51 protein-coding genes are annotated in these 47,357 nt (G+C 69.5%); 26 read left to right on the top strand and 25 right to left on the bottom strand.

Going from position 1 to position 47,357, the window contains the following annotated elements; translation table 11 throughout:
- Positions 1-102 precede the first annotated feature (102 nt).
- On the bottom strand, positions 103-498 hold the full coding sequence (locus tag APQ99_RS10520) for a DUF5820 family protein (RefSeq protein ID WP_010903019.1): 396 nt from the start codon (positions 496-498) through the stop codon (positions 103-105).
- A gap of 163 nt (positions 499-661) precedes the next feature.
- Positions 662-1,036: a winged helix-turn-helix transcriptional regulator gene (locus tag APQ99_RS10515; RefSeq protein ID WP_010903020.1), complete on the bottom strand. Its 375-nt coding sequence runs from the start codon at positions 1,034-1,036 to the stop codon at positions 662-664.
- A 159-nt stretch (positions 1,037-1,195) separates the two neighbouring features.
- On the opposite strand from APQ99_RS10515, the gene msrB reads away from it, so the two are divergent.
- The 3 genes from msrB (at position 1,196) to APQ99_RS10500 (ending at position 4,154) form a co-directional block, all read left to right on the top strand.
- The gene (msrB, locus tag APQ99_RS10510; protein ID WP_010903021.1) at positions 1,196-1,597 is read left to right on the top strand and encodes a peptide-methionine (R)-S-oxide reductase MsrB; all 402 of its coding nucleotides are present in this window, start codon (positions 1,196-1,198) and stop codon (positions 1,595-1,597) included.
- 283 nt (positions 1,598-1,880) lie between these two features.
- Positions 1,881-3,683, top strand: coding sequence for a DEAD/DEAH box helicase (locus APQ99_RS10505; protein WP_012289321.1), 1,803 nt, complete (start codon positions 1,881-1,883; stop codon positions 3,681-3,683).
- A gap of 72 nt (positions 3,684-3,755) precedes the next feature.
- A complete protein-coding gene (locus APQ99_RS10500) occupies positions 3,756-4,154 on the top strand; it encodes an acyl-CoA thioesterase (RefSeq protein WP_010903023.1) in 399 nt (132 codons plus the stop codon).
- A gap of 47 nt (positions 4,155-4,201) precedes the next feature.
- Here the strand turns inward: APQ99_RS10500 and APQ99_RS10495 are convergent, their stop codons facing one another.
- A complete protein-coding gene (locus APQ99_RS10495) occupies positions 4,202-6,250 on the bottom strand; it encodes a 5'-nucleotidase C-terminal domain-containing protein (protein WP_010903024.1) in 2,049 nt (682 codons plus the stop codon).
- A gap of 149 nt (positions 6,251-6,399) precedes the next feature.
- Between APQ99_RS10495 and APQ99_RS10490 the strand changes: the two genes are divergently transcribed.
- Positions 6,400-7,542, top strand: coding sequence for a DUF63 family protein (locus APQ99_RS10490; RefSeq protein ID WP_010903025.1), 1,143 nt, complete (start codon positions 6,400-6,402; stop codon positions 7,540-7,542).
- 10 nt (positions 7,543-7,552) lie between these two features.
- On the opposite strand, the gene APQ99_RS10485 is transcribed toward APQ99_RS10490, so the two are convergent.
- The 3 genes from APQ99_RS10485 to APQ99_RS10475 all read right to left on the bottom strand — a co-directional run bounded on the left by APQ99_RS10485 (position 7,553) and on the right by APQ99_RS10475 (position 11,992).
- The gene (locus APQ99_RS10485) at positions 7,553-9,307 is read right to left on the bottom strand and encodes a YcaO-like family protein (RefSeq protein WP_049892506.1); all 1,755 of its coding nucleotides are present in this window, start codon (positions 9,305-9,307) and stop codon (positions 7,553-7,555) included.
- A gap of 73 nt (positions 9,308-9,380) precedes the next feature.
- Positions 9,381-10,199 (bottom strand): transcriptional regulator TbsP, encoded by an 819-nt coding sequence (gene tbsP, locus APQ99_RS10480; RefSeq protein WP_012289323.1) that lies wholly within the window; start codon positions 10,197-10,199, stop codon positions 9,381-9,383.
- Between the two features lie 77 nt (positions 10,200-10,276).
- Entirely contained in the window at positions 10,277-11,992 is a 1,716-nt protein-coding gene (locus APQ99_RS10475; protein ID WP_012289324.1) for a CHAT domain-containing protein, read from the bottom strand.
- Between the two features lie 113 nt (positions 11,993-12,105).
- On the opposite strand from APQ99_RS10475, the gene glyA reads away from it, so the two are divergent.
- Both glyA and APQ99_RS10465 read left to right on the top strand, forming a co-directional pair.
- Positions 12,106-13,353 carry a serine hydroxymethyltransferase gene (gene glyA, locus APQ99_RS10470; protein WP_012289325.1) on the top strand — a complete coding sequence of 416 codons (1,248 nt, stop codon included), beginning with the start codon at positions 12,106-12,108 and terminating at the stop codon, positions 13,351-13,353.
- Positions 13,354-13,525: 172 nt separating this feature from the next.
- Positions 13,526-14,419 carry a bifunctional methylenetetrahydrofolate dehydrogenase/methenyltetrahydrofolate cyclohydrolase gene (locus APQ99_RS10465; RefSeq protein ID WP_010903030.1) on the top strand — a complete coding sequence of 298 codons (894 nt, stop codon included), beginning with the start codon at positions 13,526-13,528 and terminating at the stop codon, positions 14,417-14,419.
- 34 nt (positions 14,420-14,453) lie between these two features.
- On the opposite strand, the gene APQ99_RS10460 is transcribed toward APQ99_RS10465, so the two are convergent.
- The gene (locus APQ99_RS10460; RefSeq protein ID WP_012289326.1) at positions 14,454-15,158 is read right to left on the bottom strand and encodes a DUF7117 family protein; all 705 of its coding nucleotides are present in this window, start codon (positions 15,156-15,158) and stop codon (positions 14,454-14,456) included.
- A gap of 93 nt (positions 15,159-15,251) precedes the next feature.
- On the opposite strand from APQ99_RS10460, the gene APQ99_RS10455 reads away from it, so the two are divergent.
- From APQ99_RS10455 to APQ99_RS12630, 4 genes are all read left to right on the top strand, one after another.
- Complete coding sequence (locus tag APQ99_RS10455) at positions 15,252-16,550, top strand: alpha/beta hydrolase (RefSeq protein ID WP_010903032.1); 1,299 nt, start codon at positions 15,252-15,254, stop codon at positions 16,548-16,550.
- 167 nt (positions 16,551-16,717) lie between these two features.
- Positions 16,718-17,173: a DUF7528 family protein gene (locus APQ99_RS10450; protein ID WP_010903033.1), complete on the top strand. Its 456-nt coding sequence runs from the start codon at positions 16,718-16,720 to the stop codon at positions 17,171-17,173.
- A gap of 30 nt (positions 17,174-17,203) precedes the next feature.
- On the top strand, positions 17,204-18,115 hold the full coding sequence (locus tag APQ99_RS10445; protein WP_010903034.1) for a DUF1028 domain-containing protein: 912 nt from the start codon (positions 17,204-17,206) through the stop codon (positions 18,113-18,115).
- A gap of 58 nt (positions 18,116-18,173) precedes the next feature.
- Positions 18,174-18,320 carry a hypothetical protein gene (locus APQ99_RS12630; protein WP_010903035.1) on the top strand — a complete coding sequence of 49 codons (147 nt, stop codon included), beginning with the start codon at positions 18,174-18,176 and terminating at the stop codon, positions 18,318-18,320.
- A 210-nt stretch (positions 18,321-18,530) separates the two neighbouring features.
- Here APQ99_RS12630 and APQ99_RS10440 read toward each other — a convergent pair whose 3' ends face one another.
- Positions 18,531-18,827: an amphi-Trp domain-containing protein gene (locus tag APQ99_RS10440; RefSeq protein WP_010903036.1), complete on the bottom strand. Its 297-nt coding sequence runs from the start codon at positions 18,825-18,827 to the stop codon at positions 18,531-18,533.
- 140 nt (positions 18,828-18,967) lie between these two features.
- On the opposite strand from APQ99_RS10440, the gene APQ99_RS10435 reads away from it, so the two are divergent.
- Together APQ99_RS10435 and APQ99_RS10430 are read left to right on the top strand one after the other, a co-directional pair.
- Positions 18,968-19,246, top strand: coding sequence for a PadR family transcriptional regulator (locus APQ99_RS10435; protein WP_010903037.1), 279 nt, complete (start codon positions 18,968-18,970; stop codon positions 19,244-19,246).
- A gap of 3 nt (positions 19,247-19,249) precedes the next feature.
- On the top strand, positions 19,250-19,492 hold the full coding sequence (locus APQ99_RS10430) for a hypothetical protein (protein ID WP_010903038.1): 243 nt from the start codon (positions 19,250-19,252) through the stop codon (positions 19,490-19,492).
- On the opposite strand, the gene APQ99_RS10425 is transcribed toward APQ99_RS10430, so the two are convergent.
- Positions 19,489-20,637 (bottom strand): AI-2E family transporter, encoded by a 1,149-nt coding sequence (locus tag APQ99_RS10425; protein WP_010903039.1) that lies wholly within the window; start codon positions 20,635-20,637, stop codon positions 19,489-19,491. The two genes, APQ99_RS10430 and APQ99_RS10425, sit on opposite strands and share 4 nt — an antisense overlap.
- 91 nt (positions 20,638-20,728) lie before the next feature.
- Between APQ99_RS10425 and cofD the strand changes: the two genes are divergently transcribed.
- The 5 genes from cofD (at position 20,729) to asd (ending at position 24,938) form a co-directional block, all read left to right on the top strand.
- Positions 20,729-21,739 carry a 2-phospho-L-lactate transferase gene (gene cofD / locus APQ99_RS10420; protein ID WP_010903040.1) on the top strand — a complete coding sequence of 337 codons (1,011 nt, stop codon included), beginning with the start codon at positions 20,729-20,731 and terminating at the stop codon, positions 21,737-21,739.
- A gap of 1 nt (position 21,740) precedes the next feature.
- Positions 21,741-22,472: a tRNA-dihydrouridine synthase gene (locus APQ99_RS10415; protein WP_012289327.1), complete on the top strand. Its 732-nt coding sequence runs from the start codon at positions 21,741-21,743 to the stop codon at positions 22,470-22,472.
- Positions 22,473-22,602: 130 nt separating this feature from the next.
- On the top strand, positions 22,603-23,595 hold the full coding sequence (locus APQ99_RS10410; RefSeq protein WP_010903042.1) for a deoxyhypusine synthase: 993 nt from the start codon (positions 22,603-22,605) through the stop codon (positions 23,593-23,595).
- Between the two features lie 85 nt (positions 23,596-23,680).
- A complete protein-coding gene (locus APQ99_RS10405) occupies positions 23,681-23,860 on the top strand; it encodes a 30S ribosomal protein S17e (RefSeq protein WP_010903043.1) in 180 nt (59 codons plus the stop codon).
- Between the two features lie 46 nt (positions 23,861-23,906).
- On the top strand, positions 23,907-24,938 hold the full coding sequence (gene asd, locus APQ99_RS10400) for an aspartate-semialdehyde dehydrogenase (protein WP_010903044.1): 1,032 nt from the start codon (positions 23,907-23,909) through the stop codon (positions 24,936-24,938).
- Positions 24,939-25,204: 266 nt separating this feature from the next.
- Here asd and APQ99_RS10395 read toward each other — a convergent pair whose 3' ends face one another.
- Positions 25,205-26,152, bottom strand: coding sequence for a D-2-hydroxyacid dehydrogenase (locus tag APQ99_RS10395; RefSeq protein ID WP_012289328.1), 948 nt, complete (start codon positions 26,150-26,152; stop codon positions 25,205-25,207).
- A 100-nt stretch (positions 26,153-26,252) separates the two neighbouring features.
- Here APQ99_RS10395 and APQ99_RS10390 point away from each other — a divergent pair, with 100 nt between their 5' ends.
- A complete protein-coding gene (locus APQ99_RS10390) occupies positions 26,253-26,504 on the top strand; it encodes a hypothetical protein (RefSeq protein ID WP_010903046.1) in 252 nt (83 codons plus the stop codon).
- Positions 26,505-26,576: 72 nt separating this feature from the next.
- Entirely contained in the window at positions 26,577-26,777 is a 201-nt protein-coding gene (locus tag APQ99_RS12750) for a hypothetical protein (RefSeq protein ID WP_136361478.1), read from the top strand.
- A 65-nt stretch (positions 26,778-26,842) separates the two neighbouring features.
- Here APQ99_RS12750 and APQ99_RS10385 read toward each other — a convergent pair whose 3' ends face one another.
- Positions 26,843-27,193: a hypothetical protein gene (locus APQ99_RS10385; RefSeq protein ID WP_010903047.1), complete on the bottom strand. Its 351-nt coding sequence runs from the start codon at positions 27,191-27,193 to the stop codon at positions 26,843-26,845.
- 48 nt (positions 27,194-27,241) lie between these two features.
- On the bottom strand, positions 27,242-28,534 hold the full coding sequence (locus APQ99_RS10380) for a methyl-accepting chemotaxis protein (protein ID WP_227970875.1): 1,293 nt from the start codon (positions 28,532-28,534) through the stop codon (positions 27,242-27,244).
- Between the two features lie 87 nt (positions 28,535-28,621).
- On the opposite strand from APQ99_RS10380, the gene hisD reads away from it, so the two are divergent.
- On the top strand, positions 28,622-29,899 hold the full coding sequence (gene hisD, locus APQ99_RS10375; RefSeq protein ID WP_010903049.1) for a histidinol dehydrogenase: 1,278 nt from the start codon (positions 28,622-28,624) through the stop codon (positions 29,897-29,899).
- A gap of 138 nt (positions 29,900-30,037) precedes the next feature.
- Here the strand turns inward: hisD and APQ99_RS10370 are convergent, their stop codons facing one another.
- From APQ99_RS10370 to APQ99_RS10360, 3 genes are all read right to left on the bottom strand, one after another.
- Positions 30,038-30,244, bottom strand: coding sequence for a dodecin (locus APQ99_RS10370; protein WP_012289329.1), 207 nt, complete (start codon positions 30,242-30,244; stop codon positions 30,038-30,040).
- 50 nt (positions 30,245-30,294) lie between these two features.
- A complete protein-coding gene (locus tag APQ99_RS10365; RefSeq protein WP_010903051.1) occupies positions 30,295-31,209 on the bottom strand; it encodes a metal-dependent hydrolase in 915 nt (304 codons plus the stop codon).
- A gap of 72 nt (positions 31,210-31,281) precedes the next feature.
- A complete protein-coding gene (locus APQ99_RS10360) occupies positions 31,282-31,521 on the bottom strand; it encodes a DUF5816 domain-containing protein (protein ID WP_010903052.1) in 240 nt (79 codons plus the stop codon).
- Positions 31,522-31,612: 91 nt separating this feature from the next.
- Here APQ99_RS10360 and APQ99_RS10355 point away from each other — a divergent pair, with 91 nt between their 5' ends.
- Both APQ99_RS10355 and trmB read left to right on the top strand, forming a co-directional pair.
- The gene (locus APQ99_RS10355) at positions 31,613-32,962 is read left to right on the top strand and encodes a bifunctional metallophosphatase/5'-nucleotidase (protein ID WP_012289330.1); all 1,350 of its coding nucleotides are present in this window, start codon (positions 31,613-31,615) and stop codon (positions 32,960-32,962) included.
- A 68-nt stretch (positions 32,963-33,030) separates the two neighbouring features.
- Positions 33,031-34,089 (top strand): HTH-type sugar sensing transcriptional regulator TrmB, encoded by a 1,059-nt coding sequence (gene trmB, locus APQ99_RS10350; protein WP_049892507.1) that lies wholly within the window; start codon positions 33,031-33,033, stop codon positions 34,087-34,089.
- Positions 34,090-34,097: 8 nt separating this feature from the next.
- Here the strand turns inward: trmB and APQ99_RS10345 are convergent, their stop codons facing one another.
- Positions 34,098-34,964: a translation initiation factor eIF-2B gene (locus APQ99_RS10345; RefSeq protein WP_010903055.1), complete on the bottom strand. Its 867-nt coding sequence runs from the start codon at positions 34,962-34,964 to the stop codon at positions 34,098-34,100.
- Between the two features lie 92 nt (positions 34,965-35,056).
- Here APQ99_RS10345 and APQ99_RS10340 point away from each other — a divergent pair, with 92 nt between their 5' ends.
- Positions 35,057-35,449, top strand: coding sequence for a hypothetical protein (locus APQ99_RS10340; protein ID WP_012289331.1), 393 nt, complete (start codon positions 35,057-35,059; stop codon positions 35,447-35,449).
- On the opposite strand, the gene APQ99_RS10335 is transcribed toward APQ99_RS10340, so the two are convergent.
- The 3 genes from APQ99_RS10335 to APQ99_RS10325 are packed head-to-tail and all read right to left on the bottom strand — an operon-like array spanning position 35,450 to position 38,548.
- On the bottom strand, positions 35,450-36,952 hold the full coding sequence (locus APQ99_RS10335; protein WP_010903057.1) for an RtcB family protein: 1,503 nt from the start codon (positions 36,950-36,952) through the stop codon (positions 35,450-35,452).
- Between the two features lie 38 nt (positions 36,953-36,990).
- On the bottom strand, positions 36,991-38,037 hold the full coding sequence (locus APQ99_RS10330; RefSeq protein ID WP_010903058.1) for a DoxX family protein: 1,047 nt from the start codon (positions 38,035-38,037) through the stop codon (positions 36,991-36,993).
- Between the two features lie 37 nt (positions 38,038-38,074).
- Positions 38,075-38,548 carry an archease gene (locus APQ99_RS10325; RefSeq protein ID WP_012289332.1) on the bottom strand — a complete coding sequence of 158 codons (474 nt, stop codon included), beginning with the start codon at positions 38,546-38,548 and terminating at the stop codon, positions 38,075-38,077.
- 130 nt (positions 38,549-38,678) lie between these two features.
- On the opposite strand from APQ99_RS10325, the gene APQ99_RS10320 reads away from it, so the two are divergent.
- Positions 38,679-39,167 (top strand): GNAT family N-acetyltransferase, encoded by a 489-nt coding sequence (locus tag APQ99_RS10320; RefSeq protein ID WP_049892508.1) that lies wholly within the window; start codon positions 38,679-38,681, stop codon positions 39,165-39,167.
- 1 nt (position 39,168) lies between these two features.
- On the opposite strand, the gene APQ99_RS10315 is transcribed toward APQ99_RS10320, so the two are convergent.
- The 4 genes from APQ99_RS10315 to APQ99_RS10300 all read right to left on the bottom strand — a co-directional run bounded on the left by APQ99_RS10315 (position 39,169) and on the right by APQ99_RS10300 (position 42,971).
- Entirely contained in the window at positions 39,169-40,137 is a 969-nt protein-coding gene (locus APQ99_RS10315; protein WP_010903061.1) for a phytoene/squalene synthase family protein, read from the bottom strand.
- 110 nt (positions 40,138-40,247) lie between these two features.
- Complete coding sequence (locus APQ99_RS10310; protein WP_049892509.1) at positions 40,248-40,616, bottom strand: hypothetical protein; 369 nt, start codon at positions 40,614-40,616, stop codon at positions 40,248-40,250.
- A 67-nt stretch (positions 40,617-40,683) separates the two neighbouring features.
- Positions 40,684-40,851 (bottom strand): hypothetical protein, encoded by a 168-nt coding sequence (locus APQ99_RS10305; protein WP_227970876.1) that lies wholly within the window; start codon positions 40,849-40,851, stop codon positions 40,684-40,686.
- A gap of 44 nt (positions 40,852-40,895) precedes the next feature.
- Entirely contained in the window at positions 40,896-42,971 is a 2,076-nt protein-coding gene (locus APQ99_RS10300; protein ID WP_010903064.1) for an AAA family ATPase, read from the bottom strand.
- Positions 42,972-43,161: 190 nt separating this feature from the next.
- On the opposite strand from APQ99_RS10300, the gene APQ99_RS10295 reads away from it, so the two are divergent.
- On the top strand, positions 43,162-43,590 hold the full coding sequence (locus APQ99_RS10295) for an SRPBCC family protein (RefSeq protein ID WP_010903065.1): 429 nt from the start codon (positions 43,162-43,164) through the stop codon (positions 43,588-43,590).
- Between the two features lie 33 nt (positions 43,591-43,623).
- Here the strand turns inward: APQ99_RS10295 and bat are convergent, their stop codons facing one another.
- Positions 43,624-45,648, bottom strand: coding sequence for a bacterioopsin transcriptional activator Bat (bat, locus tag APQ99_RS10290; protein ID WP_010903066.1), 2,025 nt, complete (start codon positions 45,646-45,648; stop codon positions 43,624-43,626).
- Positions 45,645-46,724: a Brp/Blh family beta-carotene 15,15'-dioxygenase gene (locus APQ99_RS10285; protein WP_012289335.1), complete on the bottom strand. Its 1,080-nt coding sequence runs from the start codon at positions 46,722-46,724 to the stop codon at positions 45,645-45,647. The genes bat and APQ99_RS10285 overlap by 4 nt, the downstream gene beginning before the upstream one ends.
- A gap of 100 nt (positions 46,725-46,824) precedes the next feature.
- Between APQ99_RS10285 and brz the strand changes: the two genes are divergently transcribed.
- Positions 46,825-47,007, top strand: a complete 183-nt coding sequence (gene brz, locus APQ99_RS10280; protein WP_012289336.1) for a bacteriorhodopsin-regulating transcriptional regulator Brz — start codon at positions 46,825-46,827, stop codon at positions 47,005-47,007.
- Positions 47,008-47,357 lie beyond the last annotated feature (350 nt).

The raw sequence follows: 47,357 nt of genomic DNA, 5'->3' as shown, positions 1-47,357 counted from the left end.
CCGTGCACCAAGTGCACGACTTTCTAAGCTAGTAACTCTCTATAACAGTCAGAAACTCTATCATAGTGTGTGAAGACTTCTATGACACCCTCGTCCGCGTGGTTAAACGTCCCGACCCGTGAGTTCGTCGAGGCGCGCGAGGTACGCCTCCCGGGGCTGCTGGTACGCGCTCCGGTAGTCGATCTCGCCGGCCGCGAACTCGGCGGCCAGCTCCAGCACCGTCTCGACGGCTGCGGTCCGGGACGCGGCGTGTGTGTCGGCGTGTTTCACGCGCACCCCGGGCTCCAACAGCAGCGACACCCACCATCCGTCGGTGTCGGTGCCCGAGCGGCGCTTGCGCTGCGTGGGGGGCCGCTGGAGGAGTTTGAGCGTCGGCATGCAGGGGGCCGGATACGACTCGCTGTCGAAGACATCGGGGCGGTAGACAACGACGTCGCCGGCGGTCGCGTCCTCGGTCCACACCGTCCAGTCAGCGTGCAGGGTGCCGTACCCGCTCATGTGTGCCGTGTGGGTGGCGGGCGGCTAATCCCTGCCGGTCGGCGCGTGAAAGTGAAGCCACCCCCGTGCGCTCCCGGATCGCGCGCTGCCGACACTCCACCGGCGATGACTCGCCGGAGACGCTGTCGCGGAACGGCGTTTCACTTTCACTCCGCAGGGGTGGTCAGCCGTCCGCCATCGATTCGGCGGGCTCGGCGTCGTCGTCCACGGAGTCGACCGCCAGCCACTCCTCTGCCCAACACTCGATGGCGTCGAACACCGGGAACAGCGATTCCCCCTTCGCCGTCAACGAGTAGTAGGTGGCGACCGGGGACGCCTCCTCCAGACGACGGTTCACGAACCCCAGCTCCTGGAGGTCATCCAACACCCGCGAGAGCGTCCGCGAGCTGGCGTCCGTCGAGCGTTTCAGCTCGTTGAACCGCTTCTCGCCGTCCTGGAGGTCGTGTAACACGATGAGCCGCCACTGGCTGCCGATCTGTTCCAGGGAGTCGATCACGTGACACGCGGCGTCGCTGTACCGGTCGTCCTCGTCGCTCATCACCCGTCGTATCGTGGCCACGCACATAGTGGTTCTGCAACACACCAGGTTACCAGAAGAAACCAGCCACGTTGTGGAACCGGCGGCGGGACGTTCCCGGCCCACCGTGTGGTGGACCTGTAGGCTTACCTGCCGGCAGCCCCTAGGCACGGGTTGGCAATGGCTCCACGAGACACCGACGCCGACGACACCGACTGGGCGGCGACACTCACCGACGACCAGTATCGAGTGCTCCGCGAACAGGGCACTGAGCGCCCGTTTTCCGGCGACCACGTCGACCGCGACGAGGACGGCACCTACTCCTGTGTCGGCTGCGACACGACGCTGTTCGACGGGGAGACGAAGTTCGACGCCCACTGCGGGTGGCCGAGCTTCTGGGACGCGGCCGACGACGACGCCATCGAGCGCCGAGAAGACCACAGCAACGGCATGGAACGCACGGAAGTGGTGTGCGCCGAATGCGGCGGCCACCTCGGACACGTGTTCCAAGACGGCCCCGATCCAACGGGCGAGCGATACTGCATCAACTCCGTCGCCCTGGACTTCGAGCCGACGGAGTAGCGCCCGGTCAGTGGTTCCCCTGGATGTCCGTCGACCCACAGCCGGGACACTGTGTCATCTCGCCGAGCGACGGATGGGTGGCCGAGCTCCAGTCGTCTCGGGAAGCGGTGCGTCCACACTGATGACAGCGAAGCCGGGTGGTTGCCGACATACTCCTGCCTACTGCGCGCAGTACCAAAATAGTTCCCGACAGTTCAACGCCTAGAGGTGACCGGCGTCCGCGCCACCCCGCGGCCGCGGCTAAGCGAAATCCGTTTTCCCGTCCGCGACCTACCCGCGCCCAGTGACTGACATCTCCAAGGACCGGTTCCTCGACGCGCTGGAGGGCGTCGGCCGGCCGGTGGCGACGGCCGAACAGATCGCGCGCGAACTCGACTGCACGCAGGCCACGGCCGCCGACGCCCTGGCCGCACTCGCCGCGGACGACGAGGTCGAACGTGCGAACGTCGAACCCGACCCCGTGGTGTGGTATCCACGGGACTGGCTGGAGCTCACCGACCGGGAGCGCATCGTGCCGTTCCCGGACCGCCGCGAGATCATCGTCGATCAGCCCAGCCAGCTCACGCGCGCCCAGCTCTCGCGGGTCGCACACCTCACGGACACCACCCGAACGGGGAGCTACCGCTACGAGGTGCGCGCCGAAGACGTGTGGGCCGCCCCCTTCGACAGCCTCTCAGACCTCGTGGCAGCCATCACGGAACTGCTGCCCCGGGACTGCCCGACGCTCATCGAGTGGGTGCGCGAGCAGTGGACGCGCGCCACCCGGTTCCGGCTGCGCACCCACGACGACGGCTACGTCGTCCTGGAAGCCGCCACCGACAGCCTCCTGGGGAACGTCGCCGAGCAGAAACTCGACGACGACGTGCTCCGCGCCCCGATCTCGGACACGGAGGCGTGGGTCGCCGCCGAGCAGGTCGCGCCCCTCAAGCGCACGCTCTACGAGGCCGGCTATCCCGTCCGCGACGACCGCGACCTCGAATCCGGGGAGCCACTGGCCGTCGACCTCCACCTCGACCTGCGGCCGTACCAGCAGGACTGGGTCGACCGCTTCGAGGACGCCAGCGCCGGCGTGCTCGTCGGGCCGCCCGGCTCGGGCAAAACGGTCGCCGCCATGGGCGCGCTCGAATCCGTCGGCGGCGAAACGCTCGTGCTCGTTCCCAGCCGCGAACTCGCCACGCAGTGGCGCGAGGAGCTGCTGGCGAACACCAGCCTGACCGGCGACCAGATCGGCGAATACCACGGCGGCGAGAAACGCGTCCGCCCGGTCACCATCGCAACCTACCAGACCGCCGGAATGGACCGCCACCGCCACGTCTTCGACGACCGCGAGTGGGGGCTCATCGTCTACGACGAAGTCCATCACATCCCCGCCGAGGTCGCGCGCCGGTCGGCCAGCCTCCAGAGCAAACACCGCCTCGGGCTGACCGCGACGCCGGTCCGGGAGGACGACAAGGAGGCCGACATCTACACGCTCGTTGGTCGCCCCATCGGCACCGACTGGGACGCCCTCTTCGACGCCGGCTTCGTCGCCGAGCCCGAAGTCGAAATCCGGTACGTGCCGTGGCGCGACGACGACGACCGCTACGAGTACGCCGCCGCCAGCGGCCACACCCGCCGCCGGCTCGCCGCCGAGAACCCCGCCAAGGAAGCCGAGATCGAGCACCTCGTCGACCAGCACGGCGACACCCAGGCGTTGGTGTTCGTCGACTACCTGAGCCAGGGCGAGCGCATCGCCGAGCGCCTCGACGCCCCGTTCGTGAACGGCGAAACCCCACACAGCAGGCGCGAAACCCACTTCGATCAGTTCCGCACGGGCGCACTGGACGCCCTCGTGGTGTCCCGCATCGGCGACGAGGGCATCGACCTGCCCGACGCCGAGTTCGCGGTCGTGGCCTCCGGGCTCGGCGGGAGCCGCCGGCAGGGCGCACAGCGCGCCGGCCGCACCATGCGCCCCGGCAGCCAGTCGCTGCTGTTCGTGCTGGCGACCCGCGGCACCGAGGAGGAAGACCACGCCCGCAGCCGGATGCGACACCTCTCCACGAAGGGCGTCCGCGTGACCGAATCCGACGCCAGCCACTCGCCGTGACCGCCCGCAGCCGTCCGGCTCCGTCGACCGGAACCAGCGGCGTTATGCGTCTCCCCCACCCCAGCGTCGGTGATGACTGAGTTCGCATTCACCGAGACCGTCGACGTGCGCTACCAGGACCACGACACGATGGGGCACGTGAACAACGCGGTCTACGTGACGTACATGGAGCAGGCCCGGTTCGCGTATCTCACCGACGGCATCGGGCGCGCACCCACGGACCTGGACATGGTCGTGGTGAACCTGTCCGTCGATTTCAACCGCCCCGTTGAGTTCGCCGACACGGTCACGGTCGGCGCGTCGATCACCCACGTGGGCGACACCAGCTTCACGATGGCCTACGAGGTCCGCGACGACGACGGCGTCGTCGCCACGGGCGAAACCGTCCAGGTCGCCCTCGACCCGGACACCGGTCAGCCGCGGTCGGTGCCCGACGACTGGCGGCGCGCCATCGACGCCATCGAAGCGTAGCTGGCCGGCCCCGCGACGGCAGCGAAAAAACAGACGGCTGTGGGTGGTTATCGGCGACTCGCCAGCAGCGCTGCACCGAACACCGCCAGCACCGCCACGCCGATCCCGAAGCCCGGCACTGGCAGTCCGGTCCCCGCGTCGGTGTCGGCAGGCGGGGTTGTGGTGGTGTCGGTCTCCGCGGTCAGGTCGACGGTCGTCGCGGTCCCGTTCGACGACGCCATGGTCGCCGTCACGTCGGCGTTCACCACGGACGCGTTGAAGTACCCGTACTCGCGGCCGGCAACCGAGTAGTGGCCGTACACGTCGATGTCACCGTCGCCGTCGGCGGCGAGCGTTCTGAGGCTGCTGTCCGGGAACACCACCGAGACGGTGCCGTTGTCGGACACGGTGGTGCGGGTGGCGTTCACCCGCTCGCCGACCGCGTTCAGCGCGTAAAACGCCTGCGTGTCGACGGTCGCGTTGGTCGACGGCATGGCGAACGACACCGCGGCGTCGCCGGCACCGTCGAGGGAGACGGTCCCGGCGTCGGCGGTGGCGTCGACGCGCCGGATGCGGTCGGTGTCGGCCGGCGAAACGGTGCCCTGGGCGTCGATGTAGTCGAACAGCACCGTGCCGTACAGCGTGTACTCCTCGTTCAGCACGGTCGCGTTGGCCACCGAATCCCAGCCGGCCATGTACGAGTTCACGGTGACGTTGTAGGTCGCGTTCGGAGCCACCGGCGTCCCGTTGACTGACACGTCCCGGACCAGGCTGTCGGCGTCCGCGTGGGTCGCCCACTCGTAGGTCACGCCGCTCACCTGGAGTTTCGCCTGGGGATCGTACGCGCCGTCGTCGCCCACCGTCTCAACCTGGCTTTCGAGCAGCGCCGTCAGCTCGCTGCCGGTCAGCCGCATGGTGACCAGGTGGTTGTTGAACGGCAGCATGTTGTAGACGTTCCCGGCGGTCACGTTGCCCGGGCCGTACTGGCTGTTCGACCGGATCCCGCCGGCGTTCGTGGCCGCAACGTCAGCGCCGGTTTTCGCGCGGAACGCGTCGGTCACGAGGTTCCCGAGCGCCGTCTCGTCGTGGTAGTTGGACGCGAACCGCGCGTCGAGCGTGGTTTCGGTCCGCCCCGCAACCCGGGCGAGCTCCTCGCCGCGCGCGTCCTCGATGAGCGTGCTCACGGTCTCGTTGTGGGTTGCGTTCTGCGTGTCGATGAGCCGCCCCTCCCAGTCGGTGACCGCGCCGTCGGAGACGGTGAGGTTGAGCTCGCCGAGGTAGTTCGCGCGGGCCTCGCCTTCGCTGATGACGACCCCGTTGGTCTCCGCGGGTGGGTATTTGATCTCGTCGTCGCCGACCAGCACCGCGTCGACGTTCTCGGTCTCGTTTGCGAGCTGCTTTGCGACCGGCACGCCGAAGTGCCCGAGCACGACCACCACGTCGGCGTCCTCCTCGGTCCGCAGTTGGGTGGCGTACTCGCTGCCGGCTGCGGCGTAGTCGCGCAGCTCGTAGCCCTGCTCGGCGAAGTCGACCGCCGTCTTGGGCTTGATCTTCTGGTCGGCGAGGCCGATGACGCCGACCCGCACGCCCTGCTTCTCGACGACCGTGTACGGCTCGGTGCCCGGGATCGGATCGCCGGTCTCGCTGTCGACGATGTTCGCCATCAGCCACGGGAACGTCGAGGCCTCGGAGAAGTTCGCCACGGCCTCGAACCCGAAGTCGAGGTCGTGGTTGCCGATGGCCTCGGCGTCGGGGTCGATGACGTTCAGCGTGTCGACGGGCGTCTGCCACTTCGTGAGCGGCGACAGCGAGTGCGGGCTGACCTCGTCGCCGGCACCGAACACGAACGTCGGGTTGTCGTGGGCGGCCCGGCGCTCGGCGACCAGCGTCGCCAACCGTGGCAGGCTGTCGTTCTCCGCGGCGGCTGTCTGGATGTCGTTGTACGACAGGATCGTCACTGTGGTGTTGTTCGCTTGCGCCGTGGTGGCGTCCGTGGCGACCGGCGGGGCGGTGGTCCCGGTCGCGGCGTCGGTCGACGCCTGGACTGCGCCCGCCGGCACTACCGCTGCCGACAGCACGCACAGACTCGCCACGAGCAGCGTCATCGCGGTTCGCATGCGTGTTGGGTGTCCCGCACCCGCACATTAAGTGTGATCATTTATCGCCACACATTCCGCGCGATCCCCGCGGACCTATCCGCGGTCGTGCATACGGGACGGCGGTGGAGACCGCAACCGTAAACTCCACCCCGGACACCGGTAGGGACATGACCTTCCCGGACACCACCGCCGAGCGCGCGTGGACGGCGGCCGTCGGCTGTGTCGTCGTTGCACTCGTCGGCGGGGCAGTCGTGTTCCCGGACACTGTCTACGGCGGGTTCGTGTGGCAGTACTTCTGGGGGCCGGTCGTCGCGGACGCACAGGGCGCACACTGCGCCGCCTGGAACGGCGGTGCCGTCGAGTTGCTCGCGACGAAGGGCGCGTGTGCGGGCGCAGGCGGCCCGGTCGCGTACCCCGGGTACACGCTGGTCTCGGAGGTCGGATACGCGGCCACGCTGCTCGGGGCGCTTGTGGGCGTACACTTCCTGCTTGAGCGATTGCGCATCGCGGACAGCCTGGCTCTGGTGTACGCGTTGACCCCGTTCGTGTTGCTTGGTGGCGTGGTTCGCGTCGTCGAGGACGCCAACAACGCCGCCGAGCTGTTCGGCACCACCGGCCAGCCGTTCCTCTCGTACCCCGCCAACACGCTCATCATCAGCCCCGTCATCTACGTCGTGATGTTCGCGGTGACGCTCGTGGCGGTCGTGGCCGCCGTCGCCGTCGCCCGCCGGACCGACGCCGTCGAAACGTACCACCGGCCGCTGGCCGGCATCGGGTGTGTGTTGCTGGCCGCGACGCTGCTGGGGCTGGGCGTGCTCGCCGCCAGCCACGACTACATCACGTTCATTCCGGTGTTCACCGTGCTCACGCTGGGCGGTGCGACCGTCATCACGGCGGTCACCTGGGCGGCCGCGCGGCGCTGGCTGCCCAGCGTGACCAGCGGCACCGAAACCGTCGGCGCGGTCGTGCTGTGGGGCCACGCCATCGACGGCGTCGCGAACGTCGTGGGCCTCGACTGGGGCGCTGAGCTGGGGTATCCGCGCGGCGACCTGATCTCCAAGCACCCGCTGAACGCGTACATCGTGGACGCAACCAACGCCGTGCTGCCGCAGTCGGTCACCCACCTCATCGGCGACACGTGGCCGTTCATCCTCCTCAAAGTCGCGGCGGTCCTGTTCGTGTTGTCCCTGTTCAACGAGGAGCTCCGGGCGGACGCCCCCCGGTACACCACGCTGATGCTCGTCGCCGTGCTGGCGGTGGGCCTCGGCCCCGGCACCCGAGACATGATCCGGGCCACGTTCGGCATCTAGCCTCACCCGGTCACGGGAACGGATGGAACCGGCGGTCGAGGCGCGGCTCGAATCCGAGCGTCGACGGCACGGTGCGGGCGCGCTCGCCGAAGCGCGGCTCGGAGACGAACAGCGGCTGGGCGGCCGGCACCAGCACGCGCACCGCCTCGAAGCCGGCGGCGTCGATATCCCGGGGTGTGAGGCGCGCGCCGTAGGCGTCCAGGCCGGCGTCGGCAACCGCGTCCAGGACGGCCGTGAGTTCTGACGCCGGGTCGGTCGGCGGGTCCGCCGGCCCCACAGTGTCGACGGGCACGGTCGTGTCGGCGTCGATGAACGCCTCGGCCGCGGGCGGTCGGTCGGCGTACGCGCCGATCGCGCCGGACTCCTGGCTGGCCGGCTCGGGCCCCAACGCGCGCAACTCCATCCAGTTCTGGAGGGCTTCGGCGAGCGCGTCGGCGGCCGCCGCCTCGGCGTTGAGGTCGGCCGCCGACCCCACTGCGAACTGCGGCCACGCCTCCCGGTGGACCGCAACAGCGACCACCGGCACGTCGACGTCCTGGGTGCACAGCAGCGGCGTCACGGACAGCGACTCCGCCCGGGCACGCCTGGCCAACGCGGCGAACGCATCGGCCGGCGTATCGTCGTCGGCGGTGTCCGACGGCAGCGGGACCGCAAGCGCCAGCGGCTCGAACGTCGAATACCACGCCAGCATCGTGGCGTCGCGCTCGATCACCTCGTAGAGCCCCGACAGCAGGGCGTCCGCGCCGGCGGTGCCGAGCCCCAGCCCGGTCGTGATGGGATGACCGCTGTCCGGGTTCGGTGGCGGGAACACCACGCGGGGCGCGGGCAACAGCGCGTCCGTCCCGGTCTGCAAGTGTTCGCCGCGCACCCACTGGGTTGTGTCACCGGCGGCACCCGACGCCGGCCTCACGAACGCCGACGGCGGGACGGCGGCGTCGTGATCCGGCGTGTGCGTTTCGAACTCGCGGGTCCGGTAGACGCCCGCGCTGTACCGTTCGAGCGCCTCCCCCACCGCGCGCATGTACGCGGCGTTCCAGTCCTGATCGACACCGGCGGCCTGCTGGGCCGCCGTGGCGTCGCTGAACCCGGACGTGTCGGCGCCGTGGGCCAGATAATACGGCGTGGGGAATGACTCCCGCTCCCCCACCTGGGAGACGATCCCGACGCGGTCGTCGACGAGGGGGTCGGCCGCCGCCAGCGCGTCCGCAAGCGGCAGCGACGCCCCATCGCGGGGCACCGCCGTGTCCTGATCGGCCGGCGCGCACGCGCAGCCAGGTACGGGCGCGACCGTGCGCTCGGCGTGTGGCACCTCGATCACTGTGCCCGGCGATGCGGTGCCGCGAAGCGCGTCGACGGCGAGCCGGCCGGCGTGCGCGCCCGCCAGCCGGACAGCCGGCCGGTCAGCGGCCGCGTCATCGGCGCGCGACGGCGCCGCTGCCTCGACGCGCTGGCACAAACACTCGAAACACGGTCCCGCTGGGGAGAGCAGTGCAACACCGGCGTCCACGTCGGCAAGCGGGACGCCACCGAGCCCGCCGACCTCCACGGTCACCAGGGGCGTGTCGTGCTGTCGTGCGGTCGCCGCCGTCCCGCGAACCCCCGCAGCGCCCGCGACGCCCACGACCACACCGAGGTCCGCGCCCGCAACCCCGTCGGTGATGGCCGCAGCACAATCGGCGAGCGCACTCTCAACGGCCCCGACCGCCGGCCCATCACCGACCACGGCCACCACCGGGCCGTCGTCGGCACCACCGCGATCAGTCATCCGTCCAGGCCTCTGTTGGCATGCCTGCTGGGAGACGCGGCGACGCCAAAACAATAGGGATTGCGCGAGCGGGTTACGCCAGCATCGACTCCGCGACGTTCGCGAACTCGGGGGCCGGCGCGTCTTCGAGGCGGTCGTCGGCGAGCTTCAGCCGCAGCCGGGGTCGCCCGACGTCGATCGGGACTTTCTCGGTGTCGACCAGGCCGAGATCCTCGAGTTTGGTCTTCGTCCGCGAGAACGTTGCCTTCGACGCGATCCCCACGTCCTCGCCCCACTTGCTGATGTCGTAGAGGAGCTCGCGGTTCTTCGCGGCGACCAGCAGGCTGATCGTGACCTCGTCCAGGCCCTCGCCGTCGCCGCGCGCCGTCTCAAGCGACGCGAGCACGTCGTCGAAGTCGTCGCCGACATCGGCGTTGATGTCGTCGCCCAGCGTCTCGCGGACGCGGTCGATCGCGGGCGTGCGGAGCGCGAACTCGTCGGCGGCCGCCCAGTCGGTGTTTGCGGCATCGTACGCCGTCTCGGCGAGATCGTCGTCGTCGGTGGCCAGCCCGCCAACGAAGCGCCCGGTTTCGAGCAACGCGATGGCGCGCTCCTCGGTGACGAGCATCGGCGATCGGTTCTCGACGTCGACCGTGCGAAGCGCCAGCGACCCGTCTTCGACGAGGTTCGCGGCGGTGCTCGCCACGATGAAGTCGTCCATGACGTCTTTGAGCGTCCGTTCGTCGGCGAGTACGCGCAGCGTCGGCAGTGGGGTGTCGTAGTCGTTTGCGGCCTCGACGAGCGCCTCGACGGCGTGACGGCTCGGATCCACGACGTAGAGCTCGTCGGGGTCGTCACCGAACACTCCCTCCAGGGTGTCGGCGACAGTTGTACCAAGAAGATTTGCTGTCATCTCTACCCACCGGTATGGTGTGTGGCTATTTAATTTTATCGGACGCATGCGGTGGAAAACGCGGTTTTTCGGATGGTTCAGTCGAAGTCCCCGCAATTCTGTTGGGCAGGACGGACGACCGCCGCAGCCTCGTCGGCCCAGTAGAACTGTCCGTCGAGCACGACCGGGGCGTCCACCCGTGGCAGCGTCCTGGCTAACTCGGTTGCGGACGCGGTGAACGTCACCTGGTTGCCGCCGAGTCGCCGGTTCCCACCGGCCAACAGCGGTGCCGGCGTGCCGCCGCCGTGATTCGCCATGGAGTGATCCGTCCACGCCACCCGGTACTGATCGCCACCGTCGACCGCGTCGACGTGTGCAACGCCGGTCTCGCGGTCGTCAGTCACCGCAAGCGTCTGCGTCCCATCCCCGACCACGGCGTAGTCTTTGCCCATGCGGATCCGGCGCCGTGCCAGTCGGAGCGCCAACGCGATCGGGAACCCAGCCAGCAGCAGCCGGGCGAACGCCGTGCCGACTTTCGCGGCCTGGGCGTCGAGGACCTTCCGCAGCGTGACCGCACCGGCGACACTGCCCCCCTCCACGAGCGCCAGTCCCTCGTGGAACGACCCGCACGCGTTCAGGAAAAACGTCTCGACGTTGAGCGCCGGCAGATCCGCGACCGACACGTGGCCGTCGGCACACCGCAGCCCGTCGACCGCGCAGTGGCCGATGTAGTGGACGAACTCGTGGTGGGTGGTGAGCACCTCTGTCAGCTCGGTGCGCGTGAGCCGCTCGTGGAGCGTGACGTCGATCGGGAGGTCCCCGGCGCGCGACTCGTAGATGTCCGCGACTGCGTCGTGCTCGCCGGCCATGTCGCGGTCGTTGAGCACGACCGCCACGGAGATCGCGTCCCGGTCGGCGTCGCGCTGGTATTCGTCGTGGTTGCGGTACGATGCCGGATGTGATTTGAACGCGTCCACGGGGATCCCGTCGGCCAGCCACCCCTGCATGCGACCCGGGCGGTCGACCGGATCGACCATCTCGACGCTCGCCACCGGCCCCGGTGCGCCCCGGTAGAAGTCATCCAGCGACCGCGAAACGAGTTCTTGGCGCTCCAGGCTGGCCGTTTCCGGCGGGAACACCAACGCCAGCCGGTCCAGTAGGTACGGCAGCGTCGTCGCGTGCTCGTAGGTGGGCGCAACGTGCATCCCGAGATGCCAGTCCGGAACCCGGTCGGCGACACGCTCGAAGGGGGTCTCCAGGTACGCGGCGAGCCGGCCGGCCGGCGACGCCGCAGCCAGCCGGGCCGGGTCCAGATCGAGGTCGTCCAGCAACGCCGTCTCGGTCGCGCTCGGGCCGTCAGTGGTCGCCTCCCGAACCAGGCAGTCGAGCCAGAACACCCGCGAAAGCACCGCTGGCACGGCAGTCGGCGGGTCATCCAGCGGCCACACGACACCGTGGTCGGGGGCGCGCAACACCGGGTCGGCGTCCGGCGCGACGGTCACGGTCGCGCCGAGGTAGAACGCCAGCGGCGCGGTCACGAACACCGACCGCAGCGACGACGGCAGGCGCACCTCGATACCGGTCGCTGGGGTTGCGTTCGCGACTGCGTCGGGAATCGAGTAGGTGTCGCCGAACGCGATGGCCGGCGGTCGCTGCCGGTTTGACTGCAGGCTTCGTGCTGGCCCCATGGTCTCGTGGGCGGCCCCAGCGTGCGTGATGCTCGCCGCAACGCCCGCGATCGACCGCGGGACGGTGATGGTGTCGGGTGCCGACTCGGTCACGCGCCGACCGCCCGGCGACTGCCGCTTGGTCACGTACCAGCCCGGTTCGACGCCATCGCATATATTTCTATCGTGGCACAAACAGGACGCCACTGCGTGCGCGCGTGCTCGGTAGACTTATGGCCCGTGCGCCACCCCCTGAGAGTATGGCTTACGACGAGGTTCGGGAGGTCGACCCGGAGGTCGCCGACGCGCTCACCGGCGAGCGCCACCGGCAAAACGACACGCTCGCGATGATCGCCAGCGAGAACCACGTCAGCGAGGCGGTCATGGAAGCCCAATCCAGCGAGCTCACGAACAAGTACGCCGAGGGGTATCCGGGGTCGCGATACTACGGCGGCTGCGAGTACGCCGACGACGTCGAGGAGCTCGCCGTCGCGCGCGCCAAGGAGCTGTTCGGGGCCGATCACGTGAACGTCCAGCCCCACAGCGGGTCGTCGGCGAACATGGGCGTCTACTTCGCCACGCTTGCGCCCGGCGACAAGATCCTCTCGCTGGATCTCACCCACGGCGGCCACCTGAGCCACGGCCACCCCGCGAACTTCGCGGGCCAGCTCTACGAGGTCGAGCAGTACGAGGTCGACGCCGAGACGGGGCGCCTCGACTACGAGGCGCTGCGCGAGCACGCCGACGCGTTCGAGCCGGACATGATCGTCTCCGGGTTCTCGGCGTACCCCCGGGAGGTCGAGTGGGAGCGCATCCAGGCGGCCGCCGACGCCGTCGGCGCGCTGCACATGGCCGACATCGCGCACATCACGGGCCTGGTGGCGGCGGGCGAACACGCCTCCCCGGTCGGCGTCGCGGATTTCGTCACCGGATCGACGCACAAGACCATCCGGGCGGGCCGCGGCGGGATCGTGATGTGCGACGAGGCGTTCGCCGACGACATCGATTCGGCGGTGTTCCCGGGCGCGCAGGGCGGCCCCCTGATGCACAACATCGCCGGGAAGGCCGTGGGGTTCAACGAGGCGCTCGACCCGGCGTTCGAGGAGTACGCCGCGCAGGTCGTGGAGAACGCCGCCGTTCTCGGCGAGCGCCTCCAGGAGCACGGCTTCTCGCTGGTCTCCGGGGGCACCGACACACATCTGGTGCTCGTCGACCTCCGCGAGTCACACCCCGACATCTCCGGCGGGGACGTGGAGGGCGAACTGGAGGACGTCGGCATCGTACTGAACGCGAACACGGTGCCCGACGAGACGCGGTCGGCGTTCGACCCCTCCGGGATCCGCATCGGCACGCCGGCGCTGACGACCCGTGGCTTCGACGCCGACGCGATGGAGACGGTTGCGGACTGCATCGCGCGCGTCATCGACAACCTCGGCGACGAGTCGGTGTACGCCGATGTCGCCGACACCGTTGCGGACCTCTGCGAGCAGTACCCGCAGTACGAGTGACCTGACTGCGGGCGCTGTCCTCGCCACGTACGCTGCGAGCCGGCGACCGCCGACGCGAATCTGATGCACGCCCCACCCGGATAATGCATGTTTGTGGGTACAAGTAATCTGGAAAACACCAGTTTATGCATACACCGCCATATTCAAGGGCGGCCGCCGCGGACGGAGACGCATGACCGAGATCATCGACGGCGACGCCGTCGCCGCGCAACTGCGCGCGGACCTCACCGGGGCCGTCGAAACACTCGAAACCGCGGGTGTCACGCCACGGCTGGCGACCGTACTGATGAACGACAAGCAGGCCAGCGAGACGTACGTCTCGATGAAACAACAGGACTGCGAGGAGGTCGGGATCGCCGCCGAGGACGTCCGCATCGACCCCGAAGCGTCCGCCGACACGCTGTTCGACACCGTCGCCGAGTTGAACGCCCGGGAAGACGTCCACGGCATCCTCGTCCAGGACCCGACCCCCGATCACGTCCCGGACGAGCGCGTGCTCTCCGCGGTCGACCCCGCGAAGGACGTCGACGGCTTCCACCCGGAGAACGTCGGGAAGCTGGTCGGCGGCACCCCGCGCTTCAAGCCCTGTACGCCCCACGGCGTCCAGAAGCTCCTCGCACACCAGGGCGTTGACCCCGACGGCGCGGAGGTCGTTGTCGTCGGCCGGTCGAACATCGTCGGGAAGCCGCTGGCGAACCTCCTCGCACAGAAGGCCGCCGGCGGCAACGCCACCGTGACGATCTGCCACAGCCACACCGACGACCTCGCCGCGCACACCCGGCGAGCTGACGTCGTGGTCGCGGCCTGCGGGGTTCCCGAACTGATCGACGGCGACATGCTCTCCGGAGACCCGGTTGTCATCGACGTTGGCATCAACCGCGTCGACGCGGACACCGAGAAGGGCTACGAACTCGTCGGCGACGTGGACTACGACTCGGCGGAGGCGGCCGCCAGCGCCATCACACCGGTCCCTGGCGGTGTCGGCCCGATGACGCGGGCGATGTTGCTGTACAACACCCTGGCGGCCGCCAGCGAGCAGACCGGCGTTGCGGTCGCGCTCCCCTGACCGCCAGCGGCCGCGACCGGACTGTTCTCAGTTGTCACCCCAGCGCGTTCAATCGTGTCCGGGCGCGCTCGATCCCCGCCTCGTCGCCGCGGAGCGCGTCCCCGATCGCCCGCACCGCCGCCACGAGGCGGGCGCTGTCCTGGGGGTCCACCTCGCCGTCGAGGGCGTCCACTCGACGACCGTGCTCTCGCGCGCGCTCCAGGAGGTCGCGCTCGGGCATCGGCACGTCGCCACCACAGTACGCCCGAACGTCCGTCCGGTAGGCGTCGACGGCCGCCGCAGCCGCCAGCCCCCGGGGCCCCCGCAGCGACGCCGGCACCGCGGCAGGTGTGGGTCGGTCACCGTCGGCAGCCCCGTGCAGCAACGCAACCACGTGGCGCTGTTCGTCGTCGCTGATCGCGTGTTGGCCCGCGAGCACCACCCCGACGCGCCACAGCTCCGCGGCGGCGAGGTAGGTGTCGTCGAGGTCCAGGAGGGTGCCGCCGGAGACGAACCCGCGGGACCGACAGTACTCGCGGCACGCCTCCGTCGCGGGTTCGAGGGCGTCGAGCACGTCCTCGGAGCCCGCACGCTGGGCCGCGGTCAGGTCGAGGGCGTCGGCGGTATCGGTGTGCGTTTCGCGCTCGCCGACGCCGACGCTCCGGCGGCTCCCGCAGCTCGGGCACTCGACGCTCCCGGTCTCGAAATACGACCAGCGCGTCCCACACGACTTACACTCGCGCTCGCCGCGCACGTCCATACTCCGGCGTTGGCCGGGTGGCGGGATAACTCCGGTGGCTCGGCGTCTGACAGACCACCGACCTATTTCCCGCGGCGTCGGGAACCCCGGCATATGCCATCACGTGACCCCAAAGCGACGGCCACCGAGTTCGCCGCCCGATTCGCGGCCGAAGACGCGGCCACCGCCACCGAGGCCGCCGCACTGCTCTCCGAGACCGGACGCGAGGCGGTCCTCGACGCGTTCTCAGCGGGCCTCCAGTTCGGCGAACTGGACGCCGAAGACGCCCTCGAAGAGTTCCGGTACGGGCTGTACGGCCAGTACGGCGAGTCTGCGGGCGTCGGCGACGTGACTACCGATGATGGCGAGGTATCGGTCGAACTGGTGTTCGCCGACGGCAGCCAGCACCTCGACCTGCGCGTCGCCGACGGCGAGGTCGCCGACTTCGCGCTCCCCAGCGAGTACGAACCGCCGGCATACGCCGACACCGACGCCTTCACCGAGCGCGACGTGACCGTCGACGCCGGCGACGTGGCCCTCGACGGCACGCTCGCAGTTCCCGACGGCGACGGTCCGTTCGCCGGCGTGGTGCTCGTCCACGGGGCCGGAATTCACGATCCCGACGGGACGGCCGACGAGTCGAAGCTTCTGCAGGACTTCGCGTGGGGGCTGGCGACCGAGGGTATCGCGGCCCTCCGGTACGAGAAGCGCCTGCACGACCACGACGTGGCCCCTGAGGAGCACACGCTCGACACTGTCGTCGTCGACGACGCGGTTGCCGCCCTCGACGAACTCGCGAGCGCCGATACGGTCGACGAGGACGCGCTGTTCGTCGCGGGCCACAGTCAGGGCGGGCTGGCCGCGCCCCGAATCGCCGACAGACACGGGGGCGTCGCGGGTGTCGTGTCCCTCGATGGCCCGAGTGGGACGGAGCCCGACCCCGACGACGTCAGGCACCTCCGGTACTTCCTCGAACCGGACGGCGACCTCGACGAGGACCAGGAAGCGCTCCTGGCCCAGCAGCAGGAGACCGCCCCGCGACTGGTCGACCGCGACTACGAGCCCGACGAGGTGCTCAGAGACAAGCCGGGTCGGTGGTGGGACAGCGTGCTGGACTACGACCCGGGCGCGCTCGCCGAGTCCATCGACGCGCCGGTGTTCGCGCTGAAGACCGGGCGCGCCGACCCAGAGGCGCAGCCCGAACTCGTCGAGATGCACCGGGAGCTGCTGGCCGACTGGCGCGACCTGGACCTCGGGGAGGCGGGCCGCGTCGCGTTCTACGACGGGCTCGGGCACTACTTCCAGACGGGCCACGAGCCGTCCACGATGACACACCTCCAGTTCGCGGACAACGTCGCCGAACACGCCGTGCGTGACGTGGCGGAGTGGGTCCGGGGCGTCGCCGACACCTGACCCCATTGACGCGATCCCCACGTCGAACCGGCACGCCTCACGGGAGCGCGGTCTGACAGACCGAGTCTGTCCCATCGCCGGACTTATTGTGATATCGGGGAAACAGACTGCCACGATGCCGAGTTACACGCAGACTCCGGCCGCCGAGGATACCCGAAGCCGCAGCGATGCGGCTGGTCGAGAAATTCGCCGGCTCGCCTGACTGTTGGGCCGAACGCCGCGGCGACCGCGTGGTCGTCTCCGTGGACGGCGACGAACTGGTGCTCCCGACGGACGACGCCGAACAGCTACGGGACTCGCTTTCCGACGCGCTGACTGCCCGCGAGTCGTTCATGAACACGGCGGGCGTGCGGCGGCCCGACGGCAGTTACGTCGTCGAGCGCCGGGGCGCGGACTCCGCCGGGAACCGCAAGGTCTTCGAGAGCTTCGACGCGCTCCGGGGGCGCTGCCGGCGGCCCCCCGAGACGTTCACCGCCGAGGACCTCTCGGCCACGGGGCTGACGGCCGGCCGCCGACACATGGTGCTGTGGCACCTCGTCGAACACCCGGCGTTCCCGGTGGCGCTGGCGAGCCGCCAGCCGCTGACCGCCGAGAAGACGGCAACGGAGGTGGCCGAGCCGTAGTCTTTTGCCCGGCGCGGGCAACCGTGCCCCATGACGTTCTCTATCGTCGCGCGGGACCCCGAGACCGACGCGGTCGGCGTCGCCGTCCAGTCGAAGTTCGTGGCCGTCGGTTCCGTCGTCCCGTTCGCGAGCGCGGACGCCGGTGCCATCGCCACCCAGAGCCTCGCGAACGTCGCGTACGGCTCCGATGGCCTTGACCTGCTGCGGGCGGGACACTCGGCCGACGAGGTCGTCGCGGAGCTGACGAACACTGACGACGAGGCCCCACAGCGGCAGGTAGGGGTCGTCGGCCAGGACGGCTCCGTGGCGGCGTTCACGGGCGCGGAGTGCGTCGACCACGCCAGCGACCGGCAGGGCGACCACTACACCGCCCAGGGGAACATCCTGGCGAACCGGGCGACGGTCGACGCGATGGCCGACACGTTCGAGGACACCGACGGCGGGCTGCCCGAGCGGCTGCTGGCGGCGCTCCACGCCGGCAACGACGCGGGCGGCGACCAGCGTGGCGAGCAGGGCGCGGCCCTGTACGTCGCCAAGCCCGGGGGTGGCTACGACGGCGGAAACGACCGCTGGATCGACGTGCGCGTCGACGACCACGACCACCCCATCGACGAGCTCGAACGGGTGTTCCACATCTACGACATCACGCTGCTGGAGCGTGTCGCCCCCACTGAGTACCGCGAACTCGCGGGTGACACCGCCGAGTCGGTGCTGGCGGCGCTGTCCGGGCTGGGGTTCTACGACGGCGCTCCTGGCCGCGCGTTCGGGGACGCCGAGCGCGACGCGCTGGCGGCGTTTCAGGCCGTGAACAACTTCGAGAACCACGATCTGGCTGCCTTAGAGGACGCACTCGCACGCGGCTGGGCGGACGCCGCCGGCGAGGGCGAGGACCGCCTGGTGAACGCCATCTGGCAGGGGATCTCGCGGCTGGACCGCACGTAGCGGGTGGCCGGGCCCTCGGAGGGGGCGTTTCTTACTGCTGGAGTTGCTACCGGGTGGCATGCGCGACGAGGAGGAGATCCGCGAGCAGTACGAGTTCTTGGTCGAGGAGTTGGAGTCAGAGGAGATGAGCCACGAAGGCATCCGGGAGATGTTCACGTACTACCGCCGGGCGCTCGGATGGGCGCTCGAAGAGGAACACATGTAACCGCCGTATCACCACCGCCAGGAACAGATTTATGATGGTCGGTCACTTCGGATTAGGTGACGCTTCGCTTGGAGGGCCGAAGCGTCAGCGGGGACCAATTCAGGGCGGCTGCGGGGCCGGGGTTTCCGGCTCCGCATCCTTTTCCGTTGTGACGACTCGCGCAGCAGCGTCTGTATCCCGGCTCCGGATGTCACGCCGGCCGGCGCGGGTTCAGGAGATGTCGAGTCCGGTGTCGGTCGTCTCGCCGTCGGCACTGTGGTCGGCGTCGTCCCATTCCAGCTCGAACTCGATGCTGAGCTCGTCGGGGCCGCTGCCCCCCGTCGTCTCGCGTTCGGCTTTGACCTCGAAGTCGACGGACGCTGGCGGATCGACGGTTTCGGTGTCCCCGCCGGCCGACAGCGTGATCGTGTCGTTGTTCTGTAGGTTGTCCGCGACGGTGCGCAGGTAGGCGGCGACGTCGGCACGCGACTGCGTGGACTCGGATTCGAACAGGACGGTTTCTGTCATGTGGCCTCCAACGCGCCCAGCACGTATAACATCGCGGGCGAACCACCGGCCACTCGGCGCGCCACGAGTGAGATCACCCCCCGATTGAGGCCACCAGTCTTATACTCCGAGCCACGAAACTAGTACCGGATCCAAGACATATGCACGACTTGACAGGGTTTCAGCGAGACCTCTTGTACGTTGTTGCGGGGTTAGATGAGCCCCACGGACTGGCGATCAAGGACGAACTCGAACAGTACTACACATCAGAGATCCATCACGGACGACTGTACCCGAACCTCGACACCCTCGTCGAGAAGGGGCTCATCGACAAGGGCGAACTCGACCAGCGCACGAACTACTACACCCTCACGCATCGTGGCACCCGGGAGCTGGAGGCGCGCCGCGAGTGGGAAACCCAGTACGTCGGTCAGTCCTGACGGATGGTGGCTGCGCGGCTCGCGACCGCGGCGGTCGGTGTCGCCGGAAGCCTCGCGGTCTCTGTCGTCGCCTGGCAGGTGTTCGACCTGCCGGTGTTCGTCCTCGCGGTGCCGTTCGTGCCGTTCCTGTTTCGGCGGCGCGGCGAGGGGTCGTCACCCCGCACCCGACGGTGTCCCGAGTGTGGATTCACCACCCGGACCCCGTCGGTCACGCATTGCCCACACGATGGAACCGAACTCGATTAGGCCGCAGTGTCGTCCGGGTCGGCGGCGCTCTCGGGGTCGGCGTCAGACGCCGGCGTGTCGTCGGCGCCGGCGGGCACCGGCGCGATGCCCTCGCCCGCAACCAGCTCCGGGAGCACCAGCCGGGCGAAATGCACCACGAACACGAGCACCATCGGACCGAGGAAGATGCCGTACCAGCCCCAGATGAGCGGTCCGAACACGTACGCCAGCATCACCAGGCCCAGGTGGAGGTCTCGGCCCGAGACGTAGGGGCGCACGACGAGATCCGGGATGAAGTCGATGACCACCGCTGCAACCACGCCGAAGACGGCGACGAACCCGTAGCCACCCCCGCTTCGGGCCGCAGCGACTGCCAGCCACCCCAGAAGCGGGATCCACACCAGCTTGATCCCGACGACGGGGATCAGGCTCGCAGCGCCCGTCAACAGCCCCATGAGCGTCGGATACGGGATCGACAGACTGCTGGGGAAGACGATCTGCAGGACGTTGAACGTGATCGACGCGATCACGCCGGTGATGAACGCGAACAGGATGTTCCCGAAGAAGATGTTCGAGAAGTCGGCGTCGATGGCGGCGGTGTACGCGCGCACGACGCCGTCGCTGTCGGCGAACCGGCTGTGGAACCACTCCGCCAGCCGCGTGTCGTCGCGCAGCAGGTAGAACGCGATCGTGATCACGGCGAACAGGTGGACGAACGCGGTCCCGAGGAAGCCGGCGTACTGGCCGGCGCTGCGCAGCGTGGTGTTGATCGCCGCGCGGACCGACGGCTGGCCGAGCAGCGACTGTGGGTCTTGGACGGCCCTCGAAACGTCGACGTACGGTTGCACGAGCGCTTCAACGGTCGTGAGGTCGATCTGGGGTGCGTTGAGCACTCTCGTGAGCTCTTGAATCCCGACCGCGGTGGTGTAGGACAGCAACACGACCACCGGAAGTGCAAGCACCAGCAGGGACACGACGGCGGCGACCGATGACGACCGCAGATGGCGGTCCACTCGGCGGTACACCGGGCGTGTGGCGTAGTACAGGAAGAACCCCAGGACGAACGTTCCCACGAACGTGTACACGACGTACACGAGGGCGGCCGTCAGCGTGGCGCCGATGGCCCACCACGCCGCGCGGCCGCGATCGATGCGCGTGTCTCCCATACGTTTGGCACCGCCGGTGCGTGCATAAATCCCTGCTGTCTCCGGACCGTCGGACGGAAGCGTTTACTCGCCGGCTCCCCGAGGCGTTCGCATGACGACGTTCCTGGCCGGGGGGACGGGCACGCCGAAGCTCCTCGCCGGCGCCCGCAGGGTGTTCGACCCCGCCGAAACGACGGTTGTCGGGAACACCGGCGACGACGTGGCGCTCGGCGGACTGCTCGTGTGTCCGGACCTCGACACTGTGCTCTTCGAGGGTGGTGGCGTTCTCGACCGAGAGACGTGGTGGGGGATCGCGGACGACGGGTCGACGACCCACGACTACCTCACGGACCTCGCCGCCGCAGCCGACATCGACCCCGATACGCCCCGGTATCTGCCCGACGACGCGCAGACCGCCGGCCGCGACATCGCGCGCTGGCGGCGGTTCTCGGCCGCCAGCGAGTTCATGTTCATCGGCGACCGCGACCGCGCCGTACACACGCTGCGCGCGGGCCTGCTCGACGAGGGGCACACGCTCACCGAGGTCACCCGCCGGCTCGCCGACGCCTTCGATCTCAGCGTCGACCTCGTGCCCATGAGCAACGACCCCGTGGCGACGATCGTTCAGACGCCCGACGGCGAGCAACACTTCCAGACGTTCTGGGTGGCCGAGCACGGCGACCCCACGGTCGAGGACGTGGAGTTCCGGGGTGGCGAGCGCGCGACCGCGGCACAACCAGCGATCGAAGCGATCCGGGATGGACCCGTGGTCGTCGGCCCCTCGAACCCCGTCACGAGCATCGGCCCGATGCTCGCTTTGGACGGCATCGCGGACGCACTTCGGGACGCACAGGTGGTCGCCGTCTCCCCGTTCGTTGAGGACGAGGTGTTCTCGGGCCCCGCCGCGAAGCTCATGGCCGCCGTCGGCCACGACCCGTCGACTGCGGGGGTCGCCGACGCCTACGACTTCGCGGACGCGTTCGTCCTCGACACCGCGGACAGCACCGACCTGGATCGGCCCGTGGTTCGGACGGACACCAGCCTCGACACCGAGGCCGACGCCGAGCGCGTCGCCCGCGCCTGCCGGGACGCGCTCGTGGCCGCCAGCGGGGAGGTGACCTGACGTGTTCGCGCCGCGGCTCGCGCTCGCCAGCCTCAGCGGCGAGGCGGACGCCGAGTGGGCGATGTCGGCGGGTGAACACGCCGGCGGCGTGTTCCTCGGCGGCATTGCCATCGACGAACCGACCCGGGAGGCCGCCCGGGCGATGGTCGACCGGGATCGCGAGGAGTTCCTGCCCGCCGATCCCGTGGCGTGGGTCGACGACCAGCTCAGTGAGCTCGACGACGCGTTCCTGCGGCCGGCCGTGAACGTCCGGGCGGTGCGCCTCGGCCCGCTGCGCGATGTCGCCGCCGTCTGCGCCGCCCACGACGCCATCCTGGAGGTGAACGCGCACTGCCGGCAGGACGAGCTGTGCGACGCCGGGGCCGGCGAGACCTTACTCCGGGACACCAGCCGGCTCTGCGAGCAGGTGCGGGCGGCCAGCGACGAGGGCGCCGCCGTCTCCGTGAAAGTGCGGGCCGGCGTGCAGGGCGTCCACCTGCCCGTGCTCGCGCAGGCCATCGAGCGGGCCGGCGCGGCTGCGATCCACGTCGACGCGATGGACTCCCGGCGGGTCGTTCGGGACGTCGCCGACGCCACCGCCCTGTTCGTCGTCGCGAACAACGGCGTTCGAACACGGGACGACGTCTTCGAGTACCTCTCGTACGGCGCGGACGCGGTCAGCGTTGGCCGGCCGAGCCGCGACCCCGAGCGCGTGCGCGCCGTCTACGCCGCCGTCAAGGAGTGGCTGCTGTGACGCCCATCCGAAGGGTGGGCTGTCACGGCGCGCGTGGGTCGGTTCTGCAGTAGGCCAGCGGAGCCACGCACAGCGTGGCCGGCCACGCGATGTCGGGACGTTCAAATCCGCGCGCCCACAATCCCACTGTATGACAGGCGACGACGCCGACGAGACGCACGAGAACGTCGTGCCGGGCTCGGATGAGGACCTCGACACGCCCGACGTTCGGGGCTACGACTTCAGCGGTGAGTTCGACTTCTTCGAGCTGCTCGACTCGTACGCGACGACCGGCTTCCAGGCCTCCCACCTGGCTGACGCCGTCGACATCACCCGGGAGATGCGCGAGGACGACGCCACGATCTATCTGACGCTCACGTCGAACATCGTCTCGTCGGGGCTGCGGGAGGTCGTTGCCCACCTCGTGCGGGAGAACTACGTGGACGTCATCATCACCACGTCGGGCTCGCTGACCGAGGACATCATCAAGACGGCGAAACCGTTCAAGATGGGCGAATGGGACGTCGACGAGGCCGCGCTCCGCGAGGAGGGGATCAACCGCCTGGGCAACATCTTCGTGCCGTCGGACCGCTACGTGTGGCTCGAAGAGTATCTCTACGACTTCTTCGAGGAGTTCTTCGCCGACCAGAAGGTCCGCACCCCAACCGCGTTCGCCCGGGAGCTCGGGGCGACGTTGGACGACGAGGATTCGATCCTGAAGAACGCCGCCGACAACGACATCCCCGTGTTCTGCCCGGCGCTCACGGACGCCGAGATCGGGAACTTCCTCTACTACTACCGCCAGGGCTACGACAGCGAGGTCGGAATCGAGATCCTCGACGACTACGACGCCCTCATCGAGGAGGGGCTGTTGGCCGACACGACGGGGCTCATCTGTGTGGGCGCGGGCGTGCCGAAACACCACGCGATCATGACGAACCTGTTCCGCGGCGGTGCCGACTACGCGGTGTACATCTCCACGGGCATGGAGGGCGACGGGTCGCTGTCCGGCGCACCGCCCGAGGAGGCGGTCTCCTGGGGGAAGATCAAAGACGAGGACGCGGAGCCGAACTACGCGCTGATCGAGGCCGAGGCGACGCTGGTGTTCCCCCTGCTGGTTGCGGGTGCGTTCGAGAACCCGTAACGTCGGCGTCCGACGGCAACGGGGGCTGTTGGAGCGCTGCACGCGAAGCGAATCCTTTTAACGAGCGGCGGGGCAAACGGGCTGTATGGCTATCAAGCCCGACTACGTCAAGAAGACGGGGAACATCCTCATGGAGCGATACCAGGATGCGTTCTCCCGGGAGGACTTCGAGCACAACAAGGACGCCGTCACGGAGCTGACCAACATCGAGTCGAAGAACGTCCGCAACCGGATCGCGGGCTACATCACACACAAGCGCAACTAGTACTGCGACCCAAAGTGGTATCACGCACTCCCACTGAAACGGGGGTATGACCACAGTTGGCGTACTCGGTGCGACCGGCGCGGTTGGACAGCGCTTCGTACAGTTGCTCGCCGGGCACGAGACCTTCGAGTTGTCCGTCGTGACTGCCAGCCCCGACAGCGCCGGTGAAACGTACCGTGACGCCGCGAACTGGGGGCTCGACACGCCGGTTCCGGAGTCCATCGCGGAGTTGCCCGTGCAGCCGACCACGCCGGCTGCGATCCCAGACGACACGGCCCTCCTGTTCTCGGCGCTGCCCAGCGACGTGGGGGCGGAGGTTGAGCCGGCCCTCTGCGAGGCTGGGTTCGTCGTCTCCTCGAACGCGAGCAACGAGCGCCGCGCCGGCGACGTGCCCCTCGTGGTGCCGGAGGTGAACGCCGACCATCTGGGGTTGATCGACGTGCAACGCGACGCGCGCGGGTGGGACGGCGCGCTCGTGAAGAACCCGAACTGTTCGACCATCACGATGGTCCCCACGCTGGCGGCCCTCACCGAGTTCGGCCTGGATCGCGTGCACGTCGCGACCCTGCAGGCCGTCTCCGGGGCGGGCTACTCGGGGGTCACGTCGATGGAGATCCTGGACAACGTCGTGCCCCACATCGGCGGCGAGGAGCGGAAGATGGAGACCGAATCCCGGAAGCTCCTCGGGGAGTTCACGGGGGCCGAAGTCCAACACCACGACGCCGTCGTGTCCGCCTCCTGCAACCGCGTCCCCACCTTGGACGGGCACTTGGAGAACGTCTTCGTCGAAACCAGCGACCACCCCGCGCCCGCGGACGTGGCGGCCGCCTTTGAGGACGCGCCGACACTCGACCTCCCGAGCGCGCCCGACCCGCTCATCGAGACCTTCACCGCCCCCGAGCGCCCGCAGCCCCGCCTCGACCGGATGCGCGGCGACGGCATGGCGATCGCCGCCGGCGGCATCCAGACCACCGACACCGGCATCCAGTACAACTGCCTCGCGCACAACACCATCCGGGGCGCGGCCGGCGCGAGCATCCTGAACGGCGAACTGCTCGCCCGCGAGGGCTGGGTCTGAGCGGCAGGCACACACGTTTGCGTTCGCCCGAGAACGCTGCGATATGACTCGCATCGAGTGGGCGTACACCCCTGCGACCAGTCGCGCACTCCGCGTCCTCTCGCTCGTCGGCGCGGGCGCTCTCGGGTCGCTGTTCGTCTGCTTCGGCGGCGCGCTCGTCTTCCTCGCGGCGCTGAGCGTGGGCACGCCGCTGGGATCGGAGTGTACGTCGCGCTCTTCGTGTCCCTGTTCGGCTGCCTGTTCGCCTGGCTCGGCTCCGTCGAGGGCTAGTCTACGCGGTTTTCGAGCGAGTCGCCGGCGTCCAGGCGGGAGAGGTTCTCGGCGACGATGTCGGCGAGTCGCGGCCAGTAGTCGGGCGTGTGGCCGGCGTTGTGTGGCGTCAACAGGACGTTCTCGAAGTTCCACAGCGGGTGGTCCTCGGGCAGCGGCTCGGGGTCGGTCACGTCGAGAGCGGCACCGCGGATCGACTGCCGGCGGATCGCCGTAACCAGCGCGTCGGTGTCGACGACGCCACCGCGTGCGACGTTCACCAGCACGCTTTCGGGAGGGAGCGTGTCGAACGCCGCGGCGTCGATGAGCCCGCGCGTGGTGTCGGTCAGTGGCGTGGCGAGCACGAGGTAGTCGGTGCGTGCGAGCGCGTCGTGGACCGCCGCGTCGTCGAACCCGATGACCTCGTCTGTCGGGCCGCCCTTCGATGGGGTGTACCGGACGCCGATGGTGTCGACATCGAAGCCCTGGAGGCGGTCGACGACTGCGTGCCCGATCGCGCCCAGGCCGACGACGGTGACCGTCGAGCCGCCGAGTTCGTGGGCCTGGTAGTGGCGGTACTCGCGGCGCTGCTGTCGCCGCCACCCCTCGTGGAGGTTCCGCGCGAACGTCAACACGGAGCCGAGGACTTGCTCGGCGATGCTGGGTGCGTGGATGCCCGCGGCGTTCGTCACCGCCACGCCGCGCTCGCGCAGCCGGTCCATGGGCAGGTGGTCGTAGCCGGCGTACGCACACGCGAACACGTCCAGGTTCCGGGCGGCGTCGAGGAGGTCCCGGTCGATCGCCGCACCGGTCACGACGCTGGCGTCAGCCACCAGGTCGCGCTCCGCGGCGGGCGTGCGGGCCACCGCCACGTCGCGGGTGGGCAGGCGGTCCCGGAGCGCGTCGGCGTACTCATCAACGGCCAGTCCATGCGTGCCCGTTCGCAGGACAACGACATCGGTCATGGCTGAGTGATCGGCACCCCGCGGTGTAAGCGTTCCGCGACAACCACCGTCCTCGCCGCTTTGCGAAGGGTTTTTCACTCACCTCCAATAGCATGACGTGATGAGTCAGCCACAGGGCCTCTCCTGTGCCGCCAAGCTCGCACGCGTGGTCCTCGACAACCGCGGCCCGCTGTCCCCCGTGGAAGTCGCCGACGAGGGCCGCCTCAGCGAGCCGCAGGCTCGTGACGCCCTCGCGGAGCTCGCCGACCAGGGCGTTGCGGAATGCGTTTGCGGCCTCTGTGAGTCCAGAGAGGAGATTTACGCGCTCACCGACACCGACCGCGGAGGTGGCTCCGGGCACGGCGAGTCGTAACCCTGATTGTTCGTGGCCTGATACCATGCGTGCACGCCGCTGTCCCCGGCCGAGTACGGCCATGCGGCCGCGATGACCGCCCGGAGAACCCCGGCGTGCGACATCACCGACGGCCGGCTGACGCCGGCACACGACGTCGGGGCCGTGTTCCGGTCCCGCGCCGCGGTGGCTTGCGCCGCCCCGGCAGTTGGCGGGGTCGACGACCCCGCCCGCCCGCCACGAGGGTTTCCCGGCCGACAGGGCGTGCCGCCCACGGATGAGGCCGGTCGTTAGTGTTGCGGGCGACACCGTTCCTTCGAACACCGTTTGACCGCCCAGCCTGCGCTGTAGGCGCGGCGTCAGCGCTCAGCGTCGCTGCCGGTGGACTCCTCGGAGAGCTCGGCGGCCACCTGTTCGGAGACCGCGTCCGGGACCCGCGACTCGACCTCGTCGCCGACGCGCGCTTCGGCTTCGGCCTGGACCTGTTCTTCGGCGGCCTCGGAGACCGCGTCCTGGATGGCGCGCTCGTAGATCGACATCTTCTCCCAGACGCGCAGAATATACCCGACCACCAGGCCGGCTTCGAACGCCGCAACCCGCGGGTCGAAGCGGTAGACGAGTACCGCGAACCCACCGATGAACAGCACGCCGTACAGCAACTCGATGTGGAACATCGTCTGCCAGCCGTGCAGCCGATTTCGAACGGACATACGGCCGGGGGTACGGTGGGCGGCGCAAAAAATCCACCAACCAGGCGGTCACTCGTCGTCGCTTGTGAGCACGCGTTCGGCGTCACGCACCGACTGCTCGATGTCCGACAGCATGTCCGTCTGCTGTTCGTTCGCGGCCGCGACATCGGCCGTTTCGTCGGCCACGGCGTCGGCGCGCTCGACCACCGTGTCGATCGCCGCGGAGATCTCCGCGGCGGTTTCGGCCTGCTCGTCGGTGGCGGCCGCGATCTCCGCGATGCCCTCCGCGGTCTCCCCGATCGCGCTGGCGATCGCGTCCTGGTTCTCGACGAGCTCCTCGGCGGCGGTGCGCGCCGAGGACACCTGATCGTTGGCCGCGGCGACGCTTTTCGCGGTTTCCTCGCTGTCGGCTTCGATGTCCGCGACCAGCGCCTCGATGTCGCCGACCTGTTGTTGGGACTGCTCGGCGAGGTCCTTGACCTCCTCGGCGACGACCGAGAACCCGCTGCCGTCCTCGCCGGCGCGGGCGGCCTCGATGTTGGCGTTCAACGCCAGCATGTTCGTCTGGTCGGCGATGTCGTTGATCACGTCCACCAGCTGGTCGATCTCGTCGAGGTGCTCGCGCAGCGACGCGGTGTTCACGCTGACCGTGTCCCCGGCGTCGGCGAACGCCTCCACGGCCGCCAGCACGCGCTCGGCTGCCTCCCGGGATGCCTCGGCCCGTTCGCGTGCTTCCGTGCTCCGCTGGCGCACTTCGTCGGCGCTGGCGGCGACCTCTTGGATGGTGGCCGACAGATCCGACACGTCGGCGGCGATGTCGTTGACGTCGCTTGCCTGTTCGGCGGCGAGATCGCTGATCTCCTGGCTGGCGTCGGCGACTCCTTCGCCGACGTCCCGCAGCTCCGTCACGGCCGCCTCCACGTCGTCAGTGAGCGTGCGCTGTGCGCGTTTCACGCGCTCGCGCTGTTCGACCACGTCGGTCACGATAGTGAGGACTTCCACGGCCCCGATCACCGCACCGTCGTTGTGCAGTGGGGTCGCCGAGGCCTTGGCGTGCTGGGCGCCTGCAGGCAGTTCCGAGGTTCGAACCGACGTCTCTCGGATCGCCTCGCCGCGCTCCAGGACGGCTTCGGCCAGCGTCTGGGTCTCCCCCTCGGTACCGAACAGCTCGATCGAGGGGGTGCCGACCGCGTCAGCGGCCTCGACGCCCGTCATCTCCACGATGGCGTCGTTCCAGAGCACGACCGTCCCGTCGCGGTCAACGACGAACAGCGGCTCCGGGAACGCCGTGAAAAACTGACTGAGTGCGCCGCGCCACACCTCCTCCCCCATGTCGTCGGCGTCCAGTGCGGCAATCGACATAGATGGGGTAGGAAAGACACATAAATAAGCGTCTCGGTGGTTGTGTGCGATGAAAACGCACTAACGGTGCGGGATCGAAGCCGGCGTATGGAGTACGAAGCCGTCGCCGACCTCGCGCCGGATCGCCGGGTGGCGTTGTTCGAACGGGACGCCGGCGTCGACGCCGTGCGCTCGGACGTGGCGGAAATCCTCGACCGCGTGGAGAGCGAGGGCGACGTTGCGCTGCGGGCGCTCGCCAGCGAGTTCGACGACGTCGAGGTCGGGAACCTGGACGTCACCGACGAGATGGAGCGCGCCGCTGACGCGGTGCCCGACGACGTGTACGACGCCATCGAGGACGCCGCGGCGAACATCCGGGCGTTCCACGAGGCCCAGTTGCCCGACGACTGGCGGGAGTCGTTCGCTGCGGGGCGGGAGCTGGGGCGGCGCTTCCGGCCCGTGCGGCGGGTGGGCGTGTACGCACCCGGCGGCACGGCAGCATACCCGTCGTCGGTGTTGATGGGGGTGATCCCGGCGGTAGTGGCGGGCGTCGAACAGGTGGCCGTGGCGACGCCGCCCGCCGAGACGATCAACCCCGTCACCCTGGCGGCGGCGCACGCCGCCGGCGCGGACCGCGTCTACCAGGTCGGGGGCGCGCAGGCCATCGGCGCGTTCGCGTACGGCACCGAGACGGTTGACACCGTCCAGACGGTCGTCGGCCCCGGCAACAAGTGGGTGACGGCGGCCAAAGCCGAGGTGCGGGGCGACGTGGAGATCGACTTCCTGGCGGGCCCCTCCGAGTTGCTCGTGGTCGCGGACGAAACCGCGGAGCCGGCGTTCGTCGCCGCCGACCTGCTCGCGCAGGCCGAACACGACCCGAACGCGAGCGTGGTTGCCGTCACCGACGACGAGGCGACCGCCGCCGCGATCACCGACGCGGTTGCGGCCCGCCTCGACGACCGCGAACGCGCCGACACCATTCGGGCCGCCCTCGACAACGAGGCCAGCGGCGTGTTCGTCGCGCGGTCGATGAGCGAGGCCGTGATGTTCGCCGAGGAGTACGCCGCCGAACACCTCTCGATCCAGGCCAGCGACGACGAGGCACTGCTGGACCGCATCGACAGCGCCGGCTCGGTGTTCCTCGGCGGGTACGCGCCCGTCGCCGCCGGCGATTACGCCGCCGGCACCAATCACGTGTTGCCCACCAACGGGACTGCACGGGTCACCGGCGGCCTGAGCGTCGACACGTTCCTGCGGTCGACGACGGTCCAGCGCCTCGACCGCGAGGGGCTGGCGGCGCTCCGGGAGACGGTGACCACGCTGGCCGACGCCGAGGGACTTGAGGGGCACGCGGCCAGCGTCGACGCTCGGTTCGAGGACGAGTAAACCGAACCGAACGCCTCCTTGCTCGCGTCCGGACTGGCACGTCGACCCGGACGCGGCGGACGATCTCCCTGTGCGCGCCTCGACGGCTCCACGGCCGACTTCTTCGTGCGAATCCACCCGAGAAGGCGGCGTGATCGACTACTGGGAGCCGTCGAGTTCGAACGCCACCTGCACTTCCGTCTGATACGTGCGCTCCTCGACGGCGCCGATTTCGACGCCCTGGTCGACGACTTCCGCCCACACCACGTTGTCGAGGGTGTCCTCCGCGCGGTCGATGGCGTCGTCGGCGGCGGCGGTGAAACTCTCCTCGCTGGTGCCGGTGAGCAGGACCTTCTTGAAGACCATATGACAGCATTCCGCTGGGGCCGGCATAAAACTATGCGCCGGCGGGCGTGCTACGCGACGCCAGCCAGGTACAGCGCCGCGTACGCGGCGACCGCGACCGTGACGGCTGCGAGCCCGGTGAGCGCGGCGGCGGGCACCGTGGGGCGTCGCCGATGTGGGATGGGAACGACGCCGATGGTGCCGACCGCGAGCACGCTGAACACGAACTGATAGGAGGTGTCGAGGGTTGGCGCGGGCACGGCGAGCACCGCCAGGCCGTATCCGGCGCCCGCGACCGCGCGGGCGGTGACAAACTCCCGGAGGCTGCGGTCGGCGATCGCGAGCGCGCCCAGTACACCCAGCCAGATGGCCGCGAGTTCGACCCCGAACGCGCCCACCACCTGCAGGGTGGGGTCGGCAGCGAGCGTCACGCGGTCGGCGAACACGGTGACGTCCAGGGGGGACAGCAGCGCCGGCGGGTCGCCGGTGAACAGATCACCGAACGGGTGGCTCACCAGACCGACGGCGGCGACCGCGAACAGGCGCCGCCCGCGGACGCCGATCCCCGATGCGACGGCGGCGAGGAACCACCCGGTGACCGCGAACACCGCAGCAACGACGGCCGCGGCCGGGCCGCTGGTGGCGAACACGGCGGCGACCAGCGCGCCCAAGCAGCCCGCGGCGAGCGCCCGGTGGGTGGGCGCGAGCGCGAACGCGGCCGCTGCCGGGAGCGTAATGACAACCGAGTGGGTCACGCCCCGGTGGGCGGTCGTCGACGCGCCCCAAAAGGAGTTGGCCGCGGCGAGGGGCTGGGTCGGATCGACGCCGACGACCCCGACCAGCGCGGCCACCATGTCGACGTCCGGGAGCGCGGCGAACAGCCCGGCGGCGACGGCCAACGCCAGCACACGGCGACGGGGCACGCCCGTTCGGCCGACGAACAGCGCCACCACGCCGAACGCCAGCATCGCGTGTCCAACGAACATGCCCGCGATACGCCGCCGCGGCGCATAAGCTGTGCCCCCGGAGCCGCCCAGCCGGCCGGGCGTGCGCCGCGATCACTCGTGGGCGGCGTCCCACTCCTCGGGCTTGCGGAAGTTCCCACAGCCGTTGCACTCGATGCGGCCCATCGAATCCATCGCGTTGTCGATGGACTCGCAGTTCGAGCAGTACCACCCCCAGCGGCGCTCGCGGTCCGGCGTGCGGTACACCACGAAAAACGGGCCGTCCTGGCCGGTCTCACCCTCGTCCGTGGCGACGTACAGCGGCTGGCTGTCCTCGCCCTCGACGGTCAGCATACCACCGCCTACCGCGGTCCCGCATTTATCGCTTTCCACCGGGTGTCAGTTCCGAAACCCCCTTTGCCGGCACCCACCTCCGTTCACCACTGTGTCGCCCGGTATCTATCACTACTCGGACCTAGAGAACGTCTACGACACGCCCGAACGAGCCGGCCGGCTGGCGGGACTGCTCGCGGGCCGCGACCCCGACGCGATCACCGCCGGGACCGGTGACAACACCGCGCCCGGGGTGCTGTCGCTTGTCACCGACGGCGAGCAGGCCATGGACCTCTACAGCGCCGTCGACCCGGACGTTGCCACGTTCGGCAACCACGACTTCGACTACGGGCCGTCGCGGACCGCGGCGGTGGTCGCGGACTCCCCACAGACGTGGGTGTCGGCCAACGTCTACCACGACGGCGACCGGGTTGCCGGCGTCGAGCCCTGGACGCTCGTCGAGCGCGACGGCACCACGCTCGGGTTCTTCGGCGTGCTCGATGCGGACACGCCCGCGCTCAACCCGATGGCGAGCGACCTCACCGTGACCGACCCGATCCAAGCGGCCACCGACGCCGAGGCGGCGCTCCGGGACGCCGGCGCGGAGTACGTGATCGCGCTCTCGCATCTCGGGCGCGGCGACGACGAACTCGCGGCCGCCACCACTGTTGACGCCGTGCTCGGCGGCCACATCGCCAGCGAGCGCGTCGAACGCCTCGACGGCACGCTGCTCACGCGCCCCGGCGCCGGCGGTGACGTGGTCTTCGAGATCGACATCGCGGCCGACACCGTGACCCGCCATCAGGTCGACAACGCGCCACGCCACGACGGCGTCACGGCCGCGCTCCGCGACCGACTAGCGGACGCCGGCCTCGACGCCGTCGTGGGACACGTCACACCCCCCATGGAGCGGACCGAGCGCACGCTCTTCGAGGGGGAGTCCCGTATCGGGAACTTCGTGGCCGACGCCTACCGGTGGGCCGCCGACGCCGACGTCGGCCTCCAGAACGCCGGCGGCGTCCGTGACGGGCCCGCCCTCGCGGGTGATGTGACCGTCGCGGACCTCGTCAGCGTCGTGCCGTTCGCGGAGCCCGTCAGCGTCGCCGAGCTCACCGGCAGGGAGCTCCTGGACGTGTTCCGGGCGGGCAACGGCAGCGGCGGTCTCGGGTTCGCCGAGCCGGACTGGTGGCACGCCCACGTCTCGGGTGCGACGCTCGAATGGCGCGACGGGGACGGCCTCGTGAGTGCGTCCGTCGGCGGCGACCCGGTCGACCCGGACGCCACGTACACGCTCGCGACCACCGACTACCTGTTTTACTCCGACGACGAGTTCCCCGCGCTCGACGCCGGCCACCGGATCGACCAGCTGGACACCCAACACGAGGTGTTGGCGTCGTACGCCCGCCAGGAGGGCATCAACCCGGAGACCGAGGGGCGCATCCGGTTCCACGCCGACGACTGACGCCCCCACGCCCCGCCTCCCGCGCGCCGACCGCCACCTAAAAGATGCGGGTGGACATCCGTACGCGCATGAGCGACGAGGACCTCCGCGGCACCGTCGAACAGGTCGGCAGAGGCTTCAACCTCGGCGAATACGAGGTCGAAGCCTACCTCACGGTGTTGCGCCACGGCGAACTCACCGCCAGCGACATCGCCGACCGCACGGACATCCCCCAGCCACGCGTCTACGACACCGTTCGGAGCCTCGGCGACCGCGGGCTCGTCGAGTTGCGCGAGTCACGCCCCATGAAGATCGTCGCGCTCAGCCCCGAGGACGCGTTCGCCGGGCTCCAGGAGGACTTCCAGGAGATGGTCGGCGCGCTCGAAGCCGAGTACACCCAGCCCGCCCGCAACACCGAAGCCGTCTCGCTGGTGAAATCCCGCTCGACGATCGTGCGGTACTTCGGCGACGTGATCGCGGAGGCCGACTTCGAGTTGGTGTGCTCGCTCACGCCGAGCCTGCTGGAGCGGTTCGCCGACGACCTCGCGGCCGCCGTCGACCGCGGCGTCAGCGTCGACGTGGTGGTCAGCCCGGCACGGAACGCTCCGAACCCCGACGCCTTCGACTACGCCGCCGCCACCACCGCCGCGCGCGGCCGCCGCGGCATCACCACGCCCGTCATCGCGGTCGCCGACGGCCGGTATTCGGTGTACGCCACCCAGGACGCCGTCCGCGACGACTCCGACCGCTACGGCGTGATCTTCGATCAGTCCGCGCTGGGGTTCCTGGTGTCGGGCTTCTTCGACACGGTGTTGTGGTCGACGGCCACCGAGTCGCTGTACGACCCCGCCACGGAGCTGTCGTTGCCCCGGACGTACGCCGCGATCCGGCGCTGCGTTCGGGACCTCCAGTCCGTCGACGAATCCGTCTACGCCACCGTCACCGGCCGGGACGTGCTCACGGGGGCCGACCGCAGGATCCAGGGGCGGATCGTCGAAACCAGGTTCGAGGAATCCGGGGAGGTCGCGACCATCATCGTCTACACCGAGAACGGCGACCGCGTCGAGGTCGGCGGCCGGGTGGCCGCCCTCGAAGACGTCGAAGCCCACGAGATCGCGGTCGCCCGGGACGCCCCGCCGGCGCTCTGAGCAGGCGGTTACGACTCCAGGGGGAACTCAGTGCGGCGGCCGTCCTCGGTTACCACGGCGTCCAGCAGCCGGGTTGGCGTCGCGTCGTAGGCCGGGTTTTCGACGGTGAACCCCGCCGGCGGCTCCCGGATCACCTCGCTTGTGTCCCGGAAGTCGTTCGTGAACTGGAAGCCGTCCGCGACGAGTTTGGCCGCCGACCCCGCCACCGTGACCGGGGTGCCGGCGTCCGCAGCCGCCGCCACGATCGGGTACGTCCCCACGCGGTTGTAGTAGGTGTCTGCCACGATGCAGTCCATCCCCAACAGCACGCGGTCACAGTCGTCGAGGACGTGGCCTGCGGCCCCGTCCACGATGAGCGTGGGGTCGACGCGGTCCAGTTGGGCGAGCGCGCGCACGGTCTTCCGGCCGAGGTGTCGGGGCCGGGCTTCGGTCACGAACACGTCGAGGTGCGCGCCGTCCTGTGCTGCGAGCTCGATCGCCTCCAGCACCGTCGACGAGTAGTCGTGCGTGAGCAGCGTCTGCCCGTCGGTGATGTGTTCGGCGGTCGCGGCGGCGGCGTCGTGTTTGCCCATGTTCACCCGCGCAACCACGTCGTCGATGGCGGCCGCGGTCACCTCCTGGGCCTCCGGGATCGACGCCGGGTCGGCGTCCCGAACCCGGGAGACGACCTCCCGCTGGGTCGTCACCAGCGAGGCGTGGGAGGGGTTCGCGCGCCGCAGCGCCGTGCTGTTGCGCTCCAGGGCGCGCACGTACGCCGCGACCGTCGGATAGTCGCTGTCCAGCAGCGCCTCCAGGGCTCGCGCCGCCTTCACCGCGACGACCGAGGAGGAGTGCGTGCGCATCTCCCGGATCTCCTCGGCGGTCTCGTCTATCATACGCGATGGTTCGCGTCGGTTCCGGCAAATGCTTTCCGGAGTCCCTGCCGGTTCCCACACGGGCTTTCCGTCTCGCGCCCCAACCCACTGGCATGGTTGCCGTCTCGTACTACTGCCCGCGGTGTGGCGCCGTCGCCGAGCTCGACCGGGACGCGTATCTCGCGGACAAATCCGTCACGCCGTTCCCGCTGGCGGGCTGGACGTACGCCACCCCCAGCGACGACTACGAGGCCGACGAGTGGGACGGCGTGGCGCTGTCGTGTGGCGACGCCGACCACGACGGTCTGGACTGGACTCACCCCCCACACGAGGCCGACAGCCACGACGACACGCCAGGCTGTGGGGAGGCCGTGTACCTGAACTTCGTGCGGTTCGAGGACGGCCAGGAGGTCGACGGAACACAGGAGTCACAGCCGGTCACGCTCGCCGATTCGCTGGAGCCGACGGGGCCACGTGGCCCCACCGGCCCGGGATTCTCCCGGTAGCTACCCCTTGACGTTGCAGACCGGATACGTGCGGACGACGGGGTCGCCCACGCCCAGGCCGGCTGACACATCGACCACGTCGTCGATGTCCTTGTAGACGCCGGGCGCTTCCTCCGCGATCGTCGCGCCTGAGGCCGCCTTCACGTGGATGTCGTCGTCGGCTTCGAGGGCGTCCTGCACGTCGCCGCCCTGGTACTCGTCTTTGGCCTGGGTGCGGCTCATCAGGCGGCCCGCGCCGTGGGCGGTCGAACCGAACGTCCGGCCCAACGACTGGCTGCCCCCACGCAGCACGTAGCTGCCCGCGCCCATCGACCCCGGAATGATGACCGGCTGGCCGACCTCCCGGTAGGCCGCCGGCACCTCCGGGTGGCCGGCGGGGAACGCGCGCGTCGCGCCCTTCCGGTGGACGAACAGCTCGCGCTCGACGCGCTCGCCGTCCCCAGCGAGGCTGTAGCCGTCCTCGGTCTCGACGACCGCGTGGGTTTCGCGCTTCGCGATGTTGTGGGACACGTCGTACAGCAGGTCCATCCCGAGGGCCTCCCAGTCGGGCGCGTCGAAGACATCGGCGAACGTCTCCCGGACGGCGTGGGTGATGAGCTGGCGGTTCACCCACGCGAAGTTGATGGCCGCGCACATCGCGCCGTAGTACGACGCGGCGAGCTCGGAGCCCGCGGGCGCGGCTGCGAGGTCCTTGTTCGGCAGCGACGCCAGGAAGTCGGGGTGCTCCTGTTCGATGCGGCGCAGGTAGTCCGAACAGATCTGGTGGCCCAGGCCGCGGGAGCCACAGTGGATCAACACGACGACCTGGTCCTCGGCGAGCCCGAACGCCGCGGCGGTGTCGTCGTCGTAGACGTCGGTGACGCGCTGGACTTCCAGGAAGTGGTTGCCCGACCCGAGCGACCCCATCTGGCTCGCGCCGCGGTCGCGGGCCTTCTTCGAGACGGCGTCCAGATCGGCGTCGAGCCGCTGCCCCTCGTCCTCGCAGTGGCGGCGGTCCGCGGGAACGGCGTACCCTTCTTCGACACACCAGTCGATGCCGCGTTCGAGGGCGGCGTCCAGGTCGGCGTGCGTGCCGTCGTGGACGCCGCCGCCGCCCAGCCCGCAGGGGACGGCGTCGTACAGCGCGTCCACGAGCGCCGCTTCGCGGCCCTTGACGTCGTCGTAGGTGAGCGTCGTGGTCAGCATGCGGACGCCGCAGTTGATGTCGAAGCCGACGCCGCCCGGCGAGATGCAGCCGTCCTCGGCGTCGAAGGCGGCGACGCCGCCGACGGGGAACCCGTAGCCCTGGTGGCCGTCGGGCATGCAGAGCGCTGGGGCGACGGCACCGGGCATGCCGGCGACGTTGCGGAGCTGGGTGAGCGTGTTGTCGGTGCTGATCTGCGCCAAGAGGCTGCGGTTGGCGAGCACGCGCGCCGGCACCGACTCGTCGCCGGTGTCCGCGAGCGCCCAGACGTCCGGCTCGACTTCGGTGAGCCGGTGGCCGTCGGCGTCGAAGGTGGACATGGCTGTTCGTCGGCCGCCCGCGCTGGAATACGTTTCGGCTACGACCCGGCGTCGTCGCCGCGGGCTGCCGGCTGCGGGGTGGCTGTCCGGTCGTCCCAGGCGTCGAGTACGCGATCGAGGGACAGCGGGCCGCCACCGGTGACGAACAGCGCCGACACCATGCCGAACAGCGTGACGTGGGCCAACACCGGGTCGTCCGGCAGGCCGAACAGGGTCGTCGTCAACACGAGGAACGCGGTGGCCGCGGTGGCCCGCGTGAACAGCCCGAGCACGAACAACACGCCGACCGCAAGCTCCGTGGCACCGGCGCCGAGCACCCAGAGGCCGGGATCAACGGGGACGACCGTCGTCAGCTCGTATTTCTCGACCACCGCGAGCGCCCGCCCGGGGTGTGCGAGTTTCTCCCAGAACCCGAGCAGCGCGAAGTTGAACCCGAGGCCGGCGCGGATCACGGTGGGTGCGTAGCGTTCGAAGGGCCGAATGAGGTCGTTGAACCGGTCGACGACCGGATGCAGCGGGTCGAGTCGCCCGTACAGCGATCCGTCGGCGGCCGCGACCCGCTGGAGCAGGTGGTCGGCGCTCGGGCGGCCGCTGCCCAGCAGCGCGATCCCCAGGAACCCGCCGATGTACTCGCTTGCGAGCACGAGTTCGGGGTGGACGACGAGCTCCGCGAGGTAGGCGGTCAGCCCGACGAGGGCGACGGCGCGGGTGGCCAGCCCGAACAACAGCAGGAACCCGATGGTGACCTGGAAGACGCGGGTCGGCGATTGGACCGCCGGCGAGATGAAATAGCCGGTGAACCCCGCCCCGATCAGTGGCAGCCCGACCGCCAGCCGGAGCATCCACGGCATGAACGTGTGGTAGCCCGCGAGGGCGTCCCGGAGCGCGTGGACGTCCGTGGCGGCCGGCTGGTAGCGGACTGCGACGACCAGGATCGTCACGACCGCGGCCGCGCCGGCCGCGACGATGGCGGCGTTCAGCGGCGTCGACAGCACGTCCACGAGGAACGCGATGGCGCGGTCCGTGGGCGCGCCGTCGGAGACGTACCTGACGTGACCCGGCGACGCGGGTGCGACTGGGGGCATGCTGTGTGGTCGTAGGCGCTCGACACGCAAAAGCCTCTCACACGTCGAAAACGACGTATGCGGCCCAGTCGTCGGGGTGCTCGCGAACGGCGTCGGGTGGCGTCCCCGCCTCGGCGTGGGTGGGGCCGCCGGGCGGCGTGAGCTGCATCTCCGAGTACGTCACCGCCTTGAGGTCGCGGGCGTGGACCGCGTCCAGTGGCACCCCTCGGGCTGACGCTGTGACGCGCCAGTCACCGCCGCCGGTGGGTTCATCGACGGTTGCGGCGTTGTCCACGGGCAACACGCCTTGCACGTCGCGCTCGTAGAGCAGCCGGGTGAGGTAATCGTACAGCGCCGCCTCCCGTGATTCCGCGCGCTCGGACACCGTGAGTTGCGCGCCGGTGGCCGGCACGTCGTCGTCGATCATCGCCGCCGCCATGCCGTCCGCGACCGCGCCGAACACGCCGCCGAGACTGTCGGCGGCCGCCGCCACGGCGATGTCGGCGGTGTGCTCGCGTAACGCGAACGTCACGCGCCGCCCCCGCCTGGTTCGATGGTATGCATTGGGTCTGCGAACGGCCAGGACGCCCGAAAGGATTTCGACGCCCCGGTTCCCCGTGCGGGACGGTGGAATTATAGTCGTCGCGACGCAACACTCTGGGGTGAGCGTCACGGTGGACAAACAGGTAGTGCCCCCGGGAAGCGGTGACTACCTTGAGGCGGCGTGGGCGCTGAAAGAACACATCCGGGAGCACGAGGGGCTCCTGAAACAACGCCGTGGGTTCTTCGCGAACGCCTATCGACGGGCCGCAGTGCACTGTTTTCTCGGCGGCGGTGACGACGAGCTGGTCGGGTTCGCGGCGGCGCGATCCGACGGCTACATCCTGTTTCTCGCGGTGGCGCCGGACTATCGCGGCGAGAACTTCGGCGAGCAACTCGTCGCGTCCGTCGCCGCCGACGCCGGCAAGGCCTCCTGTCACGCCCGCATGACCAACGAGAACGCCATCGGGTTCTACCGGAACCTCGGGTTCACCGTCGAGCGCGAGATCGAGGACTACTACGAGGACGGCACCGGCGCGTACTACCTCCGGCTGGGCGACCACGACCGCATCCGGGATCGCATCTCAGAGCTGCTGCGCGGCGGCCGATAGCTCAGTCCGCCCGCGTGGGCTGGGACTCCCGCACCGCAAACGACTGCTCGGGCACGCCACCGGCGTCGGGCTCCCCGATCCCGGTGACCGCGTGGAACACCGCAGTCGGGTCGTCGCTGACCCGCCAGCGCAGCCACGTTCGCGCAACGACGCTGAGCCGCCGCCGCAGCGTCAGCGTGGGCCGCTGTGAGAGCACGTCACAGTCCTGGGCGCGGATCAGGCGGTGCTGGTCGGCGTACATCACGGCCGCCGCGAGCACCGGGAACTGGCAGTCGGCGGGCAGGTGCTCGATGCCCGCGACGCCGTGGCGGTAGAGGCGCTCGGTGCGGTCGAGTTCGGCACGGATCGCGTCCCGGACCTGCGGGGTGGCCGATAGGGCGGCGATGTCGTCGTGGCTCGCGCCGTGGGCGGCCAGGGTCTGACTGGGCAGGTAGATGCGGTCGTAGTCGAGTACGTCCTCCCGGACGTCCCGCAGGAAGTTCGTGAGCTGGAACGCCTCCCCCAGCGACGCCGCGTGTGGACGCGCGCGCTCCGGTTCCGGGGCGTCCATGATGGACAGCATCATGTATCCGACCGCGACCGACGACCCACGGAGGTACTCCGCCAGGTCGTCGTGGCTCCGGTAGCGCGCGGTGTCGACGTCCTGTTGCATGGCGTCGATGAACGTGGTGACCTCCTCGCGGGGGATGTCGTGGTCCTCGCGGAGCGCGGCGAACGCCGCAAGCACGGGGTCGTCGGGGTCGCGATCACCGAGAGCGGCCGCCCGCACGTGTGCCAGGCGGCGGCGCTGTTCGTCGGGCGGCCCAGGTGCCTCGTCGTCGACGATCTCGTCGGTGAGCCGGAAGAACGCGTACAGGACGTACGTGGGGTAGCGGACGCGCTCGGGGAGGAACCGGGTGGCGATGTGGAACGTCCGACCGGTGCGGCGCTGGACTGCCTTGCTCCGTCGTAGGTGTTCCGGTGAGACCATGGATGACAGTGCGTGTGCGGCGTTGCCTGACGCGCAATACGACCTGTGTGGACCTACACTCGTTTCGCGCCTCAAACCGACACCCCATCAGTTTGGGTGCTTTAGGTGCGCTAGTACTCGTGGTACACTTCCCCGCAGCGCCGACATTCGATGCGGGTCGCGCCGAACCACGGATCGATCTTCTCAACCGGACCGTGACACTCCGGACACACCCCCATCCCCTTGTCGTCGGCCGCGCGCACCGACAGATCGAGCATCAGGTCCTCTAACTCCTCGATCTGCTCGCGTTGCTCCTCGACGACCGCCTCCAGCTCGTCGACGCGTTGCTCGTAGGCCGCCGCCGAATCGAGATCGACGACGACGTCCTCACTGCGCTCCGTGGCCTCGCTGGCTTCCGATTCGGCGTCCGTCTCCGTGTGGTCTTGGGTGTCGGTCGCCTCCGCCGCCTGCTCTCCCGAGTTGTCGGCGTCTTCGCTCACAGCTAGTGGTAGGCGCTCGCCCGTTTCAAACACGGACCAAACTGGTGGCCCCTCGGCGTGGCGTCGTTCACACCAACTGGCGCATGTACACCCCAACGCCAACCACGACGATCGCGAACCCGACGTTCAGCGCGCCCGGCACCCGCTGGCCCCGCGAGATCCGGACGAGTCCGAACGCCGCGATGGCGACGGCAACCATCACATGCACCGCGACGACGAGATCCTGCTTCTCCATACCGCCGCTTCGACCGGCGGCGTCTTCAACGATGTGCCAAACCATCACCCCGCGCCGTCGACCGACGGGGCCGTCGTCTCGATGGCGCGGCGCAGGTGGCGCTGGGTAACGACCAGCCCGCTGGCGTCGGTGGCGTCGAACTCCGTCTCGCGGAGGTGGTCCTCCATCGCCAACAGCGCACCCTCGCGGACGACACCCGCGATGTCGCTGCCCGTGTAGCCGGTCGTGGCGGCGGCCAGCGCGGTGGTGTCGATGCGTCCGGTCGCCACGCCGTCGAGTTGCACCTCGAAGATCGCGGCCCGGGCGTCCTGGTCCGGGATCGGAACCGCGACCTGGGTTTCGATCCGCCCCGGGCGAAGCAGCGCAGGGTCCACCGACTCCCGACGGTTCGTCGCCGCCAACACCGCAACCGAACCGCGGGGCGACAGCCCGTCTAGCTCGGTCAGCAGCTGGGAGACGACGCGCTCGGACGCCCCCGTGTCGGTGTCGTGGCGGGCCGGCGCGAGCGAATCAACCTCGTCGAGGAACACCACGGCGGGCGCGAGCCGCCGCGCGCGCTCGAACAGGTCCCGAACGCCGCGCTCGCTCTCGCCCACGTAGCGGTTCATCAACTCCGGGCCGTCGACGGACAGGAAGTTCGCGTCCGTGGACGCCGCCACGGCCTTCGCGAGCATCGTTTTCCCGGTTCCGGGCGGCCCGTGTAACAACACGCCGGTCGGCGCGGCCGCGTCCAAGCGCTCGAACAACGCCGGATACCGCTGGGGCCACTCGACGGTCCGCACCACCTCGCGTTTCGCGCGGTCGAGCCCGCCGATGTCCTGGTAGGTGGTCGTCGGCGTCTGCACCGACGCGTCGCGGAGCGTGGACGGACCCACGGCGTCCAGGGCGGCTTCGAGGTCGCGCTGGCGGATCACCGGCGGGCCGGCCGCGCTGCCGGCAGCCCTGGTCGCGGCGTCGACGAGTACGGCGGTCAGGTCCGCGCCGGTGTACCCGTGGGTTCGGTCGGCCACCGCGTCCAGCGACACCGCGTCGGCGAGCCGAACGCCGTCCGTGTGTACGTCGAGGATGGCGCGCCGAGCGGCCGGATCAGGCACGCCGACGCGCACCTCCGCGTCGAAACGCCCGCCCCGCCGGAGCGCCGGATCAACGGCGTCGGGATCGGTGGTCTCCCCGACCACCACGACTGTGTCGTGGCCCCGGACGCGGTCGAGCAGCCACCCGAGCGCCGACGGCGACCCGCGACCGCTGGCGCCGTCCGCCGTCGGGTCGGGGGCGGCCGCGGCCAGCGACTCCACGAACACCACGCAGCCCGGCTCGGCGTCCCGGGCGGCGTCCAACACCGCCGCCAGCGCGTCCCGGTCGCCGGCGTCCTCGGGGGCCACCGACTCGACCGCCAGGTCGGCGGCCGCCGCCACCGCACGCACGAGCGTTGTCTTCCCGGTGCCTGCCGGCCCGTGGACGAGCACGCCGGCCGGCGGCCGCACGCCGATGGCGGCGTACGAATCGGCGACCAGCGGCGCGACGACGAGCCGCCGGAGCGCACCGCGTTCGTCGTCGAGCCCGCCGACCCTGGTGTCGGCCGGCGTCGCGTGCTCCGCGTCCGCGTGCCCGCTGTCGGCGGCGTGGCCCGTGAGCGTGATCGCCGTGTCGGCGGTGACGGTGACGGGACCGCCCGGCGTCGTGTCCTCGACGTCGAGAGTCACCACGACGGTGCCGCTGAACAGCGGCACGGCGATGCGGTCGTCCGCGACCAGGTGACGCCCGGCGAGCGCGCGTGCAAGCGCGTCGGCGTCGCCCTCCAGGGTCGACGACGTGGCCGGTGCCACGGTGAGCTCGGCTGCCGGACTGGGATCGGCGGGCGCAACCGTGACCGTGTCCGTCGGGCCGACGTTCCGCAGCACATCCGCGCCCGCGAGCCCGCTGCTGGCCGCGATGGCCGTGGTGTCGGGGCCGACAGTCGCAACGGTGTCCTCGCTGCCGGTGACGGTGACGGCGTCGCCCTCCGCCACCCCGATCTGCTGGCGGGTTTCGGCGGTGAAACTGAGCTGGCCCGGACCGACAGCCGGCGCGTCGGCTGTCCTGTCGGCGGCGTCTCTGAGGGTGACACGCACCCGCGTCATCCGCCTCCTGCCTCCGGTAGCACACCTACAGGTTGCCGCTCAATGCTAAAGCCCCATCCCCCATGTGTTTGGGTGTTCGAGCGTGCCGCGACATGTGGGAGTTTCTACCAAATTGATTGGGGGCTGTAGTTACCCACCCACGCCACCATCATCCACACGTCGGACGACGCCAACTCCACACCACTCATCCATGTTCACGGTCGAACAACAGGCCACAATCGACGCGCCGCCCGGCGACGTCTTTTCCTTCCTCGATGACCCTCGGAACCACGTCAAGATCACGCCCGGACTCATCACCGTCACGGATGTCGAAGCGCTTGCCAGTGGCGGCAAACGAGCCAAATACCGATACAAACTCGCCGGCGTCGAACTCGTCGGCACTGTCGAAGACATCGAACGCGTGCCCGAGCGCCGGCTCGTCCAGGAGCTGACGGGCGCCATCGACGGCACCATCACGTACCGGCTCTCCGGCGACGACACCACGTCGCTGACCTACGAGGCCGAGTACGACCTGCCGGACACGGTCATCGAATCGGTGCTGGCCCCGATCGCAAAAGCATACAACAAACGGGAAGCCGCCGCCACCGTCGACAACCTCACGACGTTCCTCGAACACTGACACGGATCCGCCACAGCCGGCGTGTGGCCCGCGTCACTCCTCGAAGAACGCGCCGACGAGCTTCTGCTTGGCAGCCTGCAGATGCTGGTGGTACGTCGACGGCACGATATCCATCGACTCCGCGAGCTGCTTGCCCTCCGCGCGCCGCGGCCACTCGAAGTAGCCGCTCACGTACGCCTTCTGGAGGGCGGTGAGCTGCCGGTCAGTCAGGTCGTTGCGCAACTCCTCGCGGAACCCATGCGGGGTCTGCTCGGGATCGTCCTCGTGGTACGCGACCAGCTCCACGTCGGCGTACTTGTCCCGCAACGTGCTCAACACCCGCCGCGCCGCCCCCTCGGTTCCGACCCGGACGTCGAGCTCCAGCGTCGTCCGGTCGGCGTGCATGCGGATGACCCGGCTCCCACACTCGGAGAGCACGTCCACCAGCGGCGAACTCGACAGATCGAACTGCACCACGCTCTCGTCGTCGGTCGAGACGATGACCTCGGCGTCCTGGACGGCGTCGTAGCCCAACGCGGTGTCGACGACCGCCTGGGGGTCGTCGTGTGGCGTTGTCACGAGCATGAGCACGCCCTGCGTCTGGCTGTCCGCGATCGTCGCCTCCTGCTCGAAGGTGGTGTCTGTCGCCCCCGCCAACTCAACCAGGAACAGCGCCGTATCGGACAGCTCGACGCCGATGTTCAACACGGTGTCCGTGGCGATGGTGCGCCGGGTCAACGCGTCGTTGATCGACGCGCCGGTCGTGCGGCCAAGCGAGCGCAACAACACCTGTTCGCGGTCGTCGATGCGGTGTTCGGCGGTCGACACGGCGAGCACGCCGTAGGTCGTCGACCGGTACGTGACCGGCACCAGCACGCACGCGTCGCCGTCGGCGGTCCCGGAGACGCCGTCGGCGTCCGTGCTCACGAGCGCTTCGCGCTGCTCGACGACGTCCTGAAGCAACGCGACGGCCTCGCCGGCGGACGCGAGATCGAAGACGTCGCCGTCGCATCCCTCACAGTCCCCCGCTGCCTCCGCGACCGTGATCGTGTCCTCGGTCGCGTCGTACCGCCCGAACCACGCGCCGGCGTACTCGCCGCCGGTGCCGATGCGGTCGGTGATCCGAGTTTCGATCTCCTCCCGGTCGGCCGCCCGCACTAACGCCGACGTGACATCGTTCATCAGGCCGTTCACGCGGTCCAGCAGTCGATCCAGGGACTGGCGTTCCCCCTGCAGCTCCTGTTGGGCAGCCATGCGCTCGGAGACGTCCATCTGGAACCCGACGTAGTGTGAGACGGTGCCGTCCTCGTCGTAGATCGGGCTGATGTCCACCTGGTTCCAGAACAGCGACCCGTCGCGGCGGTAGTTCCGCAACACGACCTGGGTGTCGTGGTCCTCGGTGATCGCGGTCCAGAACTCCGCCACGCGGTCCTCGTTGGTCTTCGGCCCCTGGAGGAAGCGGTGGTTCGCGCCCACGACCTCGTCGGGCGAATACCCCGTGATGTCCTCGAAGGAGTCGTTGATGTAGATGATCGGCTCTTCCGGGTCGGTGGCGTCCGAGATCGTGATCCCGATCGGGGCCTCGTCGAGGGCTTGCTCTTTGAGGCGGCGCTCGGACTCCACGGTCAGGTCGGAGATCGGCATCCGCGTCTCGGTGTCCTCGGAGTGGGCGGGCGCGCTCTGCTCGATGCGGTCGGCGATCGCCGCGGTCGCGTCCTCGGACACCGCCGGCACCAGCCCCGTCGCGTCGGCGTCGACGGCGCGCCGCGCAACGTCCTCGTCGACGGCTGTCGGCACGACCACGACCGGGAACTCCGCGTGGGTCTGTCGGACTGCTTCCAGGAACGCCACGCCGTCGAAGCCATCCGGTTCGTGGACGGCGACCACACAGTCGATGTCGGGATCGTCGACGCGATCGCGTGCGGCTACGAAATCACGAATCTGGGTCACGTCGAACCGGCCGTCCTCGTCGAGGTCACAGGCAGCCGGCCCCGTCTCCGGGTCGCTGCCCGCGAACAACACGCCGATCGTCGTCGCGCCGGCGGCGGTCTCGGACTCGGTGTTCTGGACGCTCGTCATGGGACGTACCAGATGCCGCGAGTGCGGTCAAGCCACCCGCCGACGACGACGTGCGGGAGCGCGATGATGCTCACGAAGATGCTCCAGAACGCGACCAAGCCCACGAGGATCCCACCACCACCCAGGGGCTGTGGGGACAGCAGCCAGAGCACGGCCGCCAGGCCGAACGTGGCGACGCTGCCGACGATGAGCACCGCCCACGAGGCAAGCGTGGCGCGCGCCGGGTCGTCGGCGTCCAGGGCGTCAAGCATGCCGGTGGCGTCTGCCTGCGTCATCGCCGTGTCGTCGACGGCCGACGATCGGGCCACCTGGCGGGCCGAGTACCACAGCGGGAAGTACAGCCCGACGGCGATGACCACCGGAACGAGCGCGAAGTACGCGATCAACAGCAGCGTCTCGGCGGCGTCGGCGAGGAACGACCCGGTGCCGGCCGCCCGCCGGTAGCCGAGCCCCAGGTGTGCGACCACGAGCGCCCCGTACCCGCCGCCGAGCACGAGCCGCCGGGTTGCGATGTCACCGCCGAGCGCCGACACGGCGCTGGGGTCGAAAATCGAGATCATGACCGAGCTGAACGCGTAGAACACGTCCGTCCAGAACAACATGGGAACCACCATCACCGCGCCGCCCCGGACGACGGCGGCGAGCCACCGCTGGGGGCGCGTGCGCAAATGGTCAGTTCCGTAGAGGGCGTCCATCGACTGCACGCCACCGAACCCACCTTTGGCGACGGCCACCGTGACTGCCAGCCCCAGTCCGGCGACGGGCGCGACGAAAAACAGCGCGCCGAACGCCGCGATCCCGACCAGGTAGGCGACGATATACTTGCCCTGGAAGGAGGCAGCCCGTCGCCGCAGGTTCTCGAAATGCTCGTAGCCGCCGTGCGGGAGGTTCATCGCGACCATACCCAACAGGTAGACGCCCGCCTGGACCTCCAGTGGGACCGCGAAGCCCGCGCCGTATCCGACCGCGAACGCGGCGGCAAGCGCGAGCAGTGACAGCCGCGACACGGTCAACGGGAGGTCGCCGGCTGCCTCCGGCACGAGCCACGACGGGACGAACTGCGACCTATTGCTCATATGAATACACACGTCACTACCGAGCATCAAAAAAGACCCAAGCTAGTGGGGTATCAGAACTGGAGAATATTTAAGGAACGGGAAGACACACCCGGGAGTAGTGCCGATCACCGACCTCCACTGTCCGCGGTGCGGATCCGACGTGAAGATGGGGCTCCCGATGGGTGCAACCGTGAAGTCCGTCACGGCTGCGTCACGACAGGAGCCGACCAGCGACACCCAGAAGGTGCGAACGGTTGAGTGCCGCAACGATCACGAGTTTTTCGTGCGCTTCGAGTGGTAACACGCGTGCACGCATCGACTTCACCGCGGGTGTTTCGACGCCAGCCGGCCGTTGAACCAGCAGGCAGCGGGCATTTCACAGCCGCTGTGGCCCACACACTCGGTGGGGTGCGCTATTTTGGTATGGTTTGGAATCCGCGTGTCGGCTCCGTGTCTGACGGTTCATCGGTCTAAATTCCGTCACGAGCGTACCATACTGATTGGGTCGTAGAGTTACACACATATCCTCGTTAGGTACTGTTGCATGTTGGAGTTATTGAGGGTGTCATAGAAGAGTTCTCATGGTTTGCTGAATCAGCTCTAACGAATTGAAAGCGCCGTACACTTGGTGCACGCTATTTTTAGCTTGTC

It is taken from the genome of Halobacterium salinarum DSM 3754, from assembly GCF_008124605.1.
In the GTDB taxonomy this organism is placed as follows: Archaea; Halobacteriota; Halobacteria; order Halobacteriales; family Halobacteriaceae; genus Halobacterium; species Halobacterium salinarum.
The sequence above is the reverse complement of the archived record's forward strand: the minus strand, read 5'-3'. Positions and strand labels throughout refer to the sequence as shown.

What these genes read in the sequence shown, in the direction of transcription:
- APQ99_RS10520 (WP_010903019.1), bottom strand. Translation starts at nt 498, where the DNA reads ATGAGCGGGTACGGCACCCTGCACGCTGACTGGACGGTGTGGACCGAG.
- APQ99_RS10515 (WP_010903020.1), bottom strand. Translation starts at nt 1,036, where the DNA reads ATGAGCGACGAGGACGACCGGTACAGCGACGCCGCGTGTCACGTGATC.
- msrB (WP_010903021.1), top strand. Translation starts at nt 1,196, where the DNA reads ATGGCTCCACGAGACACCGACGCCGACGACACCGACTGGGCGGCGACA.
- APQ99_RS10500 (WP_010903023.1), top strand. Translation starts at nt 3,756, where the DNA reads ATGACTGAGTTCGCATTCACCGAGACCGTCGACGTGCGCTACCAGGAC.
- APQ99_RS10495 (WP_010903024.1), bottom strand. Translation starts at nt 6,250, where the DNA reads ATGCGAACCGCGATGACGCTGCTCGTGGCGAGTCTGTGCGTGCTGTCG.
- APQ99_RS10490 (WP_010903025.1), top strand. Translation starts at nt 6,400, where the DNA reads ATGACCTTCCCGGACACCACCGCCGAGCGCGCGTGGACGGCGGCCGTC.
- APQ99_RS10485 (WP_049892506.1), bottom strand. Translation starts at nt 9,307, where the DNA reads ATGACTGATCGCGGTGGTGCCGACGACGGCCCGGTGGTGGCCGTGGTC.
- tbsP (WP_012289323.1), bottom strand. Translation starts at nt 10,199, where the DNA reads ATGACAGCAAATCTTCTTGGTACAACTGTCGCCGACACCCTGGAGGGA.
- glyA (WP_012289325.1), top strand. Translation starts at nt 12,106, where the DNA reads ATGGCTTACGACGAGGTTCGGGAGGTCGACCCGGAGGTCGCCGACGCG.
- APQ99_RS10465 (WP_010903030.1), top strand. Translation starts at nt 13,526, where the DNA reads ATGACCGAGATCATCGACGGCGACGCCGTCGCCGCGCAACTGCGCGCG.
- APQ99_RS10460 (WP_012289326.1), bottom strand. Translation starts at nt 15,158, where the DNA reads ATGGACGTGCGCGGCGAGCGCGAGTGTAAGTCGTGTGGGACGCGCTGG.
- APQ99_RS10455 (WP_010903032.1), top strand. Translation starts at nt 15,252, where the DNA reads ATGCCATCACGTGACCCCAAAGCGACGGCCACCGAGTTCGCCGCCCGA.
- APQ99_RS10450 (WP_010903033.1), top strand. Translation starts at nt 16,718, where the DNA reads ATGCGGCTGGTCGAGAAATTCGCCGGCTCGCCTGACTGTTGGGCCGAA.
- APQ99_RS10445 (WP_010903034.1), top strand. Translation starts at nt 17,204, where the DNA reads ATGACGTTCTCTATCGTCGCGCGGGACCCCGAGACCGACGCGGTCGGC.
- APQ99_RS12630 (WP_010903035.1), top strand. Translation starts at nt 18,174, where the DNA reads ATGCGCGACGAGGAGGAGATCCGCGAGCAGTACGAGTTCTTGGTCGAG.
- APQ99_RS10440 (WP_010903036.1), bottom strand. Translation starts at nt 18,827, where the DNA reads ATGACAGAAACCGTCCTGTTCGAATCCGAGTCCACGCAGTCGCGTGCC.
- APQ99_RS10435 (WP_010903037.1), top strand. Translation starts at nt 18,968, where the DNA reads ATGCACGACTTGACAGGGTTTCAGCGAGACCTCTTGTACGTTGTTGCG.
- APQ99_RS10430 (WP_010903038.1), top strand. Translation starts at nt 19,250, where the DNA reads ATGGTGGCTGCGCGGCTCGCGACCGCGGCGGTCGGTGTCGCCGGAAGC.
- APQ99_RS10425 (WP_010903039.1), bottom strand. Translation starts at nt 20,637, where the DNA reads ATGGGAGACACGCGCATCGATCGCGGCCGCGCGGCGTGGTGGGCCATC.
- cofD (WP_010903040.1), top strand. Translation starts at nt 20,729, where the DNA reads ATGACGACGTTCCTGGCCGGGGGGACGGGCACGCCGAAGCTCCTCGCC.
- APQ99_RS10410 (WP_010903042.1), top strand. Translation starts at nt 22,603, where the DNA reads ATGACAGGCGACGACGCCGACGAGACGCACGAGAACGTCGTGCCGGGC.
- APQ99_RS10405 (WP_010903043.1), top strand. Translation starts at nt 23,681, where the DNA reads ATGGCTATCAAGCCCGACTACGTCAAGAAGACGGGGAACATCCTCATG.
- asd (WP_010903044.1), top strand. Translation starts at nt 23,907, where the DNA reads ATGACCACAGTTGGCGTACTCGGTGCGACCGGCGCGGTTGGACAGCGC.
- APQ99_RS10395 (WP_012289328.1), bottom strand. Translation starts at nt 26,152, where the DNA reads ATGACCGATGTCGTTGTCCTGCGAACGGGCACGCATGGACTGGCCGTT.
- APQ99_RS10390 (WP_010903046.1), top strand. Translation starts at nt 26,253, where the DNA reads ATGAGTCAGCCACAGGGCCTCTCCTGTGCCGCCAAGCTCGCACGCGTG.
- APQ99_RS12750 (WP_136361478.1), top strand. Translation starts at nt 26,577, where the DNA reads ATGACCGCCCGGAGAACCCCGGCGTGCGACATCACCGACGGCCGGCTG.
- APQ99_RS10385 (WP_010903047.1), bottom strand. Translation starts at nt 27,193, where the DNA reads ATGTCCGTTCGAAATCGGCTGCACGGCTGGCAGACGATGTTCCACATC.
- APQ99_RS10380 (WP_227970875.1), bottom strand. Translation starts at nt 28,534, where the DNA reads ATGTCGATTGCCGCACTGGACGCCGACGACATGGGGGAGGAGGTGTGG.
- hisD (WP_010903049.1), top strand. Translation starts at nt 28,622, where the DNA reads ATGGAGTACGAAGCCGTCGCCGACCTCGCGCCGGATCGCCGGGTGGCG.
- APQ99_RS10370 (WP_012289329.1), bottom strand. Translation starts at nt 30,244, where the DNA reads ATGGTCTTCAAGAAGGTCCTGCTCACCGGCACCAGCGAGGAGAGTTTC.
- APQ99_RS10365 (WP_010903051.1), bottom strand. Translation starts at nt 31,209, where the DNA reads ATGTTCGTTGGACACGCGATGCTGGCGTTCGGCGTGGTGGCGCTGTTC.
- APQ99_RS10360 (WP_010903052.1), bottom strand. Translation starts at nt 31,521, where the DNA reads ATGCTGACCGTCGAGGGCGAGGACAGCCAGCCGCTGTACGTCGCCACG.
- trmB (WP_049892507.1), top strand. Translation starts at nt 33,031, where the DNA reads ATGAGCGACGAGGACCTCCGCGGCACCGTCGAACAGGTCGGCAGAGGC.
- APQ99_RS10345 (WP_010903055.1), bottom strand. Translation starts at nt 34,964, where the DNA reads ATGATAGACGAGACCGCCGAGGAGATCCGGGAGATGCGCACGCACTCC.
- APQ99_RS10340 (WP_012289331.1), top strand. Translation starts at nt 35,057, where the DNA reads ATGGTTGCCGTCTCGTACTACTGCCCGCGGTGTGGCGCCGTCGCCGAG.
- APQ99_RS10335 (WP_010903057.1), bottom strand. Translation starts at nt 36,952, where the DNA reads ATGTCCACCTTCGACGCCGACGGCCACCGGCTCACCGAAGTCGAGCCG.
- APQ99_RS10330 (WP_010903058.1), bottom strand. Translation starts at nt 38,037, where the DNA reads ATGCCCCCAGTCGCACCCGCGTCGCCGGGTCACGTCAGGTACGTCTCC.
- APQ99_RS10315 (WP_010903061.1), bottom strand. Translation starts at nt 40,137, where the DNA reads ATGGTCTCACCGGAACACCTACGACGGAGCAAGGCAGTCCAGCGCCGC.
- APQ99_RS10305 (WP_227970876.1), bottom strand. Translation starts at nt 40,851, where the DNA reads ATGGAGAAGCAGGATCTCGTCGTCGCGGTGCATGTGATGGTTGCCGTC.
- APQ99_RS10300 (WP_010903064.1), bottom strand. Translation starts at nt 42,971, where the DNA reads ATGACGCGGGTGCGTGTCACCCTCAGAGACGCCGCCGACAGGACAGCC.
- APQ99_RS10295 (WP_010903065.1), top strand. Translation starts at nt 43,162, where the DNA reads ATGTTCACGGTCGAACAACAGGCCACAATCGACGCGCCGCCCGGCGAC.
- bat (WP_010903066.1), bottom strand. Translation starts at nt 45,648, where the DNA reads ATGACGAGCGTCCAGAACACCGAGTCCGAGACCGCCGCCGGCGCGACG.
- APQ99_RS10285 (WP_012289335.1), bottom strand. Translation starts at nt 46,724, where the DNA reads ATGAGCAATAGGTCGCAGTTCGTCCCGTCGTGGCTCGTGCCGGAGGCA.